The organism is Aureimonas sp. SA4125, from assembly GCF_019973775.1.
In the GTDB taxonomy this organism is placed as follows: Bacteria; Pseudomonadota; Alphaproteobacteria; order Rhizobiales; family Rhizobiaceae; genus Plantimonas.
Map to the genome: position 1 here is coordinate 1,420,305 of NZ_AP025032.1, position 55,671 is coordinate 1,475,975.

Annotated in this window: 52 protein-coding genes (2 of these 52 running past the window's edge); 29 read left to right on the plus strand and 23 right to left on the minus strand. The window is 66.1% G+C overall.

Annotation, left to right across the window (positions count from 1 at the left end; all coding sequences use genetic code 11):
• From Sa4125_RS06485 to Sa4125_RS06495, 3 genes are all read left to right on the plus strand, one after another.
• Window positions 1-55, plus strand: the end of a protein-coding gene (locus tag Sa4125_RS06485; protein ID WP_224005008.1) for a hypothetical protein. 1,454 nt of this gene lie to the left of the window's left edge; 55 of the gene's 1,509 nt are visible here — the last part of the coding sequence; the start codon falls outside the window, past its left edge; its stop codon occupies window positions 53-55.
• Between the two features lie 94 nt (window positions 56-149).
• A complete protein-coding gene (locus Sa4125_RS06490; RefSeq protein ID WP_224005011.1) occupies window positions 150-596 on the plus strand; it encodes a hypothetical protein in 447 nt (148 codons plus the stop codon).
• Between the two features lie 53 nt (window positions 597-649).
• Window positions 650-1,159, plus strand: coding sequence for a hypothetical protein (locus Sa4125_RS06495; protein WP_224005014.1), 510 nt, complete (start codon window positions 650-652; stop codon window positions 1,157-1,159).
• A gap of 97 nt (window positions 1,160-1,256) precedes the next feature.
• Here the strand turns inward: Sa4125_RS06495 and Sa4125_RS06500 are convergent, their stop codons facing one another.
• Window positions 1,257-1,595 carry a DUF2147 domain-containing protein gene (locus Sa4125_RS06500; RefSeq protein ID WP_224005017.1) on the minus strand — a complete coding sequence of 113 codons (339 nt, stop codon included), beginning with the start codon at window positions 1,593-1,595 and terminating at the stop codon, window positions 1,257-1,259.
• Between the two features lie 411 nt (window positions 1,596-2,006).
• Here Sa4125_RS06500 and Sa4125_RS06505 point away from each other — a divergent pair, with 411 nt between their 5' ends.
• Window positions 2,007-2,279, plus strand: a complete 273-nt coding sequence (locus Sa4125_RS06505) for a sel1 repeat family protein (protein ID WP_224005020.1) — start codon at window positions 2,007-2,009, stop codon at window positions 2,277-2,279.
• A gap of 56 nt (window positions 2,280-2,335) precedes the next feature.
• Here the strand turns inward: Sa4125_RS06505 and Sa4125_RS06510 are convergent, their stop codons facing one another.
• Complete coding sequence (locus Sa4125_RS06510; protein WP_224005023.1) at window positions 2,336-3,451, minus strand: pyridoxal phosphate-dependent aminotransferase; 1,116 nt, start codon at window positions 3,449-3,451, stop codon at window positions 2,336-2,338.
• Between the two features lie 356 nt (window positions 3,452-3,807).
• Window positions 3,808-4,497, minus strand: a complete 690-nt coding sequence (locus Sa4125_RS06515; RefSeq protein ID WP_224005026.1) for a HAMP domain-containing sensor histidine kinase — start codon at window positions 4,495-4,497, stop codon at window positions 3,808-3,810.
• A gap of 148 nt (window positions 4,498-4,645) precedes the next feature.
• Here Sa4125_RS06515 and Sa4125_RS06520 point away from each other — a divergent pair, with 148 nt between their 5' ends.
• Window positions 4,646-5,854, plus strand: a complete 1,209-nt coding sequence (locus tag Sa4125_RS06520; RefSeq protein WP_223998612.1) for an IS256 family transposase — start codon at window positions 4,646-4,648, stop codon at window positions 5,852-5,854.
• Between the two features lie 16 nt (window positions 5,855-5,870).
• Here Sa4125_RS06520 and Sa4125_RS06525 read toward each other — a convergent pair whose 3' ends face one another.
• From Sa4125_RS06525 to Sa4125_RS06540, 4 genes are all read right to left on the minus strand, one after another.
• Window positions 5,871-6,578 carry a hypothetical protein gene (locus Sa4125_RS06525; protein ID WP_224005029.1) on the minus strand — a complete coding sequence of 236 codons (708 nt, stop codon included), beginning with the start codon at window positions 6,576-6,578 and terminating at the stop codon, window positions 5,871-5,873.
• The gene (locus Sa4125_RS06530; RefSeq protein ID WP_224005031.1) at window positions 6,575-7,252 is read right to left on the minus strand and encodes a response regulator transcription factor; all 678 of its coding nucleotides are present in this window, start codon (window positions 7,250-7,252) and stop codon (window positions 6,575-6,577) included. Before Sa4125_RS06530 ends, Sa4125_RS06525 begins: the two co-directional genes overlap by 4 nt.
• Before the next feature lie 713 nt (window positions 7,253-7,965).
• On the minus strand, window positions 7,966-9,249 hold the full coding sequence (locus Sa4125_RS06535; protein WP_223998294.1) for an IS66 family transposase: 1,284 nt from the start codon (window positions 9,247-9,249) through the stop codon (window positions 7,966-7,968).
• Between the two features lie 104 nt (window positions 9,250-9,353).
• Window positions 9,354-10,562 (minus strand): IS256 family transposase, encoded by a 1,209-nt coding sequence (locus tag Sa4125_RS06540; RefSeq protein WP_223998301.1) that lies wholly within the window; start codon window positions 10,560-10,562, stop codon window positions 9,354-9,356.
• A gap of 79 nt (window positions 10,563-10,641) precedes the next feature.
• Between Sa4125_RS06540 and Sa4125_RS06545 the strand changes: the two genes are divergently transcribed.
• Window positions 10,642-11,349, plus strand: coding sequence for a phosphatase PAP2 family protein (locus tag Sa4125_RS06545; RefSeq protein ID WP_224005034.1), 708 nt, complete (start codon window positions 10,642-10,644; stop codon window positions 11,347-11,349).
• A 448-nt stretch (window positions 11,350-11,797) separates the two neighbouring features.
• Here Sa4125_RS06545 and Sa4125_RS06550 read toward each other — a convergent pair whose 3' ends face one another.
• Both Sa4125_RS06550 and Sa4125_RS06555 read right to left on the minus strand, forming a co-directional pair.
• Window positions 11,798-12,325, minus strand: coding sequence for a gamma carbonic anhydrase family protein (locus tag Sa4125_RS06550; protein WP_224005037.1), 528 nt, complete (start codon window positions 12,323-12,325; stop codon window positions 11,798-11,800).
• Between the two features lie 75 nt (window positions 12,326-12,400).
• A complete protein-coding gene (locus Sa4125_RS06555) occupies window positions 12,401-13,264 on the minus strand; it encodes a DMT family transporter (RefSeq protein ID WP_224005040.1) in 864 nt (287 codons plus the stop codon).
• Between the two features lie 119 nt (window positions 13,265-13,383).
• Here Sa4125_RS06555 and Sa4125_RS06560 point away from each other — a divergent pair, with 119 nt between their 5' ends.
• From Sa4125_RS06560 to Sa4125_RS06580, 5 genes are all read left to right on the plus strand, one after another.
• Window positions 13,384-14,790, plus strand: a complete 1,407-nt coding sequence (locus Sa4125_RS06560) for a PLP-dependent aminotransferase family protein (protein ID WP_224005042.1) — start codon at window positions 13,384-13,386, stop codon at window positions 14,788-14,790.
• Complete coding sequence (locus tag Sa4125_RS06565; protein WP_224005045.1) at window positions 14,787-14,957, plus strand: hypothetical protein; 171 nt, start codon at window positions 14,787-14,789, stop codon at window positions 14,955-14,957. Before Sa4125_RS06560 ends, Sa4125_RS06565 begins: the two co-directional genes overlap by 4 nt.
• Entirely contained in the window at window positions 14,954-16,279 is a 1,326-nt protein-coding gene (locus Sa4125_RS06570; RefSeq protein WP_224005048.1) for a DNA repair exonuclease, read from the plus strand. The genes Sa4125_RS06565 and Sa4125_RS06570 overlap by 4 nt, the downstream gene beginning before the upstream one ends.
• Entirely contained in the window at window positions 16,279-18,927 is a 2,649-nt protein-coding gene (locus Sa4125_RS06575) for an ATP-binding protein (RefSeq protein WP_224005051.1), read from the plus strand. Before Sa4125_RS06570 ends, Sa4125_RS06575 begins: the two co-directional genes overlap by 1 nt.
• Before the next feature lie 381 nt (window positions 18,928-19,308).
• Window positions 19,309-20,706 carry a hypothetical protein gene (locus Sa4125_RS06580; RefSeq protein WP_224005054.1) on the plus strand — a complete coding sequence of 466 codons (1,398 nt, stop codon included), beginning with the start codon at window positions 19,309-19,311 and terminating at the stop codon, window positions 20,704-20,706.
• Between the two features lie 419 nt (window positions 20,707-21,125).
• Here the strand turns inward: Sa4125_RS06580 and Sa4125_RS06585 are convergent, their stop codons facing one another.
• Window positions 21,126-23,009, minus strand: a complete 1,884-nt coding sequence (locus Sa4125_RS06585) for an ABC-F family ATP-binding cassette domain-containing protein (RefSeq protein WP_224005057.1) — start codon at window positions 23,007-23,009, stop codon at window positions 21,126-21,128.
• 101 nt (window positions 23,010-23,110) lie between these two features.
• On the opposite strand from Sa4125_RS06585, the gene Sa4125_RS06590 reads away from it, so the two are divergent.
• Window positions 23,111-23,329: a type II toxin-antitoxin system VapB family antitoxin gene (locus Sa4125_RS06590; protein ID WP_224005060.1), complete on the plus strand. Its 219-nt coding sequence runs from the start codon at window positions 23,111-23,113 to the stop codon at window positions 23,327-23,329.
• The gene (locus tag Sa4125_RS06595) at window positions 23,326-23,715 is read left to right on the plus strand and encodes a PIN domain-containing protein (RefSeq protein WP_224005064.1); all 390 of its coding nucleotides are present in this window, start codon (window positions 23,326-23,328) and stop codon (window positions 23,713-23,715) included. The genes Sa4125_RS06590 and Sa4125_RS06595 overlap by 4 nt, the downstream gene beginning before the upstream one ends.
• 88 nt (window positions 23,716-23,803) lie before the next feature.
• Here the strand turns inward: Sa4125_RS06595 and Sa4125_RS06600 are convergent, their stop codons facing one another.
• The gene (locus Sa4125_RS06600) at window positions 23,804-24,199 is read right to left on the minus strand and encodes a RidA family protein (protein ID WP_224005067.1); all 396 of its coding nucleotides are present in this window, start codon (window positions 24,197-24,199) and stop codon (window positions 23,804-23,806) included.
• A gap of 146 nt (window positions 24,200-24,345) precedes the next feature.
• On the opposite strand from Sa4125_RS06600, the gene Sa4125_RS06605 reads away from it, so the two are divergent.
• Window positions 24,346-24,966 (plus strand): TetR/AcrR family transcriptional regulator, encoded by a 621-nt coding sequence (locus tag Sa4125_RS06605; protein ID WP_228748756.1) that lies wholly within the window; start codon window positions 24,346-24,348, stop codon window positions 24,964-24,966.
• 37 nt (window positions 24,967-25,003) lie between these two features.
• On the opposite strand, the gene Sa4125_RS06610 is transcribed toward Sa4125_RS06605, so the two are convergent.
• Window positions 25,004-25,516, minus strand: a complete 513-nt coding sequence (locus Sa4125_RS06610; RefSeq protein WP_224005073.1) for a DinB family protein — start codon at window positions 25,514-25,516, stop codon at window positions 25,004-25,006.
• 99 nt (window positions 25,517-25,615) lie between these two features.
• Here Sa4125_RS06610 and Sa4125_RS06615 point away from each other — a divergent pair, with 99 nt between their 5' ends.
• The 3 genes from Sa4125_RS06615 to Sa4125_RS06625 all read left to right on the plus strand — a co-directional run bounded on the left by Sa4125_RS06615 (window position 25,616) and on the right by Sa4125_RS06625 (window position 27,901).
• On the plus strand, window positions 25,616-26,311 hold the full coding sequence (locus tag Sa4125_RS06615; protein ID WP_224005076.1) for a glutathione S-transferase family protein: 696 nt from the start codon (window positions 25,616-25,618) through the stop codon (window positions 26,309-26,311).
• 109 nt (window positions 26,312-26,420) lie between these two features.
• Window positions 26,421-26,843, plus strand: a complete 423-nt coding sequence (gene ndk, locus Sa4125_RS06620; RefSeq protein ID WP_188849967.1) for a nucleoside-diphosphate kinase — start codon at window positions 26,421-26,423, stop codon at window positions 26,841-26,843.
• Between the two features lie 305 nt (window positions 26,844-27,148).
• Window positions 27,149-27,901, plus strand: coding sequence for a chromosome partitioning protein ParA (locus tag Sa4125_RS06625; protein WP_224005080.1), 753 nt, complete (start codon window positions 27,149-27,151; stop codon window positions 27,899-27,901).
• Here the strand turns inward: Sa4125_RS06625 and Sa4125_RS06630 are convergent.
• Window positions 27,871-28,347, minus strand: coding sequence for a molybdenum cofactor biosynthesis protein MoaE (locus Sa4125_RS06630; RefSeq protein ID WP_224005083.1), 477 nt, complete (start codon window positions 28,345-28,347; stop codon window positions 27,871-27,873). The genes Sa4125_RS06625 and Sa4125_RS06630 overlap by 31 nt on opposite strands.
• Window positions 28,347-28,604, minus strand: coding sequence for a molybdopterin converting factor subunit 1 (gene moaD / locus Sa4125_RS06635; RefSeq protein WP_224005086.1), 258 nt, complete (start codon window positions 28,602-28,604; stop codon window positions 28,347-28,349). Before moaD ends, Sa4125_RS06630 begins: the two co-directional genes overlap by 1 nt.
• A gap of 374 nt (window positions 28,605-28,978) precedes the next feature.
• Here moaD and Sa4125_RS06640 point away from each other — a divergent pair, with 374 nt between their 5' ends.
• The 3 genes from Sa4125_RS06640 to Sa4125_RS06650 all read left to right on the plus strand — a co-directional run bounded on the left by Sa4125_RS06640 (window position 28,979) and on the right by Sa4125_RS06650 (window position 31,020).
• Window positions 28,979-29,530 carry a methanogen output domain 1-containing protein gene (locus Sa4125_RS06640; RefSeq protein ID WP_224005089.1) on the plus strand — a complete coding sequence of 184 codons (552 nt, stop codon included), beginning with the start codon at window positions 28,979-28,981 and terminating at the stop codon, window positions 29,528-29,530.
• The gene (locus Sa4125_RS06645; protein WP_224005092.1) at window positions 29,530-30,540 is read left to right on the plus strand and encodes a histidine kinase dimerization/phosphoacceptor domain -containing protein; all 1,011 of its coding nucleotides are present in this window, start codon (window positions 29,530-29,532) and stop codon (window positions 30,538-30,540) included. Before Sa4125_RS06640 ends, Sa4125_RS06645 begins: the two co-directional genes overlap by 1 nt.
• A gap of 117 nt (window positions 30,541-30,657) precedes the next feature.
• Window positions 30,658-31,020 carry a response regulator gene (locus Sa4125_RS06650; protein WP_224005094.1) on the plus strand — a complete coding sequence of 121 codons (363 nt, stop codon included), beginning with the start codon at window positions 30,658-30,660 and terminating at the stop codon, window positions 31,018-31,020.
• Between the two features lie 314 nt (window positions 31,021-31,334).
• On the opposite strand, the gene pgsA is transcribed toward Sa4125_RS06650, so the two are convergent.
• On the minus strand, window positions 31,335-31,916 hold the full coding sequence (pgsA, locus tag Sa4125_RS06655; protein ID WP_224005096.1) for a CDP-diacylglycerol--glycerol-3-phosphate 3-phosphatidyltransferase: 582 nt from the start codon (window positions 31,914-31,916) through the stop codon (window positions 31,335-31,337).
• A gap of 99 nt (window positions 31,917-32,015) precedes the next feature.
• The gene (gene uvrC, locus Sa4125_RS06660) at window positions 32,016-34,091 is read right to left on the minus strand and encodes an excinuclease ABC subunit UvrC (protein ID WP_224005098.1); all 2,076 of its coding nucleotides are present in this window, start codon (window positions 34,089-34,091) and stop codon (window positions 32,016-32,018) included.
• Between the two features lie 383 nt (window positions 34,092-34,474).
• Here uvrC and Sa4125_RS06665 point away from each other — a divergent pair, with 383 nt between their 5' ends.
• Window positions 34,475-35,131 carry an outer membrane protein gene (locus tag Sa4125_RS06665; protein ID WP_224005100.1) on the plus strand — a complete coding sequence of 219 codons (657 nt, stop codon included), beginning with the start codon at window positions 34,475-34,477 and terminating at the stop codon, window positions 35,129-35,131.
• A 394-nt stretch (window positions 35,132-35,525) separates the two neighbouring features.
• On the opposite strand, the gene Sa4125_RS06670 is transcribed toward Sa4125_RS06665, so the two are convergent.
• From Sa4125_RS06670 to rlmJ, 3 genes are all read right to left on the minus strand, one after another.
• On the minus strand, window positions 35,526-36,122 hold the full coding sequence (locus Sa4125_RS06670; protein ID WP_224005101.1) for a glutathione S-transferase: 597 nt from the start codon (window positions 36,120-36,122) through the stop codon (window positions 35,526-35,528).
• A gap of 96 nt (window positions 36,123-36,218) precedes the next feature.
• Window positions 36,219-36,668: a hypothetical protein gene (locus Sa4125_RS06675; protein ID WP_224005102.1), complete on the minus strand. Its 450-nt coding sequence runs from the start codon at window positions 36,666-36,668 to the stop codon at window positions 36,219-36,221.
• Between the two features lie 59 nt (window positions 36,669-36,727).
• Window positions 36,728-37,564 (minus strand): 23S rRNA (adenine(2030)-N(6))-methyltransferase RlmJ, encoded by an 837-nt coding sequence (gene rlmJ, locus Sa4125_RS06680; protein ID WP_224005104.1) that lies wholly within the window; start codon window positions 37,562-37,564, stop codon window positions 36,728-36,730.
• A 367-nt stretch (window positions 37,565-37,931) separates the two neighbouring features.
• On the opposite strand from rlmJ, the gene Sa4125_RS06685 reads away from it, so the two are divergent.
• Window positions 37,932-39,041: an alkene reductase gene (locus Sa4125_RS06685; protein WP_224005107.1), complete on the plus strand. Its 1,110-nt coding sequence runs from the start codon at window positions 37,932-37,934 to the stop codon at window positions 39,039-39,041.
• Between the two features lie 439 nt (window positions 39,042-39,480).
• Here the strand turns inward: Sa4125_RS06685 and Sa4125_RS06690 are convergent, their stop codons facing one another.
• Complete coding sequence (locus tag Sa4125_RS06690; protein WP_224005110.1) at window positions 39,481-41,805, minus strand: EAL domain-containing protein; 2,325 nt, start codon at window positions 41,803-41,805, stop codon at window positions 39,481-39,483.
• Between the two features lie 318 nt (window positions 41,806-42,123).
• On the opposite strand from Sa4125_RS06690, the gene Sa4125_RS06695 reads away from it, so the two are divergent.
• The gene (locus Sa4125_RS06695) at window positions 42,124-44,232 is read left to right on the plus strand and encodes a molybdopterin-dependent oxidoreductase (RefSeq protein WP_224005114.1); all 2,109 of its coding nucleotides are present in this window, start codon (window positions 42,124-42,126) and stop codon (window positions 44,230-44,232) included.
• 101 nt (window positions 44,233-44,333) lie between these two features.
• Here the strand turns inward: Sa4125_RS06695 and purN are convergent, their stop codons facing one another.
• Both purN and purM read right to left on the minus strand, forming a co-directional pair.
• A complete protein-coding gene (gene purN, locus Sa4125_RS06700) occupies window positions 44,334-44,951 on the minus strand; it encodes a phosphoribosylglycinamide formyltransferase (protein ID WP_224005117.1) in 618 nt (205 codons plus the stop codon).
• A gap of 31 nt (window positions 44,952-44,982) precedes the next feature.
• Window positions 44,983-46,053 carry a phosphoribosylformylglycinamidine cyclo-ligase gene (purM, locus tag Sa4125_RS06705; protein ID WP_224005120.1) on the minus strand — a complete coding sequence of 357 codons (1,071 nt, stop codon included), beginning with the start codon at window positions 46,051-46,053 and terminating at the stop codon, window positions 44,983-44,985.
• Between the two features lie 277 nt (window positions 46,054-46,330).
• Between purM and Sa4125_RS06710 the strand changes: the two genes are divergently transcribed.
• From Sa4125_RS06710 to Sa4125_RS06730, 5 genes are all read left to right on the plus strand, one after another.
• Window positions 46,331-47,467 carry an AI-2E family transporter gene (locus Sa4125_RS06710; RefSeq protein WP_345944336.1) on the plus strand — a complete coding sequence of 379 codons (1,137 nt, stop codon included), beginning with the start codon at window positions 46,331-46,333 and terminating at the stop codon, window positions 47,465-47,467.
• Window positions 47,468-47,617: 150 nt separating this feature from the next.
• The gene (locus tag Sa4125_RS06715; RefSeq protein WP_224005125.1) at window positions 47,618-48,373 is read left to right on the plus strand and encodes a hypothetical protein; all 756 of its coding nucleotides are present in this window, start codon (window positions 47,618-47,620) and stop codon (window positions 48,371-48,373) included.
• A gap of 435 nt (window positions 48,374-48,808) precedes the next feature.
• A complete protein-coding gene (locus Sa4125_RS06720; RefSeq protein WP_224007595.1) occupies window positions 48,809-51,070 on the plus strand; it encodes an RNA degradosome polyphosphate kinase in 2,262 nt (753 codons plus the stop codon).
• A gap of 4 nt (window positions 51,071-51,074) precedes the next feature.
• A complete protein-coding gene (locus Sa4125_RS06725) occupies window positions 51,075-52,577 on the plus strand; it encodes a Ppx/GppA phosphatase family protein (protein WP_224007598.1) in 1,503 nt (500 codons plus the stop codon).
• Between the two features lie 47 nt (window positions 52,578-52,624).
• Entirely contained in the window at window positions 52,625-52,861 is a 237-nt protein-coding gene (locus Sa4125_RS06730; RefSeq protein WP_224005128.1) for a hypothetical protein, read from the plus strand.
• Window positions 52,862-53,127: 266 nt separating this feature from the next.
• Here Sa4125_RS06730 and rnd read toward each other — a convergent pair whose 3' ends face one another.
• Window positions 53,128-54,282: a ribonuclease D gene (rnd, locus tag Sa4125_RS06735; RefSeq protein ID WP_224005131.1), complete on the minus strand. Its 1,155-nt coding sequence runs from the start codon at window positions 54,280-54,282 to the stop codon at window positions 53,128-53,130.
• A gap of 212 nt (window positions 54,283-54,494) precedes the next feature.
• Between rnd and aspS the strand changes: the two genes are divergently transcribed.
• Window positions 54,495-55,671, plus strand: the 5' portion of a protein-coding gene (gene aspS / locus Sa4125_RS06740; RefSeq protein WP_224005134.1) for an aspartate--tRNA ligase. 629 nt of this gene lie beyond the right edge of the window; 1,177 of the gene's 1,806 nt are visible here — the first part of the coding sequence; its start codon is at window positions 54,495-54,497; its stop codon lies beyond the right edge, outside the window.

Genomic DNA, 55,671 nt, shown 5'->3' on the forward strand with positions numbered 1-55,671 from the left:
CGGCCATGTGACAAATGTCAGTTTCCTGACGCTATCGGACAGCCGTCCGGAGTAGTATCTACGAAAGTGTCGGCGTTAATAAAAAAAATGAGCTAAAGCGGGTCAGTGTAATACCGCGGAAGTTATGGCATGGCATCGGGGAGGTAAGAGTGTCATCTACAGTTGAGGTTGAAGTTGAGCGTTCGTGGCCGATCCGGGGATCGGCCGATATCGTCCGGAGCGAAATCTCGAACAAGGAGCGGACTGCGGCAGTTCATCCAATCGAGAAGAGAGACTTTCCCGATGGCATTCCACATGAGGAGCCGCGTCGCGATTGGGCAGCAGCGCTCACTCTAGTCGAGGAGGCCTCTGAGGCCATTCGCATGAGCGCCGAGCGAGTGACCGAATTGGAGCGCGCGGCCGAAACCCAGGCGCATCAGATGCGCGAAGATCTTTTGATGATGCAGCGGCAGTTGCAACAGGCGCAAAGGGAGATCGCCGCTGCCAATATGAGGGCAGAAGCGGCGGAAGCCCAGGCAAGCGAGTCGGAAGCGTGGTTGATGCGCCTTGATCAGGCGATCACCCATGGCTTCGGCCCGGTCTCTAGGCGCGATTGATTTTGCGGATGCAGCCGCATGTTCAATCAGGGTGTGACGTCGGAGAATTGAAGATGGAAGAGGCGATACCAGTCTTTCCAGGGCGATATCGCTCGATGAAGGGTTCGGACGAACCCGGCATCTGGGATGGTCCAGATGTCTTTGCTCCAGAGGCGTCACTGATGCCTTCGCATGCGCTCGCTGCCACTCAAGGCAGGATGTCGAGCCAATCGTCGGTCGATGGCGCGAATGCCGTTCAGATGGTCGAGCGGGCCGCCGAACTGATCAAGGAGTACGAGCGGAGGTTCGTGGCGATCGAAGCGGACGCACGCTCCTTTATCGAACGGGTCGAGAAGGAGCGTGCGGCGCTGAAGTCGCGCATTCATTCGCTGCAGATAAACCTCGCCGAGAGCGAGATGCATGCCCGTTCGCTCGAGAATGCCTTGCAGAGATCCAATACCGAAGTCGTCGAGTCACAATTCGAGATCAGGTCGCTGAAGAATGGCCTGCAGAACGCGGCAAAAGAACTAGCCCAGTCATCGGCCTACTTTCAGCGCATCCAGGAAAAGCTGGGCAATGTCTGACTGGCATGTCGACGGCGTCCGGGTATCACCCACCGGATTTCTTCGTAGCCGGTAGGCTCGTCGGACGCCGTGCACCTTCGGTTGCCGGTGAGGTGGCCTACTGCCGCGACCAGGTCTGCGACTTGCAGAAGATCTTCAGCGCGCAGCCGGTGAGCTTCATCGACGCGCCGGTGACGGTGGCGCTGCCGGCATAGGTCTTGTCGACCTTGGGGTCGGTGATCTCGCCGGAGTATTTTTGACCCGACCCGCTCATCTTGCCGATCTGGCGGCCCTTCGACTGGCCGGTGAGGAGGGTGATGCAATAGGCCTTGCCGCAGCTGGCGATCTTGGCGGTCTCGCCGCTGGCGGTGGTCCAGGTGCCGACGACCGGCTCGGCGGCGCTGGCGGCGAGGGATCCGAGCAACAGAGCGGCAAAGGCGATGGAAGTGGTCTTCATGCGGTGTCCTCCCGAGACAGAGGGGAAGCCGGCGGCATGAGCTGCTCTCTCGGGTTCCCTTGACGTAAGCGTAAACCAGGATGGGCCGGGTGGCCAAGCGAAATCTGCCGGGCCTTCTGTCCGGATTTCGGCCATGCTCTCTCTCGACGTGTTTTTGCGGCGAAGCCGGGACATGGTTATGGAAGAGTTCACGCCCGACAAGGTGACAGTTTGTTAATCCGGGGCCAAAGGACTGTAATACAAGGCGTCGGCGTTTCCTGTCTTTGAAGTGTTATCAAGAGATGACCGAAGCATTTAATTCAAATTAGCCACGCCTTTTAGCGGAGTGTTCAAGCGAAGCCGGCATTCTCGGGACATCCAAACAGGGCGGATCGAGCCGCCCGGAACAACCGAGACAACAGGGAAAAGACCATGGCCCGCTTCGACTTCACCGACCACTCCACCGGCACCATCGGCGCGACCTTCACCCCCAGCGCCGACGTCCTCTTCCAGATGGGCATCCTCTGCGCCTCCGGCCGCGACGGCGCCGTCGATCTCGTCGCCGCGCACATGTACCTGAACCTTGCCGACCGCGGCGGCGCCGAGGACGCGGCCTATCATCGCCAGCAGGTCGCCGAGCAGATGACGAAGCTGGAACTCGCCAAGGCGCTGCGCGCCGCCCGCGAATGGATCGCCTTCCACTGAGCTTTCCATCGCTGATGCCGTCGGTCCGTCGCGACGATCCGGCGCGACGCCGGTGCTCAGCCCACTCTCTGCAAGGCGACGTGCAGCGCCGCCTCGAACAGGACCATGTCGGCCTCGCGCCCGACGCTGACGCGGATCATCCGGTCGAGCGGGGCAATGCCCGGCATGCGGATGAAGACGCCCTCCTTCAGAATTTCCGCCAATATCGCCCTGGCATGGGCGGCATCCCGGCCGCAGTCGATGGCGACGAAGTTCGTCGCCGAGGGAAGCGGTTGCAGCCCCGCGGCAGACGCGATGCCTGAAAGCCGCGTGCGTGCCGCAGCGATGCCTGCCACCGTAGCGCGCAAAAACTCCTGGTCGCCGAGCGCGGCCACCGCGCCGGCCTGCGCCATGCGCGACACGCCGAAATGATTGCGCACCTTGTCGAACTGGCCGATCGAGCCGGGATCGCCGAAGGCGTAGCCGACCCGCACTCCCGCCATGCCATAGGCCTTGGAAAAGGTCCGGAAACGCACGAGGTTCGGCCGGATGAGATCGACCGGGGGCAAGACGCCCTCCGGCGCCATGTCGCCATAGGCCTCGTCGAGGACGAGGATCGTCTCCTCCGGCGTCTCGCGGATCAGCCGCTCGATCTCCGATGCCGCGTGGAACGACCCCGTCGGATTGTCGGGATTGGCGAAGTAGAGGAGCTTTGGCCGTGTCTCCCGCGCCCGCTCGAGCAGGGCGTCGATGTCCTCGAAGATCGCGGGTCTTTCGTCGCGATAGGGCACGGTGTCGAGGACGGCGCCGCGGCCGGCTACGTGATAGTTGAAGGTGGGGTAGGCGCCGCGCGAGGTGAGGACACTGTCGCCGGCCTCCGTCGCGAGATGCACGAGATGGCCGAGCAGCCCGTCGATGCCCTCGCCGACGGTGATGTTCTCCGGTTTCAACCCGTGATGGGAGGCGAGCGCCGCCTTCAGCGCGAACTGCTCGGGATCGCCATAGGCCCAGCTTTCCGCCGCCGCCGCCGCCATCGCCGCGACGACTTTCGGCGAGGGCCCGAACACGCTCTCGTTCGCCCCGAGCCGTGCCTTGAAGGCGACGCCCGTCCGGCGCTCCAGCGCCTCCGGCCCGACGAAGGGGATCGTCGCCGGCAGCGAGCGGGCGAGGGCGGAGAAGAGCGGAGCGGTCATGGCGTTTTCCGGCAAAGGATGGGGCAGGCCTCTTCTGCCGCGTTTTGCCGGTTCTGGCCAGCCGGCCGCCGCGCCGCCGCGGGCCAAGTGCTTTCCGTCACGCGGTGGCGAACGCCACCAAATGGACTTCGCCAGGAGCGCTAGGAAATGGCTGGGCTGGGTGGAAGCCGTCATTCCCAGGACTGGCGTTCAACGGCGGCTATGCGCCCCCTATGGTCGTTTTGGCGCGATCCAGCGCCTTCCAGAGGCGGACATCCAATCTTGCCGGGCATGCCGCTAACCTTTCCCACAAACCGCCACTGCCCCGGTTGCGCCGAAGATTCGTCGTTATCTATCATTCGTCCAGCATCGAGCGCCTAACGAGGATCTCGGTCCAATCTGAAGGTCATTCGAAATGCTGCCCCGCTCACTGTGGGTTCCAGCCTGAAGGTTCCACTCATGCGCCGCATGGCAGTTTCACATATCGAAAGTCCTAGTCCGCTTCCGGAACGAGCATCGTCATTACCCCGGACGAATCGCGCAAAGGTCGAGTAGGGAAATTCTCGCGGCAACCCCGGACCCGTATCGGTAAATAGAAGTGTTCCGTCATTGGAGACAGAGACCTTTACACTGGTGCCAGCCGGGGTGTGTTTGCGAACATTGTCCAATAGATTACGCATGATGAGGGCGATCAGTGTCGAGTCTCCGATTATTTGGACAGGTAAATCTAGGCCGTCCGCCTCAAGCAACCATCCGGCCGACACCAGCCGCGGGGCCGCCTCATGCAGGACCTGGGCAACTGTCTCGCCGAGGTAGAGCGAATGCAGGGAGAAGACCGTACTGCCATCCAACCGAGCGATGTGCAGCAGCTGCTCGATGAGACGGGCCATTGCATCGATGTCTTGCATGGCCGCATCCCGGTCGGGATCAGATGCAAGGCTTTCCAGCCGTAGCTTGAGGTCGGCAAGCGGCGTCCTCAGTTCATGAGCGGCATGAATGGAGAAATCGCGTTGAGCGACGGCACCGGCCCTTATGCTGTCCAGGGCATGGTTGACGGCGGCAATCAACGGCTGAACCTCCGCAGGTGCCGATGAGCCGGCGGGTAGTGTCCGCGCTGGTGGTGGAAACTCGGATCTCAGATGGTGCGACGGAGGTGGCCACCGGATTGGCCGGCTAAGGTGGAGTTGCGAGACTTCAACCTGACCGGAGCACCCGATGACCGAGGACAGATTACCGCTTGCCGAGCTTCTGGCAAAAGCCGGAGACGGCGATTTCCTGAGGACGATAGCCGAGAGCGTGATGCAGCTTCTCATGGAGGCCGACGTGGAGGGCATGATCGGCGCCGGGCGCCATGAACGCACCCTGGAACGGGCGACCTATCGCAACGGCTACCGGGACCGCTCGTTCGATACCCGGCTTGGCTCCTTGCAGCTTCGCATCCCCAAGCTTCGACAAGGCAGCTACTTTCCGCCGTTCCTGGAACCGAGAAAGCTCTCGGAGAAGGCGCTTGTCGCGGTCATCCAGGAGGCCTGGATCAGCGGCGTGTCCACGCGTCGCGTCGACGATCTGGTGCAGGCCATGGGACTGTCGGGGATCGGCAAGAGCACGGTGTCGAAGCTGTGCAAAGATATCGACGACCGCGTCGGCGGCTTTCTCGATCGCCCGCTCACCGGCGACTGGCCCTATCTCTGGCTCGACGCGACCTACCTGAAGCAGCGCGAAGGCGGCCGTATCGTCTCGGTGGCGGCAATAATCGCTGTCGCCGTCAACACCGACGGCAAGCGCGAGATCGTCGGCCTTCACATCGGGCCCTCGGAAGCGGAGACCTTCTGGTCGACCTTCCTCAAGAGCCTCGTGCGCCGCGGCCTTTCCGGCGTGAAGCTCGTGATATCGGATGCCCATGAAGGGCTGAAGGCCGCCATCCGCCGGGTGTTCAGCGCCTCCTGGCAGCGCTGCCGCGTCCACTGGATGCGCAACGCCCTGTCCTATGTCCCGAAGGCGCAGCAAAGCATGGCGGCTGCGGCCCTGCGCCAGGCCTTCATCCAACCCGATCGCGCCGGCGCGGCCCAGGCGCTGCGCCACGTCGCCGACCAGCTCCGGGGAAAGTGTCCCAAGCTCGGCAGCTTCATCGACGACAGCGAGACCGACGTGCTGGCGCATCTGGACTTTCCCGGTCAGCATCGGACCCGGATCCATTCGACCAATTCCCTGGAGCGCCTGAACAAGGAGGTGAAGCGGCGCGCCGATGTCGTCGGCATCTTCCCGAACGAGGGCTCCATCATCCGCCTCATCGGCGCCGTCCTCCTCGAGGCCAACGACGAATGGCAGACGCAAAACCGCTACATGCAGACCGAACCCATGGCCGAACTCATGTCCAACAGCACCAAGCCCGAAACCGTACGTATTTCCACCGCAGCCGCCTGAAACCGAGCCGCTTCAGTTACACCCCAATTTCCACCACGTTGACGGACACGACCGAGCCGGCGAGCCGCTGATGCCCCAAGTTGTCAAAGGTGATCCGTTCGGCCTGCGCGGCCACTTGTCGAAGTCCCAGTAGACTGAAGCGAACGATGCTCACTGCGGTGAGCACCATGACAACAAGCATTGCCAGCGCCGCCCACCCCAGCTCTTCGAGAGATTGAGCAAAGAAAGTATTGGTCAAAGCGGTGACATCCGAACGCGGTCGTGCCAGTCGGAGCCACACTCCAAACTCCGGCACAAAAAGTTCGGCGATGAGGACTGGTCCGGTGCCGTCGAGCGTCGGTCCGATCAAAAGAACGGGTTCTGGGTCTGCTGGTCCGGGGCGTCCGGCTGGAGCATTGGCGTCGGACCGATCCAGCACCTTCCCTGTCGCATCCGTGACGGTGTAGCCGTAGACTGGCCGTGTGCCTGACAGAAGTCCGCTATAGGGTGGGTCGATCTCTGATGATGGCTCGGTCGGGCGGTCGAACACGACCGTGCCGCCAGGGTTGTGCCGAAGCAATCCCGCCCATTCCTCGACTTGAGTGGAGAGACCGCGTTCTTCTATCCCGAATTGGCCGCGCGTGAACTCCAGGGACAGGATCGTACCGGCACCGATAAGGGTCAACGCGGACATCGCGGTCACGATGACCGCGAGCCTCACATCGAGGCGGTAGGTCCGTCTCACGATCGGGTCTCGCACAGGATATAGCCCAGGCCTCGAAGCGCCTTGAGCTCGACCGTCGCCCCCGCGTCCGAAAGCTTCCTGCGAAGCCGATGAACCAGCGTCTCGACCGCGTTGTCCGACCAATCCTGATGAAGCGCATAGAGATGCTCGCCCAGCATCCGCTTGGGCGTCACCCGGTCGCCGGCACGGATCAACTTGTCGAGGGCGGCATGTTCCTGAGCCGTCAGCCTGACGTCTCGATCAGCCACAGTCAGGCTCGTGCTATGAGGATCGTAGAGGAGATTCCCTATGCGCAACTCGGTAGCCGTGATTTCCGGGAAGCGTCGTCGCAGCGCCCTCAGTCTTGCCAACAGCTCTTCGGTTGCAAACGGCTTGACGAGATAGTCGTCAGCCCCCGCATCCAATCCAGCCACCCGGTCCCCGATCTCGTCCCGCGCGGTGAGCATCAGCGTCGGCGTGCGCAGACCGGCGGCACGGGCAGACCTAACCAGCGCCCGCCCATCGCCATCGTCGAGCATGACGTCCACGATGCAAAGGTCGTATGCCGCTATTTTCCACGCCGCCTCGGCGTCCGCGACGGTCGCGAACACATCGACCGCATGACCGGCCTCGGTGAGCCGTCGCCCCAAGGCCTCGGAAAGCAAGCGGTCATTCTCGACGACCAGAATTCGCATCACGACTCCCCATGACCTCACGTCGGCTGGTCAACATGAAGCTCCCACTTTGCTGACGGGCTGTGTGTATTGCGACGAAGCCGCCCGGGCATTTCCGAGATTTAGTCGCCCGGGATCCCGGGATGATGTCGCCCGCCCCTTCGAGCGCCGCTGGCCGCTGATTTTCCTGTCACCCAGAGCTTGCCCGGTCAATCTCTCATTGCCGGTCCGGGGCGGGTCTGCCGCATGCTGTCGCCGCAGAGCTCGATGCGATCGGGTTCTGGATGCGGCGATCGCGTATCGCGTTGGCGTAGGTCTTGTATCGACGACCACGTGCCGGCTGGCGACGACGTCTCAGATAAGCGAAAGGAGCGGCTCTAGACAGCCCAGCAGCGCCGTCCCCTCGCGGGCGACTTCAAGTCGAGAACGGTGGGCGAGATCATCTCGGACTGGCGGGCGACAACTCTCGGAATTCGCAGAGCTGTCGAAAGCCGATTGCGCCGGAGTGATCGTGGCGAGGGGTCGCCGCACGCGAGCCAGAAAGCCCGACACGTGCGCTGCTCAGCTCCAGCGGCTTCGTCGAGAACTCGCAGGGCCCCAATCTGCAAGTTTTCTGCAAGTTAGCCAGCGCATGCGCCGCGGCTATGAGCATATCCCTATCCAATCCCGCTTCATCCGGCGCGAAATCACACCTTCCGATTATGTAATTACCCACCCCCGCATTCCGTAGAATGTCAGGCGCCTACCGTCTCGAGAATTGTGTTGAAGACGTTGCCCCCTTGGCGCAGCCGGGCGGTATCGACGACGGTTCGGATGTCAGCTTCGCCTTCGGCGGCCCACATGGATCGATAGCCGTTGGTGACCTTGCGCTGGATCACGGCCGGTCGCAGGGCGCGCTCGCAGCCGTTGTTGGTGGCCTCGACCATCCCGGTCCAGAGAGTGAAGGTCAGGAGCTGGTCGCGCGCTCGCCTGAACTTGTGCTGGACCACTCGAGCGAAAGGGCAGGAGGTCGGTGCGGCGAGGATCTCGGAAAGACTTCGCTCCAGTGCACGGCGCTTGGCGACGATGGTCGATGCGGCGAAGGTCGTGATGCCGCTGGCCAAAGCGAAAGCCTTGGACAGCCAGATCCGCAGCCGCGACGGCAGCAGATCCTCGCCCGCCTGTTCGGCGTAGGCGACGTCGCGGGCCAGATGAGCCAGACAGGTCTGATGGGCGTCGGCATGTCCCTGCTGGGCAGAGTAGCGATCGGAACACCAGACCTTTGGCCGGTGCCCGTCCATCAGGGTCCTGACCACGATGGCACCACGGGTCGGAGCGGCACGATGGACGACTGCGTCATCGCAGCGAAACACCCATTGGAAGGCGTTGCTGCCTTCGATGCGAACGCCGGTCTCGTCCGAGGCCACCACCTTGGAGCGGCGCAGGGCGGCAATGGCGAGATCGCGGTCGGCGACGAAGGTGCCCTGCGCCCGGCGCAGCATGTTCATCAGCCCGCCCTGGCTGATCTGCAAGCCGAAGAGATCGGCCAGAGCTTTCTGAAGCCGTTCATAGGACAGGGCCTGGAAGGTCTTAAGATAGGTCGCCACCGCATGCAGCCGCGGCCCGAACGGCGTCCCCCTTGCCGCATCGGGCAATCCCGCTGAGACAAGCGTGCCGCAGGAAGGACAACAAACCGAAAGCCGGCGATGACGCGTCACGAACGGCTTGATCTCCGGCAGATCGACCGTCTCGTACGTGCCGCCGATCTCCGCGGGAAGGCTATCGGCCAGGGCTGCCTGGCAGCAGGAGCATTGCTCGGGACGGTGATCGACGAGCCGATCGAAATCCTCACCCATCGCTCGGCTGTGGCCTTCGTGACCGGGCTTGGCGCCGCCAGGTCTTGCCTGCTCACGGCGCTCCTTGCGGTCACTAGACGGAGGCTTCGAGGATGTGCGTGACGTCTTCTCCGGACGCTGAATCTTCAGCACCAGATCGATCAACTCTTCCTTCGTCAGACGCTGCAAATCACCGCGATCCATCCGTCCATGGATTCAGGGAATTCGGCCCGTGACAAGGGGGTGGGTAATTACCGGTCGTGTCCGTCAACGTGGTGGAAATTGAGTGTAGCTGAAGCGGCTCCGTTTCAGGCGACTTCGGTGGAAATCTGTTCGGGTTTTGCAGTGTTGCCCATGGCCATGAGGTCGGCCATGGGTTCGGTCTGCATGTAGCGGTTCTGGATCTGCCATTCGTCGTTGGCCTCGAGAAGGACGGCGCCGATGAGCCGGATGATGGATCCCTCGTTCGGGAAGATTCCGACGACGTCGGCACGCCGCTTCACCTCCTTGTTCAGGCGCTCCAGGGAATTCGTCGAATGGATCCGGGTCCGGTGCTGACTGGGAAAATCCATGTGCGCCAGCACGTCGGTCTCGCTGTTGTCGATGAAGGCCCCGAGCTTTGGACACTTTCCCCGAAGCTGGTCGGCGACGTGGCGCAGCGCCTGGCTGGCGCTAGCACGATCGGGCTGGGCGAAGGCTTGGCGCAGCGCGGCCGCCGCCATGCTCTGCTGCGCCTTCGGGACATACGACAGGGCGTTGCGCATCCAATGCACCCGGCAGCGCTGCCAGGAGGCGCTGAACACCCGGCGAATGGCGGCTTTCAGCCCTTCGTGAGCATCCGAGATCACGAGCTTCACGCCGGACAGGCCGCGGCGCACGAGGCTCTTGAGGAAGCTCGACCAAAACGTCTCCGCTTCCGAGGGGCCGATGTGAAGGCCGACGATCTCGCGCTTGCCGTCCGTGTTCACGGCCACGGCGATTATGGCGGCGACCGAAACGATGCGTCCACCCTCGCGCTGCTTCAGGTAGGTCGCATCCAGCCAGAGGTAGGGCCAGTCGCCAGTGAGAGGACGGTCGAGGAAGCCGCCGACGCGTTCGTCGATGTCTTTGCACAGCTTCGATACGGTGCTCTTGCCGATCCCCGACAGCCCCATGGCCTGTACCAGATCGTCGACCCGCCGGGTGGAAACGCCGCTGATCCAAGCTTCCTGAATGACGGCAACCAAGGCCTTCTCCGAGAGCTTTCTCGGCTCCAGGAACGGCGGGAAGTAGCTGCCCTGCCGAAGCTTGGGTATCCGAAGCTGCAACGAGCCGAGCCGCGTGTCGAGCGAGCGGTCGCGGTAGCCATTGCGATAAGTCGCCCGTTCCTGCGTCCGTTCGTGGCGCCCGGCGCCGATCATGCCTTCAACGTCGACCTCCATAAGGAGCTGCATCACGCTCTCGGCTATCGTTCTCAGGAAATCGCCGTCCCCGGCTTTCGCAAAAAGCTCGGCAAGCGGTAGTCTGTCCTCGGTCATCGGGTTCTCCGGTCAGGTTGAAGTCTCGCAACTCCACCTTAGCCGCCCTATCCGGTGACCGCCTCAGCCACACCTTTCAATGTCGGAATTTCCACCACGAGCGCGGACACTACCTAATTACCCGATTATCGCGTTCTCTTTTGGCATTTTGGCAACCAGCCTGTTTTTCTGGAGCTTTCCAGAGGTCGATTTGGTTGTCAGCCGCTGGTTCTTCAGCCCCATCGACGGTTTTATCTTGTCCGCCGATTCAAACCTGCAGTGGATCCGTAACAGTGGTCCTTGGGTCTTGGCCGGGGTTATTGTCATTATATTGGTCCGCATTCTCCGCGATGCCATCAACGGTGCCTTGATCTGGTCTCGAGTACGGAAGCCAGTTTGGCTGCTGTCGGGACTAGCTCTTGGTCCAGGGCTCATTGTGAACGGCCTCTTGAAGGCGCACTGGGGCCGACCCCGACCAATCCAGATCGACGTCTTTGGTGGGGACGCAGTACACCAGATGGTGTGGGTCATCAGCGACTGGTGCGAGGGAAACTGTTCGTTTGTCAGCGGAGAGGCTTCCTCGTCAGCTTGGCTTGTCGCTGCGGCCCTCGTTACGCCCAAGCCCGTAAGGCTGGCTGCCATAGCAGCGGCTCTCGTTTATGCTGGATCGTTATCGCTGACCCGGATCGCCTTCGGCGGACATTTCCTTTCGGATGTTGTCCTCGCCTGGCTTATCTGCGGACTCATATTTGCAATCCTTTACCGCCTTATTCTGGATACGACTTATCCCGCTTCGCTCGGGCGGTAATCCCATCTAGCAAAACGGGTTACGGTTCGAGCCGATCTGCCAGGTCCTGCCGATCCCCTGTCGACGTATCACGAACATGCCGCTCGCGAGTGAGAAGCGTCTCGCAGGCCTAACTCGCTATCGTTGTGAGACGTCGCCGAAGGACCGTGGCCGGATGGCGGGTTTCGCGGGTCTGGGGTTCGGAGCGGACGGTCCGCTCTTCGCCCGACGCTCGCGTTCGCAGGGATCAGCCGCATTGGCAGCAGTGGGTCGAAAGCCCCAGTCCTCCAGTGGCTATCGCTAGCTGCTTCCGGTGTTTCCGGGACTGTTTGGGACGTTGCCTCTGACCCGCCACCTTCGCTTGCGTCCGCGGCCATGGGTCAACTGGTTCTCATCCACCTGCTTTGGCGGGGACACCTTCGCCGCTGCGATGCCGAGCGCCTCAGCTACGGGGTGCTCCTCCGGCCCGTCAGACGTCGATCCGCTTGAGCCCCGCGGCAAAGCGCCGGGCATTGTCGCAGTAGTGCGCGGCCGAGGCGCGCAGGGCGTCGGCCGAGGCGGCGTCGAGTTCGCGCACGGCTTTCGCCGGTGCGCCGACGATCAGCGAATGGTCGGGAAACACCTTTCCCTCGGTGACGAGCGCGTTGGCGCCGACGATCGAATGGGCGCCGATGACCGCGCCGTTGAGAATGTTCGCGCCCATGCCGATCAGCGTGTTCTCGCCGATCGTACAGCCATGCACGATGGCGCCGTGACCGACCGTGCAGCCGGCACCGATGGTCAGGGGAAAGCCGATATCGCTGTGGAGCGTCGCATTGTCCTGGATGTTCGTGCCGTCGCCGACCGCCATCCACTCGTTGTCACCGCGCAGCACCGCGCCGAACCAGATGCCGACGCCGGCCCCCAGCCTGACCCGCCCTATCACCCGCGCCCCGTCGGCGATGAACACGTCCCCGGCCAATTCGGGCGCCTGCCCGTCGAGTGCATAGACCGCCATGATGTCCTCCCGGATTGGCCCGGGAAAGTGCGGCAGCGGGGCAGGCGGGTCAAGGTGGGGGCGCGGCAGCGGCGCTCAGCGGGCGAACCTCCTGGCGCCGAACACGCAGATGAGGACCAGACCCGTAACGGCGATCATCGACCAGGCAACCGGCTCGCCCAGCAGAAGCCAGGCGAGAGCCAGGCCGAAGAAGGGTTGCAGCAGCTGGAGCTGGCCGACGCCGGCAATGCCGCCGATTGCGAGGCCCCGATACCAGAACACGAAGCCGACGAGCATCGAGAAGACCGAGACGTAGGCGAGGCCCGACCATTGTGGGACGGTGATGACATGCCAGCTGACGGGCAGCGTCGCCAGGGCGATTGCGGCCATCAGCGGCAGCGCCAGAAGCAGGGCCCAGGAGATGACCTGCCAGCCGCCGAGGCGACGCGAGAGCGTCGCGCCCTCGGCATAGCCAAGGCCGCAGAGGAGGATGGCGGCGACCATCAGGAGGTCTCCCGTCAGCGAGCTCGGACCGCTTTGCCAGAGCGCGAAGCCGGCGACGGACAGGCCGCCCATGAGCGCGAACAGCCAGAAGACCGGCCTTGGCCGCTCGCCGCCCCGCAACACGCCGAAGATCGCGGTGGCCAGCGGCAGCAGTCCGATGAAGACGATCGAATGGGCCGGGGTGATGTGCTGGAGCGCCAGCGCGGTCAGGAGCGGAAAGCCGGCCACGACACCGACCGCGACGACCGCGAGCGACAGGATATCGGTTCGTGCGGGCGGTCGCTGACGCAGGATGAGCAGCAGGGCGCAGCCGAGAAGCGCCGCGATGACGGCGCGGGCCGAGGTCAGGAAGAGCGGCGAAAAACCACCCACAGCGACGCGCGTCGCCGGCAGCGAGCCGCTGAAAATGATGACGCCGAGAAGCCCGCTTCCCCAGCCTGCCGTCGTGCGTTCCATGCCGATCCCCCCGTTTATGATGGGGGAGAAGCTAGGCGGACCCGCCTGACAGAGGTAGCGACAGTACGGTACAGTCGCGCATATCCGTATTGCCTTCGTCAGCAGCACAGTTGGGTCCCATGCTTGAGCCGTCAGAGCCGCCTGTCTCGCAGACCGGCAGGGTGGTCGATGAAATCCGGCGGCGGATGGCGCGGCGGCTGCTGACGGACGGGGATAAACTGCCATCCATCCGGGCTTTCGCAAAAACCATGGGCGTGTCGCCTTCGACTGTGGTGGAAGCCTATGACCGTCTGGCGGCGGAGGGCGTGATCCGGTCGCGACCCGGTTCCGGATTTTACGCTGCCGGAGCGACGCCGCCGCTGGTCCTTGCCGATGCCGAACAGACGCGCGACCGGGAGATCGACCCCTTGTGGGTGTCGCGCCTGTCGCTCGATGCCAGTCCGGGCATGCTCCGGCCGGGGTGCGGCTGGCTGCCCGCCGACTGGATGCCGAACGCGGCCATCCGGCGCGCCCTGCGAGAGGAGGCGAAGGCGGGCAGCCGGACCCTGGTCGAGTACGGGGCGGCGCGCGGCTCCCTGGACCTTCGGCGTCATCTGGCGCGCCAGTTCGGGGCGGAGGGCATCGCGGCGAACCCCGAGCAGATCCTCCTCGCGTCGACCGGGACGCAGGCCATCGACCTGCTCTGCCGGTTCTTTCTGCGGCCGGGCGACAAGGTGCTGCTCGACGACCCCTGCTATTTCAACTTCCGGGCGCTTCTGCGGGCGCACCACGTCGACATCGTGAGCGTGCCCTATACTCGGACCGGCCCGGATACTGCGCTGTTTGCCGCTGCGGTGGAGCGGCACCGGCCGCGCCTCTACATCACCAATTCGGCGATCCACAACCCGACCGGAGCATCCCTGTCGGCACAGACGGCGCACCGCGTTCTGACCGCGGCCGCCGCCCACGGCATGACCATCATCGAGGACGACATCTTCGGCGATTTCGAAGCCGAATTCTCGCCCCGGCTCGCCGCCCTCGACGGACTGGTAGACGTGGTGCGCGTCGGCAGCTTCTCGAAGACGCTGTCGGCGTCGATCCGGTGCGGCTACATCGCCGCCCGTCCCGAATGGATCGAAGGCCTGATCGATCTTCAGGTGGCGACCAACTTTGGCGGCCCCAGCCCGATCGCCGCCGACCTGATCCTGCACACCCTGAACAATGGCAGCTACCGCAAGCATCTGGCAGCGCTGCGCCTGCGCCTGAGCCGGTGTCGCAAAGGCGTCGGTGCATCGCTGGAATCGCTCGGCATCGTGCCCTGGACGGTGCCCCGGGGCGGCTTCTTCCTGTGGTGCCGGCTCCCCGGACACAGGGACGCGGCCCACGTCGCCAAGGCGGCGTTTCGACAGGGCGTCGTCCTCGCGCCCGGCAATGTCTTCAGCCCGTCGCAGACAGCGGCGGACTGGATGCGCTTCAATGTGGCGCAGATGGACGATCCGCGGATCGCGGTCGTCCTGCGGGAGGCGCTCGGACAAGCCGGGACATGACCGCCGCCTGCCGGTCGATAGCGGCGACGACGAACACAAACGGGCGCTGGGCATCCGGCCTGAAGAAACCGGTTGAAATCCTCGCTTCCCTGCGCGCCTGCCTTGCCTTCGCCGCCGGCTTTGCGCAGCAAGGGGGCCCGGCAGCCAAGGTTTCTGAGCGATCGTGATCCGTTTCCTCCATACCGCCGACTGGCAGATCGGCAAGCCGTTCGGCGGCTTCGACGCGGAAAAGCGCGGCGAGCTGAAGGGCAAGCGCTTCGAGACGGTGGGGCGGCTCGCGCGCCTCGCGTCCGAGCGGCAGTGCGATGCGGTTCTCGTCGCCGGCGACGCCTTCGACGACAATACCGTCAGCGACCGCGAGATCCGTCGCACGCTGGAAGCGATGGCGGCCTTTGCCGGGCCCTGGGTCATGCTGCCGGGCAATCACGATGCCGCGCTCAGCGTCTCGGTCTGGTCGCGGCTGCGCCGGCTCGGCCTGCCGGGAAACGTCATCGTCGCCGATGCGCCTGAGCCGATCCTCCTCGCCGGGGGGCGGATGGTCGTTCTGCCGGCACCGCTGGTGCGCCGGCATGAGGGCGCCGACCTGACCGCCTGGTTCGACCGGGCCGAGACGCCGGGCGCCGCCATCCGCGTCGGCCTCGCCCACGGCTCGGTCGCCAACCGCCTGCCTGAAAAGGCCGAGAGCGGCAATCCGATCGCCGACGACCGGGCCGACCGGGCGCGGCTCGATTATCTCGCCCTCGGTGACTGGCACGGATTTCTCGAGATCGCGCCGCGAACCTTCTATAGCGGCACCCCCGAGCCCGACCGCTATCCCGCCAACCGGCCGGGCCATGTCGCGATCGTCGAGATCGACGCGCCGGGCGCTCGGCCGCGCGTCGAGGCGGTGGCGGTCGCGGGCTTTGCCTGGGCGTCGCGCGCGGTCTCGCTTCTCGGCGATGCGGCGGAGCTCGACGACGTGCTCGGCGCCATCGAACGGCCGGGGCAGACGCTGGTGAATGTCAGCCTGTCCGGCAGCCTGCCGCTGCGCGGGCGGGTGGATCTCGACGATCGGCTCGCCTTTTGGGGCGCGCGCTTCTTCGATCTGCGCGTCAACGATGCCGGGCTCGTCGACGCGCCGGACGAGGAGGATCTCGACCGCATCGACGTCGCCGGCTTCGTGCGCACCGCCATCGATCGCTTGCGCCGGAAGGCTGCCGATCCGGCCGATCCGGAGCGCGCGGCGGCGGCACTGGCGCTGCGCATCGCCTATGTCGAGCATGTCCGCCTCGCGCCCGCGGCGCCGGCGCGCCCGTTGGCGGCGCCGCCCGCGACGGGCAGCGGCGGAGAGACTGGCGGGACGCGAAGCTCCGCGGCACAGGACGCGCCGGCGACCGACGCGGCCGCCTCTCGGCCCGATGGGGCCGCGCCGGACTTTTCCTCCGCTGCGCCCGAGCCGGCGCCCGAGGATCCGGGCGCCGGGATGGCAGCGCCCGCAGGAGCCGGCTGATGTATCTCACTGCGCTGTCGCTGAAGGATTTCGCCGGCCTCGGCGCCGTGTCGCTCGAAGACTTCGAGCCCGGGCTGAACGTCATCGTCGGCGACAACGAGGCGGGCAAGTCGACGCTTCTGGTCGCGCTGCGGGCCGCCTTCTTCCAGAAACACCGGGCCGGCGGCGAAGCGGTGAAGGCACTCGCCCCCTATGGCCGCACGGTGCGGCCGGAGATCAGCGTCGACTTCACCACCGGCGGGACGTCCTACAGCCTTTCCAAGGGCTTCCTGCAGCGGCCTGAAGCGTCGCTTGCCTGGCCGGGCGGGTCGCTGTCGGGGGATGCGGTCGAGGACAAGCTCGCCGAACTCCTCGGCTTCGCCCATTCCAGCGGCGCCAAGCTGAAGCGCGACGAGCACCAGGGCGCTTTCGGCTTGCTCTGGGTCGAGCAGGGCCGCTCGCACGAGCATGATCTCGACCTCGGCGTCGGCAAGAATGCCGTCACCGCCTCGCTGGAAGGCGAGATCGGCCAGATCCTCGGCGGCGAGCGCGGGCGCGCGCTGCTCGGTGCCGCCGAGGCGCGGCAGGCGGTCTTCTTCACCGCCGGCGGACGGGTGAAGGATTCGGGACCCTTGCGAGAGGCGGAGAAACGGCTGCAGGCGCTGCAGGCGGACCTCGCCGACCGGCTCGCGGCGCGCGACGCCTACGAGGAAAAGATCGAGCGGTTGCGCCGCCGCCGCGAGGTCCTGAAGACCTATCTCGACGAGGATGCGGTGACCGCGGCCGAAACGGCGGTCGAGGCGGTCGAGGCCGAGGCGCGCGCCGTCGAAGGCTTTGCCGCGCATCACGAGGGCGCAAAACGCGATCTCGAGGCGGCGGAAGCCCGCCGGGCCGCCGCCGCGGAGCGCCTTGCCGCGCGCGAGCGCCTTCAGCGGTCGCTGGCCGAGGCGACGGCACGCCGGGATGCGGCGACGACGGGGCTCCTCGACCTCCGCCGGTCGCAGCAGGCCGAACGCGCCGAACTCGCCCGGCTGGAGGAAGCGCGCACCGACGCCCGCGCCGCCTTCGCGCTGGCCGAAGCGGCGAACGAGGCGAGCCTTGCCGGGGCCGAGCGGGCACGGGTGCTGGCCGAGATCGCCCGCCTCGAAGCGCGCATTGCCGAGGCCGCCGCGCTGGAGGCCCGGCTTCGCGAGCTCGGCGCGGTTCCAGCCCAGCGCCTCGACCGCGCCGCGCTGAAAAGCCTCGAGGCTGCCGAGCAGAACCGGCGCGAGGCCGAGATCCGCATGGCCGCGACGGCGCCGACCGTCACTTTTTCGCCGGACACGGGGTGTTCGGCGCGCGGTGCCGACGGCACCGAGATTCCGGCCGGCGCGGCGCTGCCGGTGCTGGCGCGCAGCACCTATGACCTCGCCGGCTTCGGCCGCATCACCATCGAGCCGGGCGGCGACGCGGCGCAACTGCGCCGTGCCTTTGACGAGGCGGCGGCGGCGCTCGCAGCCCTCCTCGCGCGCCACCGCGTGGCAAGCCTCGACGATTGTCGCCAGAAGCTTCGGGCCGCCGAGGAGCAGGCGAGCGCGACGCTGCTCGTCAAGACGCAGCTTGAAACCCTTCTGCCGGAAGGCATGGCCGCGGCCACCGCGGCCCTGGCGGCGCAGACCGCCGCGCTGGCGCAACTGCCGGCGGCCGAAGAGGCACAGCGCGACGCGGGCGCAACCGATGGGGCCACCGCTGCCGCCGAAGCCCGCACGCGGCGGCGCGAGGCCGAGGCGCGCCGCGCCGCCGCGGACGCCGCCGTGGAAGCGGCGCGAAAACTTGCCGCCACCTTCGACCAGCGCCTCGCCAAGGCCGAGGCCGAGGCCGAGCATCTCGCGCGGAGCGTGGCCGATCTGGCGGCGCAGCTGGCGGCGGCCGAACAGGCGCGAACCGCTGCCGCCCTCAGCGAAGATCTCGCCGCCGCCGATGTCGACCGCAGCGCGAAAGCTGCCGTCGTCGCGCTGCGCCGCCACGCCCTCGACGCGGCGGACCCCGAGACCGTCCTCCGCTCGCTCTCCGCCAGGCGCCGCGCCTTGGACGAAATCCGTCGCACCGTCTCGGGCCTCAAGGAGGAGACCTCGGCGCTGGAGGGAGAGCTCCGGGCCGAAGGCCTGTCCTCGCTCGGCGAGGACATCGCGCGGCTGGAGGGAGAGACGGAGACGCTCGAGTCGCGCGTGCGTCGGCTCACGCTGGAGGCCGCCGCCGCGAAGCTCCTCCACACCGAGCTCTGCGCCGCGCAGCGTGACGCGCGCGAACACTGGCTCGGGCCGATCAAGGCGCAGGTCGCGCCGTTCCTGAAGCTGATCCACCCGGAAAGCGAGATTGCCTTCGACGACGCGACGCTCGCCATCACCGGGCTGAACCGGCGCGGCGTCGCCGAGGAGTTCAAGCGCCTTTCGGCCGGCGCGCGCGAACAGGTCGCCGTCGTCACGCGCCTGGCGCTCGCGACGGTGTTGAAGCGCGGCGGACACCCCGCGCTGGTCATCCTCGACGACGCGCTCGTCAACACCGACGAGGAGCGCCTGAAGCGCATGCATCTGGTCCTCCAGAAGGCGGCCGAGGCGATGCAGATCGTCGTCCTCACCTGCCGGGAACGCGATTTCCGCGATCTCGGCGGCAAGATGTTCCGGCTCTAGGTGGGCGCCGGCCGCCTTGTCCGAGAAAGGATGCGGCCGTTCTGATGGAGATCGGCCGCGCTTCTGGATTGACGCTGCGGGGCGCTCAAGCAAGATCTGCACTGCCGCGCCGGCCGTGTCGCCGGCCGGAGACGGAGAGACCCATGCAAGCCACCCTGGCCCTCGCCCTCGAGATCTGGCCCTTCGTGATCGTCGCGCTGGCCGGCGGCTTCCTGTTCGGTCGCTTCGGCTGACGCCCGGCTCGCTGGCCGCCGCTCTTCTGGCCGGCGGACGGCCCATGGCTGGTGCCCGACTGAAGACTCATCGGCGCGCCCGACTTCCGTCATCCCGCCCATGCCCTAGGTCTTGTCGCAGGCGTTGTCGAAACGAGCGGGACATTGCATGTTGATATTTCTTGCGCGGATCTTTCTCATCCTGGCAGCCGCTTTCGGGCTCGGTGCCCTGAGCGGGCGGGCGTCGCGGCGGCGGCGGACCGATGCCCCGTCCCCTGGCGTCGGCGGCTCGAAAATCCGTAAGCCAGCCGCCGATCCCTCTGCGGAAGTTGTTCTGGCCGGGGCGATCGCCGGCGAGACCGGCATGGAGACGGGCGGCAGCAATTTCGCCGTCGCGGCCAATGTTCACACCGATGGAGCGGACAGACCGGCGCCGGCTTCCACTGGCGCAGCTGTCGCGAAGGGCGCCGACGAAAAGCGCGCCGATACCGATCGTGCTGAGGCCGAGGCGCCAGCCTTGCCGGCCGTGTTCGGGAGCTTTGCCGGCAGCGCGGTGTCGGCGTCCGTCGCGGGGAGGGCGCCGGTGGACGGCGTCGCCTATGCCGACGCGGGCACGCCGCATGCTACAGGCAGCGAGAGCGCCACGGCTGCCGAGCCGGAAGCGGCACAAGGTCTTGGCGACCCCGATCCGCGCGGCCCGACGCCGACGGCATCCGAGCGGGAACATCGTCCTGTCGACGCGCTGGCGGAAAAGCACGGCTCGGCCGCCTTCGATGGCGACGTGAAGAGCGTCGACTTCGGTCTGAAGCCAAAGCCCGCCTGGCCGCACGCGGGCGCCGACTCGCCCGACGACGGCTGGACCGTTCCCGACGCGGCGAGCGACCACCGCATCGCCGTCCCGATGGACAGTCCGGCAGCCTTCAAGGGAGGCGGCGGCGCCGCGCCGCTGCGCGGTGCGCCGCAAGACGGGGCGGCGGGTGCTGACGGTGCTGGGGCCGGCGCCGCGGGCGGCCCGGCTGCTGCCGAAGGCGCAAGCGCCGCAGGGCATGCGACGGCCGACAGCGCGAATGCCGCTGTCGACAGAACCGATGCTGGCGGCGCGGATGGCACTGACCGTCCGGGGGCGACCGCTGGTTCTCCGGCGAGCGACGGTCCGGGTGCTGGCGGCAGTGTCCCGCCAACGTCGGCCGGCGCAGAGGGCACCGACGAGACGCCCGCGTCGGACGGAGCCGCCTGGATCATCGAGGGGTCCCCGCCGCCGGAGCCGGTGCATCCCGATGCGATCGAGGCCCGAGACGCGATCCTCCAGGCTGCTCCGATGAGCCTCGACGCGCCTCGCGACGGCGTCCCCGACGATCTCACAAAAATCTCCGGTATCGGCCCCTCGATCGAGCGCCTGCTTTTCGCCGCCGGGATCTTCCATTTCGACCAGATCGCCGCCTGGACTGCGGACGAGATCCGCTGGGCCGACGAGCTCTCCGGCTTCCGCGGCCGGGCAGGGCGTGAGAAATGGGTGGAGCAGGCGCGCCGGCTCGGCGGAGTGGGGGAGGAGAGCGGCGGGCGATAGAGCGGCCGCCGACTTTCCGCAGGATCGGCCGGCAAGAAGACTTCGGAACGCTTTTCGCCTCCGGTTTGCCGCTCGCAGCTTTTGCGGATGGGGTCAGATTCTCGAACGGAAACAATACGGGCGACGCCGACGCTGCTTCTTCTCTTCGCCGGGAAGAGGGTCGCGGCAGCGGGACAAGGCGGCGGCGGTTGCGGGTGCACTTGGCCGGTCTCGCCTTCGGCGCCTCTCATCGGCCTGCCGGCCACTTCTCCCCGCAGGGGCGAAGAAGCAGCGTCGGCGCTCCGCTTCTCCCATCCCTCACTTGAGCGCGGCGAATGCGGTCAGTCCGCGCGGCGTCCCCGTCGTACCGACCCTATTTTGAGAAGGCTCGGCATAAGGGTGGCGGGTTGGCGGGTTCCCCCCATCACGCCGCCGCCGCATCACTGGGCCATGGCGCCGTCATGTTCCTCGGAGCGGGCGAGCCAGTCCTCTTCGATCTCGCCGAGGCTCTTCACCGCATCCGAGCGCTTCTTGGCGTAGTCGCTCGCCTTGGCCGGATCGCGCGTGTAGAGCGCGACGTCGGCAAGCTTTTCGTCGAGATCGGCAATCGCGGTCTGGAGTTTTGCCATCTTCGACTCCAGCGCCTTGATCTCCCGGCGGAGCGGCGCCAGCGTCTCGCGCTTCTGCGCGGCGTCGCGGCGCTGGTCGAGTTTCGTGGTCTTGCTCTCGTCGGTGGAAGTCTTGCCGTCCCCGCCGCGATGAGCGGAGAGGATCAGCTGCTTGTACTCGTCGAGATCGCCCTCGTAGCGTTTCACCGTGCCCTCGCCGACGATCCAGAGACGGTCGACCGTCGCCTCGACCATGTGGCGGTCATGGCTGATGAGGATGACGGCGCCCGGAAAGTCGTTCAGCGCGCGCACCAAGGCTTCGCGTGAATCGATGTCGAGATGGTTCGTCGGCTCGTCGAGGATCAAGAGGTTCGGCGCGTCGAAGGTGGCGAGCCCCATCAGGAGCCGCGCCTTCTCGCCGCCGGAAAGGTCGTCGGCGGGCGTGTCCATCTTCTGCGTCGCGAGCCCCATCTTGGCGACGCGGCCGCGCACCTTGGCCTCGGGCGCCTCGGGCATCAGCCGGCGGACATGCTGCACGGCACTTTCCGCCGGGCGCAGATCGTCGATCTGGTGCTGGGCGAAGAAGGCGATCTTCAGCCCCGGCGCCCGCGTCACCTCGCCCGACTGTTCGGTCAAGCGCTCGGCGAGGAGTTTGGCGAAGGTCGACTTGCCGTTGCCGTTGGCGCCGAGCAGCGCGATGCGGTCGTCGGTGTCGATCCGCAGCGTCAGGTTCGAGAGGATGGGCTTGGCGTCGCCATAGCCGACGGAAACCTTCTCCATCTTGATGATCGGCGAGGCCGGGCGCTTTTCCGGCGGTTCGAAGGAGAAGGGCACGACGCCTTCCTCGATCACCGAGGCCAGCGGCTTCATTCTCTCCAGCGCCTTCAGCCGGCTCTGCGCCTGGCGCGCCTTCGTCGCCTTGGCGCGAAAGCGCGCGACGAAGGCCTCCATGTGCTGGCGCTCGGCGTCCTGCTTCACCTTGGCCTTGACGAGATGCTCCATCTTCTCGGCCCGCTGGCGCTCGAACTGGTCGTAGGAGCCGCGGTAGAAGACGAGCTTCTTCTGATCGAGATGGACGATGGCGTTGACGGCATTGTTGAGGACGTCGCGGTCATGGCTGATGATGATGACGGTGTAGGGATAGCGTGCGACGAAGTTTTCGAGCCAGAGCGTGCCCTCGAGATCGAGATAGTTCGTCGGTTCGTCGAGGAGGAGGAGGTCGGGCCGCGAGAAGAGAACGGCGCCCAGCGCGACGCGCATGCGCCAGCCGCCGGAAAAGCTCGACGCCGGCCGAGCCTGCGCCGCGGCGTCGAAGCCGAGACCCGACAGGATCGCCGCCGCCCGCGCCTCGGCCGAATGCGCCTCGATGTCGGTAAGGCGGATCTGGATGTCGGCGATCCGCGCCGGATCGCTCGCCGTCTCCGCCTCGGCCAGAAGGGAAAGCCGCTCCTCGTCGGCCTTCAGCACGATCTCGAGCAGCGACTCTTCCGTCCCCGGCGCCTCCTGCGCGACCTGGCCGATGCGCGTGTTCTTCGGGAACGACACGCTGCCGCTTTCCGAGGCGAGATCGCCGGTGATGACCCGGAACAGCGTCGACTTGCCCGCGCCATTGCGCCCGACGAGCCCCGCCTTGGTGCCGGCCGGCAGCGTCAGCGTCGCATGGTCGATGAGGAGGCGTCCGGCGACGCGCGCGGAAAGGTCGGTGATCTGCAGCATGGGGAGCTTTTGCCACGGCGGCGGGCGGTGGGGAAGGGCGTTGTTTTTTCGCCGGACGATGTGTATATTTGACGGATTTATACACATCGGGAGTGGCCGGCATGCGGACCAATATCGAGATCGACGATGACCTGATGCAGGCAGCCATGACAGCCGGCGGCTATTCGACAAAGCGGGAGACCGTGTCGGCAGCGCTCGAACTGCTTGTGCGAACGCGCAAGGTGGAGGCAGGCTACGATGCGGCACAACGCGAGCTGCTGGCTCTAGAAGGGCAGATCGAATGGGAGGGTGACCTCGACGCGCTGCGGCGCGGGCGATGATCCTCTGCGATACCTCGGCCTGGATCGACTATCTCCGCGGCACGGACAGCGAGATTAGATTTCAGGTGAGGCATGCTCTGCGTCATGGACGCATCATTGTCGGCGACCTGATCCTCGTCGAAGTATTACAGGGCATCCGCCTCGATGCACAGCGCCGCGATGTCGTGGAGATCATGGCGAACTGCCGCAATGAGACCCTCTGCGGGACGGAGATGGCCCATGCGGCCGCAGACAACTACCGCACTTTGCGACGACGCGGGATCACGGTTCGTGGCACGATCGACGTCATCATTGCCAGCTGGTGTATCCGCCATAAAGTGACGCTCCTGCACAATGACCGCGACTTCACGGCCATGGAAGCAGCCCTGGGGCTCAATCGGTACTGAGCCGTCGTTCCCCCGGAGCAGGCGCGCGGCCGGATACGGCAGTCCGGCCGATCGTCGCGCAGCGTGTCGTCCTCGCCGACCTCGTCGGTCAGGACGCGGGAATGCGGGCGACGACCTTGATCTCGAAGTCGAATCCGGCCAGCCAGGTGACGCCGATCGCCGTCCAGCTCGGGTAGGGCGACTGGGGAAAGACGCGGTTCTTGGCTTCCATGACGGCCGGGAGCTGGTTTTCGGGATCGGTGTGGAAGGTCATCACGTCGACGATGTCGTCAAAGCTGCAGCCGCCCGCTGCCAGGACCGCCTCCAGATTGGCGAAGGCTCGCCGAACCTGCGCCGCGAAGTCGGGTTCCGCCGATCCATCGGGCCGGCTGCCGACCTGTCCGGAGACGAAGAGAAATTCTCCCGACCGGATCGCCGGTGAATAGCCGTGCGCCTCGTAGAGGGCGTGGCGATCGGGCGGGAAAACAGCATCGCGTTTCGACATGGGATGATCCTTTGTAGGGGCGTGTCCGGCAGCGCCGCGCGAGCTTCGGACAGATGGGGCTTCGTTCGCTTCCGGAATGTGATATACGGGGCGCATGTGAAACATACAGCATACGAGACGTATGTCAAATTACATGCGCCTCGTATGTGAGATGGAGAGTGCGCTTGGCCCCGCGACGTCGCAGCGAAACGAGAGAGGAAAACCGGACGCGGCTGCTCGCGGCGGCACGCCGGGCCTTTGCCGGCAAGGGCTTTGCGGCCGCCTCGATGGACGAGCTGACGGCGGAAGCGGGTCTGACGCGCGGCGCGCTTTACCACAACTTCGGCGACAAGCTGGGCCTGCTCGCCGCCGTGGTCGCCGAGGTCGACGGCGAAATGGCCGGGCGGGCCAAGCAGGCCGGCGCCGCCGCACCGAGCGCATGGGAAGGCCTTTTGGCCGAAGGCTGCGCCTATATCGGAATGGCGCTAGACCCGGAGGTGCGTCGGATCGTGCTGCTCGACGGGCCGGCCTTTCTCGGCGACCCTTCGCGATGGCCGAGCCAGAATGCCTGTCTGGAGATGACACAGGAGGCGGTCGCCCAGCTGATCGCCGATGGGGTCGTCAGGCCCGTGGACGTCGAAGCGGCTGCGCGGCTGCTCAGCGGCGCGGCGCTGAATGCGGCCCTGTGGGTGGCCGCGAGCGACGCGCCGCGTTCGGCCTTGCCCAAAGCCGTCGAAGCGTTCCAGCTCATGGCCTCTGGTCTCCTAGCACAGCAGAAGGACGCCTGAGGCCACCACCCCGTCAGGCTTGACGCCCGCCGCGCCCTCACTCCATCCCCACCCCCGTCTCGCGCTGGAACAGCACCAGATCGAGGCTCGGGGCGTCGCGGTGGAGGCCGGTGAGAATGGCGTGGGCCTGGCCGCGGTGGTGGGTCTGGTGGTTGAAGAGATGGGCAAGGGTCGGCCCGAGCTTCTGGGTGATGATGCGCGGCGTGGTGATCGGCTGGTAGCTGAAGGTCCTTGCCAGATCCGTCTCGGTCAGACCGTCGATATAGGCGACGAGACGGGCGTCCTCCTTCACCCGCTCGGCGCGCAGGGTCGGAAGGTCCTTGTGAAGGACGATGTTCAAGGCGGTCGGGGAGGGGCCGGTGCCCGTGAAGCGGCGCAGCCAGATGCGGTCGGTGACGAGGAGGTGGTTCAGCGTGCCCATCATGCCGCCAAAGAAGGCGCCGCGGTCCTCGGCGAACTTGTGCGGCGAGAGCTCGGCCGCGGCCGTGTAGACCCGGTCGTTGGCCCAGGCGTTGTAACGGGCGAACATGCGGCAGATGTCATGGTACATGGTGAGTGGGTCCTGTGGGGAAAGGGCGGCTGGCCGCAGTATGACGGCGCGATTTCGGGCATCATCGTGACCGGAATTCAAGGAAAGGGACATGGGGTCATGAGCATCATTCTCTACGAACTGGTCGGCGCCGATCCGGCAAGGCCGTTCTCGCCGCACTGCTGGAAGACGCGGATGGCGCTGGCGCACAAGGGGCTCGCCTTCGAGACCTCGCCCGTGCCCTTCACCGAGGTGCCGAAGATCGAGGACGGGTTTGCCACGATCGTGCCGGTGATCCGCGACGGCGAGCGCCGCATCGCCGATTCCTTCGTCATCGCCGAATATCTCGACACGGCCTATCCGGATCGCCCGACATTGTTCGGCGGCGAGGGAGGGCGGGTTCTGTCGCGTTTCGTCGAAAGCTGGTCGCAGCGCACGATCCATCCCTTCGTCTCGACCTCGCGGGCGCTGCTGGCGATCCACGACAGCCTGGCTGCGCCGGACCGGGCCTATTTCCGGGAGACCCGCGAAAAGGTTTTCGGCCAGCCGCTGGAGGACGTCGTCGTCGGCGACGAGGCGCGGCTCGAGGAGTTCCGGAAGAAGCTGACCCCGCTGCGCGCGCTGCTGGAGAAGCAGATGTTTCTCGGCGGCGAAGCGCCGCTCTTTGCCGACTACATCGTGTTCGGCGCCTTCCAGTGGCTGCGCGTCGTCACGCCCTGGGAGGTCCTCGCCGCGGACGATGTCGTCGCCGCCTGGTTCGAGCGCTGCCTCGATCTGCACGGCGGCGAGGGCCGCAAGGTTTCGCGCGCCGCCTGAGCGAATGCGGCTGCCCTCCCGCGACGCGCAGGCGGCTGCGGCTTGCCGCAAGGGGCGGGCGCGGCTATAGGAGCGCCAACCCCTTCCGACAAAACACCAAGGACCACAAATGGCCGTCGAACGCACCTTCTCCATGATCAAGCCCGACGCGACGCGTCGCAACCTCACCGGCGCGATCACGAAAATCCTCGAAGAGGGCGGCCTGCGCGTCGTCGCCTCCAAGCGCGTCTGGATGAGCCAGCGCCAGGCCGAGGGCTTCTACGCCGTCCACAAGGAGCGTCCCTTCTTCGGCGAGCTGGTCGAGTCGATGTCGGCCGGCCCGACCATCGTCCAGGTGCTGGAAGGCGAGAACGCCATCGCCCGCAACCGCGAGCTGATGGGCGCGACCAACCCCAAGGACGCCGCCGAGGGCACGATCCGCAAGGCGCATGCGCTGTCGATCGGTGAGAACTCGGTGCACGGCTCGGACGCCGCCGAGACCGCCAAGGAAGAGATCGCCTACTGGTTCTCGCAGACCGAAATCGTCGGCTGAACCCCATCGCCTCACGTCAAGATGCTAAGCCCGGCAATCCAATTGCCGGGCTTTTTTCGTTACGGTGAAGGACTTTACCGCTGTTCTTCGCGCCGGCCGCAAGCCTCGTTCCATGTTCGGCTTCCATAGTCTGCCGATACCACGCTCGGATCGCATCCGGCATCGGTGGCATCCAGAAGCGGTCGTCTGGCCGAAGTGATGGGACCAACGAGCCAGCCGACATGCGCAGAGGATGACTTATGGCACGCAAGCCCCCGCCACCCCTCCTGCCGACGAATGAGTTCTTGTGCCCGGGAGAGGAAAAGATGTCAGTAATTTCGATTGGATCGGTGAAGAGCGCGGGATCGTCCACGCTCGCTCTGACGCTGGCGAGCGTCGCCGCGGCAGCCGACATGCCGGTTCTCCTCATCGATGCGGCGAAGGACTGGGACCTCGTCACCTGGGCCAAGAAGGCCGGCCGTCCCAGCGACATCGAGGTCGTGCGCTGCGAGAACGTGGCCGATCTCGAGGAGATGGTGCAGACCGGCCGCGACCGCCACGCGCTGGTCCTGATCGACGCGGGGACCAATCCCGAAATGCTGCGCAAGGGCGCGCGCCTCGCCGAGACGGTGCTCGTCCCGCTCAAGCTCTCGCCGCTCTCGTCTTATGCTGCCGCGGCGACCGACATCTTTCTGGCGGCGCAGACCGCGAAATTTCCCGGCAAGCGCCAGGCTTTCGTCGCCACCGCTGTCGCGCAGATCCCGAGCCGCATCGCCCGCGCCGTCGAGGAAAAGCTGGCGCGGCGCACGACCGAGCGCCTGCCGACGGGCCTTGCCCAACGCGCCGCCTTCGAGGCGCCGTTCCTCTTTGGCGGGACCATCTTCACGCTCACCGACGCGCAGACGCCGGGCCTAGCCCGGGCGCAGGAAGACGCCGCCGCGCTGGCGGTGGAACTGGGCATCCTCAGATACCAGACGCCCGAATTCGCCCGTACCTGGACCGATGAACTGAACGCCTTCCGGGCGATCCTCGCGGCCGAGCCGCAGGGTCAGGAAGCGGACCAGCGCGCCGCGGCCTGATCGTCCCCGGCCTTCGCCTCGACCCAGCCGCCGACCGTCCCGTCGGCCAGATGCTCGCGCTTCCAGAACGGCGCGCGCGTCTTCAGGAAATCCATGATGTAGGAGGCCGCCTCGAAGGCGGCGTCGCGATGCGCCGAGGCGCAGCCGACGAAGACGATCTCTTCGCCGGGCAGGACCAGCCCGTGGCGGTGAACCGCGCGGCAGGCGAGAAGCGGCCAGCGCTCTGCGGCAGACTGCGCCACCTTCGTCAGCTCGCGCTCGGCCATCCCCGGATAATGCTCGAGCTCCAGCGCCTTCAGCCGCCCGCCCTCGTCGCGGCAATAGCCGGAAAAGGTGACGAGCCCCCCCATCGCGCCGAAGGCAGCGCCGCCGGCTTCGATCGCGCCGATCTCGGCGGGGATGTCAATGCGCCCGGACAGGATCACGACGGAAGGGAAAATGGCCATCAGCCGCCCGTCATCGGCGGGAACAGGGCAATCTCGGTGGCGCCGCCGATCGGCTCGGAATGGTCGACGTGCTCCTGGTCGATGGCGACGCGGATCACCTCCGGCGCCTGCAGCGCCTCGGCATAGCCGCCCTCGCGTCCCTTCAGCCAATGCAGGAGGTCGCTGACGGTGACGATGCCCGAGGGCAGCTGGACCTCCTCTTCGGCAAGGCCGATGCGCTCGCGCACCCAGGCGAAATAGACGAGTTTCATCGGCATGACCTTTGGCTTCGACAGGGGGAACATGGCGAGCGGCGATCGTCGCGTCCAGTGCGTGCTTCGGGTTATGCAGCGGATCGTGGAGATTCACGACATCAGGTAGCAAAAGGCCACCAACGGGCGATAGGGAGCGACCCTTCGCTGCCGATGCGGGCGATCTCGGCGAACGCCGCGTCGGGCCGAAAGCCGACTAGCAGCTTTTAGGCAGCTAAGCAGTAAAGCCGCCATTCGGAAACGACCCATCTTTTACATTTGAAGGCCGATCTCATTTAACTGGAAGCATCCTCCCCCGGCGGATCGATTTTCGTCCATTGTCTTCACCCGCCCTTTTGGGATAGCCTGTCAGCAATCAAGGTCGATCTCTGGAACCATAAATGAAACTTGCTATCAGGCCTTTGAACGACCTCGATCGGACCTTTCAGGATATTGATATTCCGCTGGAGCGGGACGTGTTCTTGCGCTCGCTGCTACGCGAATTGGCGGGGACGCTTGAGGATGTGGTCGGCATTGACGAGGCCGCCGGCTACATCAGTATCGTTGGCGGCGCCATCGGCGACCAGATCAACCAGACCTATCGACAGTCGCTGGGGGTGAAGAACCTGACGAGGGACCAAGTCGCTGCGGTCCTCGTTGACCTGAAGCGGCGCATCCAGGGCGACTTTTACATCATCGAGGAACGCGAGGACAGCATCGTACTGGGCAATAACGCTTGTCCATTTGGCCAGTTTGTGGAGGGTCGGCCTTCGCTGTGCATGATGACATCCAACGTATTCGGCTCGATTGCTGCCGAAAATCTCGGTTATGCCCGCGTCGATATTGACAAAGCGATCGCTCGCGGTGATCCGGGCTGCCGCGTGGTCGTTCATCTGAAGCCTGCGGACACGCCCGACCCGCATGCCCGTGAGTATTTCAAAAAGGCTGAGTGATGCAGCATGAGCCCCAGCACGCCCTGCTTGACGTGTTGGATGAGCCGGCCTTCGTGGTGGATCTCACGGGAGGAATTGCATTCTCCAATCGAGCGGCGGGAAGCCTTTTTGGTTCCGCTGATCGAGGCGGCTCCCTTCTGGATCTTGTCGAGCAGCCTCACGAAGCGCTGATCCATTTCCTGTGGCGCTGCTCCGGAACCTCGCACCCGCTCCCCGGCGCTGCTACCCTTCGTGACACCAGCGGCGCACTGACCAGATTCCGTCTGCGCGGTGCTCGGATCCGGATGGAAAATACCCCTCTCGTCTTCGTACGCTGCCTCCATTCGCAGCGGGACCAGTTCCCCATCCTGGCCGCGAAGATTCGCGAGCTTAATGCAGAAATCCACCAGCGGCGCCGCATCCAGGCAGCGCTGGAGGAGTCCCTGCGCAGCAACGAGGTGCTGCTTCGCGAACTTCATCATCGCGTGAAGAACAACCTGCAGATGCTGATCGCCCTGATGGCTGGAGCGCAGCGGGAGACGAGCAGCGTGGAGGCGCGGTTAGTCCTGGAAGAGGCCATTCAGCGCATTACGGCGCTCGGGTCGCTCCAGCGCCTTATGCACGAGTCCCAGGATCTGAAGGCGATATCCTCCTCCTCTTTCGTCCATGCAATTTGCGATGCAACCGCCACGACCATAAGCGACAGGCTTCGCATGGAGGTCCATGCTGACGATAGTGAGTTGGCCCATGATGCCGCCGTGCCTTTGGCCCTCATCTTGAACGAACTTCTGACCAACGCTGCCAAACATGCGGGCTGCAGGACCGGCGGCAGCGTAAGGGTGGAGCTTTTCAATCAAAACCCGGGCTGGGAACTCGTGGTTCACGATAATGGGCCGGGCCTGCCTCCCGATCCGAAGCACCGTCGCTTCTCTGGGCTAGGCCTGGTTAGCGGCCTGTGTCGGCAGTTAGGAGCCTCGCTGGACATTAAGAATGACGATGGCGCGCGCTTCGTCATTCGTTTTGGTAGATAGGACGACATGGTGCACGCAAGTATCCTCACTTCCTGCGACCGCCCGCCCGTGCCGGTGGCCCCACAAGCCGAAAGTGATGGGCCTTCCGACTTGGCGGGGGCTGAAAAGCTCAGCGTTATGGTCGTCGAGGATGAGTGGATCGTGTCGCTCGAGATCGAGGCGGCGCTTGAAGAGGGCGGCCATGACTGTGTGGGCGTCGCTGCCACCGCAAGCGAGGCGCTTGCCCTGGCGGGTTCCGCCTGTCCTCAACTGGTCTTGATGGATATCCGTCTGAAGGGCAACGACGACGGGGTCGAGGTCGCCAAGGAACTGCGCAACCGCTTTGGGCTGCGTTGCCTGTTCATCTCGGCTCATGCCGATCTGGCCACCAGGCAAAGAGCGGCGAGTGCCGAACCACTTGGCTGGCTGCAAAAGCCGTTTTCCGCCCTCCAACTGCTTCAAACAATTGCGGCCTTAAAATCCGAGCTCGGACAGGATTGAGCAGAGGCGCGCTTGGCCCGCATTCAGAGTACGACGCGGGTGAATGTCTGTTCCAATCCGACCCGGCTCATCCGAAATCTTCTGTCACCGACTTGCAAGCCACCGTCACCGGCCCAAGCTCAACGTCTGCTTCCAGGTGGCATTCAGGGGTTGGTGATGACCCGGCACCGGCGCATAGCAGCGATTGAACGTCAGTCCTGGGTATGAGGCTCCCCACCCGGAAAATTCCAGCGTTCGTGGTGAGCTGCATCTAGGGTGAATTCACCATCTGATGCCGGCTTCTCCCCCGCCGCCCCGGCGTGCCGTCCAATGCCTCAGTCCGGAATATGCCGCAGTCCGGCGCGAAAATAGTCGTAGCCGGTATAGAGCGTGATGATCGCCGAGATCCACAGGAGCACCAGCCCGATCAGGATGGTGTAGGGCAGAACGGTCTCGCCGGCGGGGCCTGCGAGCAGGAAGCCGACGGCGACCATCTGCATCGTCGTCTTCCACTTGGCGAGCTGGGTGACGGGAACGCTGACCTTCAGCTCGGCGAGATATTCGCGCAGGCCCGAGACGAGGATCTCGCGGCACAGGATGATGATCGCCGCCCACAGCGACCAGCCGCGGATGGTGCCGTCGGCGGCGAGGAGCAGGAGGCAGGCGGCGACGAGCAGCTTGTCGGCGATGGGATCCAGCATGCGGCCGATGGTCGAGGTCTGCTGCCAGATCCGCGCGAGATAGCCATCGAAGAAGTCGGTGATGCTGGCGACGGCGAAGATCCCCAGCGCCCACCAGCGCGTCGTGTCGTCGGCACCGAACTGGCCCTCGCGGAAAAAGCACACGACGACGAGCGGCACCGCCAGAATGCGGGCATAGGTCAGGAGATTGGGAAGGCTGAGCGCCTTGGAGGCCATGGAACATCCGGTCCGATACTGGGGGCGGCTGGCCCTCTTCAACAGGGGCGGACCCGCCGCGTCAACCGGTGAATCGGCGGCGCTGCGGATGGCGGGCTGTCATCCGCGCTCGTGGAAATGGTCGTAGACGAGCTTGGCGACGCCTTCGGAGATGCCGTCGACCTTGAGGAGATCGCCGAGGGCGGCCCGCGACACCTGCTTGGCCGTGCCGAAATGGTGCAGCAGCGCGCGCTTGCGCGCCGTACCGATGCCGGCGATCTCGTCGAGCGGGTTGCGCACCAGCTCCTTCTTGCGCTTGGCGCGGTGGGTGCCGATGGCGAAACGGTGCGCTTCGTCTCGCAGCCGCTGGACGAAGTAGAGCACGGGATCGCGCGGCGGCAGCGAAAACGAGTCGCGGCCCTCGACGATGAAGCGCTCGCGCCCGGCATCGCGGTCGACGCCCTTGGCGATGCCGATGGTCGTCACCTTGTCGGCGATCCCCAGGTCTTCGAGGATGGCGCGCACCGCCGAGATCTGCCCCTTGCCACCGTCGACGAGGACGAGGTCGGGCCAGGCCGGCATGTCGGCGGCATCGGCGCCGGCATCCACCTCGCCGGCGTCCGGATCGACGGCGGCCTGCGGCCCTTCCGCGTGCTCCTTCTTCAGCCGGGAGAAGCGCCGCGTCATCACCTCGCGCATCATGCCGAAATCGTCGCCGGGGGTGATGTCGGTGCCCTTGATGTTGAACTTGCGGTACTGGTTCTTGACGAAGCCCTGCGGCCCCGCGACGACCATGGCGCCGACGGCGGCCGTGCCCATGATGTGGGAATTGTCGTAGATCTCGATCCGCCTTGGCGGATGCGGCAGGCCGAACGTCTCGGCCAGGCCCTTCAGGAGCCGCCCCTGCGAGGACGTCTCCGCCAGCTGTCGACCCAGCGCCTCGCGCGCATTGGCGGCGGCGTGGTCGACGAGATCCTTTTTCTCGCCGCGCGCCGGCACGAGGATGCGCACCCGGCGCTCCGACTTGATCGTCAGCGCTTCCCCGAGCAGCCCCTGGTCCTCGATCTCGATCGGCAAGAGGATCAGCCGCGGCGCCGGCTTGTCGTCGTAGAACTGTGACAGGAAGGCGCCGAGCACCTCCTGCGGCTCGAGACTGGAGTCGGCGCGCGGGAAATAGGCGCGGTTGCCCCAGTTCTGCCCTGTGCGGAAGAAGAACACCTGGATGCAGGTCAACCCGCCCTCCTGGTGGATGGCGAAGACGTCGGCCTCCTCGGTGTTTTGCGGGTTGATGCCCTGGTGGCTCTGGATCGCGCTGAGCGCCGCCAGCCGGTCGCGGTAGATCGCGGCGCGCTCGAAGTCGAGGTCGTCGGAGGCCTCCTGCATGGCCCGCGACATGCCCTGCTTGATCTGGCTCGACTTGCCCGAAAGAAAGCCCGACGCCTCGCCGACAAGGCCGGCATAGTCGTCGATCGAGATCTCGCCCGTGCAGGGCGCCGAGCAGCGCTTGATCTGGTGGAGGAGGCAGGGCCGCGTGCGGCTTTCGTAGACGGAATCGGTGCAGGTGCGCAGGAGGAAGGCGCGCTGCAGCGCGTTGATCGTCCGCCCGACCGCGCCGGCCGAGGCGAAGGGGCCGAAATACTGGCCCTTCCGCGACCGCGCGCCACGGTGCTTCATGATCGCCGGCGCCGCGTGGTCGCCGCTGACGACGATGTAGGGAAACGACTTGTCGTCACGCATCAAGACGTTGAAGCGCGGGCGCAGGCGCTTGATGAGGTTCGCCTCGAGCAGCAGCGCTTCGGTTTCCGTGCGCGTCGTCACGAACTCCATGTGCCGCGTCTTGGCGATCATCCGGGCGATGCGGTTGGTGTGGCCGCCGAGCCTGGTATAGCTCGTCACCCGCTTCTTCAGCGAGCGCGCCTTGCCGACATAGAGGACTTCCTCGTCTTTGCCGAACATGCGGTAGACGCCGGGGCCGTTCGGCAGACGCTTGACGAAGGCCGCGATCAGTTCGGCGCCGGTCAGTCCCACCTGCTCGGCCGAGGTGCCCGCGTCGTCCCAGCGGATCGCCGCGATCAGCGCCGCCGTCGTCTCCGGCAGAACGGGCGTCTCGCCGGCGGCACTCTCGAAGTCGTCGTCGAGCGCCGCGTCGTCGAGGATGTCGTCGTCGGTCGGGGTCGGGTCGATGCTGGAGGTCATCACGTCCTCGCCGGCCCTGTTGCCGGCTTCATGCTGGTCTGCGTCGCCGCGGTAATTCCGCGGTATCATGGAGCCGCGCGTCCCTCAGTTGGCGCGGGAGGCGAGCCGAAAGGAATCGCTCCACCCCTATATGCATCTTCGAAGGCGACATTGCAGCAGCGACCGCTTGGTCACGGCCAGTCCTTCGCCGGTGGCGGAGGGCAGGGCTCACGCAGAATTTTCTGGCGCTCCCTATGGCGACTGCCGGCAGACGCATCCATCTTGACGGGAGTTAACGAGGAACCGGAAACGGTTCCGTGCTATTGTCCTTGTGACAGCCACTCTGCGAGGCGACATAGCCTGCCGGGTGATGACGGGCCGCACTGGGCAGGAAGGGATCGAGCATGCGATCGTTTCGGCATACCCTCGCAGCGTCGGCGCTTTTCGCCGCCTCGACCCTCGGCATGGCCGGGGCTTCGATTGCCGCCGATATCGTCGCTCCCGAAGTGTCGGCCGCTGCCCCGATCCACATCTGGTCTGGCCCCTATGCCGGTGGCTTCGTCGGCTATTCCTCGTCCGATTTCGATCAGGCGAACGGCGCCGACTATGACGGCGAGGGCGTGGTCGGGGGCATCTACGGCGGCTTCAACCTGCAGAGCGGCCAGATCGTCTATGGCGTCGAGGCCGATCTCGGCTATTCCGGCCTCGATGCCGGCGGCGTCAATGCGGCGACGGGGGCCGGCATCTCGGCCGACTCCAACGCCTTCGGCTCGCTGCGCGGGCGCGTCGGCGTTGCCTACGACCCCTTCCTGTTCTTCGCGACAGGCGGCGTCGCGCTCGCCAACAAGGAGCTGACGTCGGGCGGTGTCGAGGACGACAACACCCATGTCGGCTATACACTCGGGGCCGGCGTCGAGGCGCAGGTGCTGCCGAACGTCACCTCTCGGCTCGAATACCGCTACTCCGATTTCGACGCCGAGACCTATGATTTCGGCGCGACGTCGACCTCGACGGGCTTCGACGAGCACTCCGTCAGGGCGGGGCTTGCACTAAAATTCTAGACCGCGCCGGCTCGGATCGTCTTTCCGAGCGCCGGGGTGAGGCGGTTCCGCAGGAACCGTTCGGCCCAAGGCTGCATCCTGAGCCGAAGCGGCGGCTCAAAAGCTTCGGCATGGGTTGTCGGGTCAAGCCCGACAATGACGACCGGAGGAGGTCTGCGCTTCCAAGCAGGCGCACGCCCCATCAGTTTCGTCGTCCCGGCCTTGAGCCGGGATCCATGCCTTGGCGCGTCAGGAGCAGTCCGGGTCAGGATGGTCGGCGGCTCTTTGTCAGCGAACTTGTCCGATGATTTGGAATGGATCCCGGCTCAAGGCCGGGATGACGAGAGGTCAAAGGGTGGCGCGAGATCGCGGCTGCCCGTCCCCTCAACCCTCAAACCCGCGGACCCTCAACCCCTCAAAGCCGCGGCTTCAGCTCTTCATAGGCGGGAAACGCATCGGCAAAGCCCGCGAGCCAGGCGACGAGGTGGGGGCGACCGTCTTCCCACTGGCCCTCGAACCGGAGGTTCAGCCAGCCGAGCAGGCCTGCGATGGCGAAGTGGGCGGTGGTCGGCTCCGGGCCGAGAGCCCCGACATGCGCCTCGAGGAAATCGAGGCCGCGAAACGCCCGGCGCATCTGCTTGTCGACCCAGGGCTGGTGGCGCTTGTCCTCCGGCCGGTAGCGGACCTCGTAGAGCGACAGGATCGCGGCATCGCCGACGCCGTCGGCCGCCGCCTCCAGCCGCTTGACCTGGAGCCAGCCGGCCTCGTCCTGCGGCACCAGACGGTGGCCGCTGCGGCGGTCGAGATAATCGCAGATCACCGCGCTGTCGAAGAGAATATCGCCGTCGTCGAGGAGGAGGGCCGGGATCTTGCCGAGCGGATTGGCCGCCAGCAGGTCGGCCGGCTCGGCCCCGGTATCGGCCGCGAGGGTCTCGATCGGGATGCCGACATGCCGCGCCGCCATCCGGACTTTGGCGGCGAAGGGCGAGGCGGACGAGGAAAAGAGCCGCATGCTGCTGCTTTCAGATGGGGGCGGGAAGGGCAGGCGCTGGACGCGCCCGATCGGGAATGGCCGGACCGGAAATCTCGACCCAATTGCGCCGCGCGATCAGAAGCGGCGCAGGGACTGGCAGTTCGCGCCGTAGATCAGCCATTTGTCGAGGCCGAGGACGCAGCCCTCCGCCTTCCAGCCGATCGAGGCGAAGCCGAGCGGGTGCGAAACCACGTAGTAGACCGTGCGCTTGTGACCGTCGGAGATCAGCGCCTCGCCCTGGCAGTAGCGGCGCTCGATCGGCCGGTCCTCGGTCATCGGGAAATAGGCCTTCTCCATGAGGCCGCTGAATTCGTCGATGACGACGCCGGTCTGCAGCATTTCGACCGCGCCATGCTCGAACTGGTCCTCGACATCGGCGAGCACCTTCGGATCGTTGCAGGCGGGCACGAGCGCATCGGCATGCATTTCCGGCATCGGCTCGGCGCCGTAATAATCCGCGCCGAACGCGGGGGAGAGGGAGCCGGCGGCTAGGCTGGCACCGAGGACGAGGCTGAGGAGGCGCATCGCTGAATTCCTTCGCGCAAGGCCGGGCATCACTGCCTGCCGGCTGGCATCATCCCGGTTTACGGGCGCTCGCCGGAGATCGCAACTATCTCCGCGCTGCCCTGGCCTGCTTTGGCGAGCACCTGTTTCAGAATTGCCATGACGCGGGCGGCGTCCGCGGCGAAGGTGAAGGGCGGATTGATCACCACAAGGCCCGAGCCGACCAGCCGATCCTCTGCCGCAAAGGGCTCGCGAAAGAACTCGGCGGCCAGAATCTTCGGGATGCCGCTCGCCTTCAGGCCGGCATGGAGGCGCGCCCGCTCGGCCCGCCGCTTGATCGGATACCAGATCGCATAGGTGCCGCCGGCCCAGCGCCGGTGCGCGGCCGTCACGCCCTCGACGATCCGGTCGTCCTCGTCGGCCTGCTCGAAGGGCGGGTCGATGAGGACGAGGCCGCGCTTTTCCTTCGGCGGCAGATGCGCGCCGAGCGCCAGCCAGCCGTCGAGCGCGATCGTCTTCACCTTGATGTCGCCGGCAAACAGCGCGGCGAGCGCCTTGGCGTCCTCCGGGTGCAGTTCGTAGGCGGAGAGCCGGTCCTGTTTGCGCAGGAGGCGCCGCACGATCAGCGGCGAGCCGGGATAGACGGCCTTCCCCTCCGCGGTGACGATCGAGAGATAGGTCTGCAGTTCCGGCGCCAGCGCCGCGGGCGAGCCGAGCAGCTGCAAAATGCCCTCCGCCGCCTCGCCGGTGCGTCGGGCCTCCTCGGCGCCGAGATCGTAGCGGCCGCGGCCGGCATGCGTGTCGTACACCCGGAACGCCTTGTCCTTGGCCTTGAGGTGCTCGACGATCATCACCAGCAGGACGTGCTTGACGACATCGGCGAAGTTTCCGGCGTGGAAGGCGTGGCGGTAGTTCAATCGAATCTCCTGGGCCGAACGGCCGGTCGGCCGCAATGCCGGTCGGCCGCAATGCCGGTCGGCCGCGATATGGTCGGCCGCGATAGGGGTCGGCCACGATATGGAGCGGCCGCGATATGGAGCGGCCGCGATACGGGTGGGACGCCATGCGCTTAGCCGAAAGATGGGGCCGTCGCGAGGCGTCGATGCGCCGAAAATTCCGGCACGCCCGGCCGAGTCCGCGGATCCGGCGCGCCGATACGCCCCGCGTTACGGTATCACGAACACTGCGTCCACGCCCTTGACCTTTGTGCGATGCAACCCGAGTTGTCGCTCACCGTGACAGACGGGTGGCACGCGGCCGCCCAGCACCTCAGAGGAATATCCCATGGCGACGCCCAAGCTTTTCGAGCCCTTCACGCTCGGCCCCATCACGCTATCGAACCGCATCGTCATGGCGCCGCTGACGCGCAGCCGGGCGACGTCCGAAGGCAATCTCCTCGACCGCCACGTCGAATATTATCGCCAGCGCGCCAGCGCGGGTCTCATCATCACCGAGGCGACGAACATTTCCCCGGAGGGCCGCGGCTACGCCTGGACGCCCGGCATCTTCACCGACGAACAGGTCGCCGGCTGGAAGAAGGTCACCGACGCCGTGCACGAAGAGGGCGGCAAGATCGTCATCCAGCTCTGGCATGTCGGCCGCATCTCGCATCCGGATCTCCAGCCGGGCGGCGCGCTCCCCGTCGCGCCCTCGGCCATCCTGCCGAAGGGCAAGGCCTTCACCGAAGCCGGCTTCAAGGACAACGTCACGCCGCGCGCGCTCGAAAAATCCGAGCTGCCGCGCGTCGTCGCCGACTACGTGCACGCCGCCGAATGCGCCAAGCGCGCGGGCTTTGACGGCGTCGAGATCCATTCGGCCAATGGCTACCTCCTCGACCAGTTCCTTTCCGACCACACCAACACCCGTACCGACGAGTATGGCGGCTCGGTCGAGAACCGCATGCGCTTCCCCTTGGAAGTCGTCGACGCCGTGGTCGGCGTCTGGGGCGCGGACCGCACCGGCATCCGCATCTCGCCGGTCTCGGCCGCCAACGACATCGTCGACAGCAATCCCAAGGAGACCTTCACCGCCTACACGAAGGAACTGTCGAAGCGCGGCCTGATGTATCTCCACGCCATCGAGGGCGCGACGCGCGGCGACCGCGACCCCAACGCCTTCCAGGTCTGGGCGCTGAAGGACGTCTTTTCCGGCGTCTACATGGGCAACAACAACTACACCCGCGACCTCGCCATCGAGCGCGTCGACAAGGGCCTCGTCGACCTCGTCTGCATCGGCCGCCCCTTCATCGCCAACCCCGACCTCGTGGCCCGGCTGGAGCTGAACGCGCCCTTGGCCGAGGGAGACGAGTCGACGTATTACGGCGGCGACGAGAAGGGGTTCACGGACTATCCGGCGCTGACGCCGGAGGAGAGGTTGCGCTACGCGGCGGCGTAGGAAACCTCACGAGAGATGAACTGGAGGGTCAGAGCGGAGTGCTCCGGCCCTTTTATCGTGGGTAGCCCAAGCCGGCAGGGCTGGCCAGCTTCGCCAAACGGGTGGCATTCTGCCGTGGGCATCACTTTCGCCAAATGGCTGCTCGGCGCCGATCGCGGACGTTCAGGTGAACTCCGCCGTCATCCGAAGGCGACTGAACCACCGAATGCTCGGAAGACCACATTGCCCATGCCGGACGATTGTCTCCGGCGACGACGATCCTGAAAGCTACCGTCCCTTCAGCTCGAGCCAACCCGACAGCCGCCATGCGATGCCGTATCAGCGCCAGAGCCTGTTAGGACGGGTGGTATGCCGTATACTTACAGTTAAGGCGGTTTCCCACCTTTTGGTGGCCGAGACAGGCCGCCGTCGTGGCGGGCGGGCGGCGAGAGCCTCCCGATCATTGCCTGGCGAGCAAGGCTTCGAAGTCGGTCGACGATAGCGGCTTTCCCAGGAGGTAGCCCTGAACCGAGTTGCAGCCGATCCTCGACAGCAGGCTCAACTGCTCCTCCTCCTCGACGCCCTCAGCGATGATGTCGAGATCGAGGATCTGCCCCAGGCGGACGATGGTCTCGACGATCGCCAATGTTCTGGACCCGGTCAGCATCTTTCTGACGAAGGATTGATCGATCTTGATCGCGTCGAGCGGAAAGCGGTCGAGGTAGCTCAACGATGAGAAACCGGTACCAAAGTCGTCCAGGGCAATGCGCACGCCCAGTGCCCGGATGCCGGCCAGGATGCCGTCGACGAAGTCGCCTTCCTCAATGAAGACGCCCTCGGTAATCTCGATCTGAAGATCATTCGCTGACAGGCCGGTCAAGGCCAACGTCTCCTGAAGACCCAGAAGGAAGTCCGGATCCTTCAGCTCCGGAGTGGACGTGTTGACGCTGAGCCGCAGAGGCGAGTTTGGAAATCGCTGTTGCCAGTCCCGGGCCCGAGCGCAGGCTTCAGACAGAACCCACCGGCCAATGTCGCGGATCAGGCCTGAACGCGCAGCAACGTCAATAAACTCGGAAGGAGGCACTGTTCCGCGTTGCGGGTGCTGCCACCGCACGAGTGCCTCCATACCCGTCAGGCGCAGGCTAGCTGCCGCCCAGATGGGCTGGAACTGGAGAAAGAATTCGCCCCGGCTGACGGCATTTTGAAGGTCGGTCTGCTTTTCAAGGGCTTCGACCGCCGCACTGTGCATCTCCTCGACGAAAACTGCGTAGGAGCCAGCTCCAGTCCGCTTTGCTCGGTACATTGCTATGTCGGCATCTCGAACGAACTCTTCGGGGAAGCGATGCCGGGGGGCAGCTTCAACGATTCCCATGCTGCAGGATGAAAAGATCTCTTGCGCACCGAGCCAGATGGGCTCTCGCATGACCTCATTGACGCGCTCTGCGATACCGATGGCAGCTGCCAGCGCGCCGTCTCCCTCCACCAACAGGGCAAACTCGTCTCCACCGACACGAGCGAGTGTATCCTCCATCCCGATGCACGAACGGAGGCGATCGGCAATCTCCATCAGAAGAAGATCGCCCGCCCGGTGCCCAAGGCTATCATTGACCAGTTTGAACCTGTCGATATCCATAAATATAACCGCACTACGGTACGCAGGATCGGCTGTGGTCCGCTGAATTGCCGCAGTCACCCGCTCGACGAAGTAGGCTCGATTGTGAAGCTTGGTGAGGTCATCATGCGAGGCGGTGTACAGGAGCCTGGCCTCGACGTCCTTGCGCTCCTGAATTTCTGCTTCAAGGCTGGCATTTTGCGCCTCTACGATGCGTGCTCGGGTCGTCGTCTCTTCAAGAACCTTTCGGTCACTGACGTCGCGCTGGACTGAAACCCAATGGGTAAACCATCCCTTTTCGTTGGCGACCGGCGCGATGCTTAGTTCTACCCAAAACTCAGTACCGTCCTTTCGGGTGTTGAGCAGTTCGACCTCGATTGGCTTCCAAGCCGAAAGGGCCGCCCTCAGTCGGTCAAGGGCCTGCCGATCCGTATTGATCGACTGAAGTATGCGAGGTGTCAGTCCGACAACTTCGGCCTCGGTGTAGCCGGTGGTGCGGGTGAAGGCAGCATTGCAGTAGACGATTTCAGGCCCGGGTTGGTCGATCGGCTCCGCCTTTGTAATCAAGATCGCATCGTTCGCGTTGACAACGACGGACTCCAGCAGCCTGAGGCGCTCCGTCTCACGTCTCCGGGAGAGGTCGCCGGTGACTGAGCTTTGCTGCAAAGCTTCGAGATCGAGAAGGAGCGCTATATCGGCCGCATGCGACCGCAGCACATAGGTTTTCGCGGCACTGAGTCCCGCCTGCGGAAAGCGGTCCGCCACAATCAGTATACCGCGCACGAGGCCCTTGGCGTCTGCCACCGGAACGGCAGCGAGGAAGCGTAGGGCACTTGGCGCGCCGTCCGGATCCGCGCAAAGATCTCCTAGGCGGGGCTCTTGAAGCAGGTTGTTGACAATCAGGACTTGGTTTTCGCTTGCGGCGGCATGGGCTCGTAGAGAGCCTATGACGCGTTCGGAAAATGGAACATCCCAATCAAACGAGGCCTCCTGAGTGTAGCCTTCTTTTTCAATTCGATAGAAGGCTGCGGAGGGGCATTCTGTGGCATATGCCGAGCTGCGGACGATCCGGCCAATCGGGTCATTCTTCGCTGGGTCCGCAGATGCCAGTCTCGTCTCGCCGTCCACGCGTATTGCGGGACCGAGAACCGCGGCCGGGTGGTCAATTGGCATGATGTTTCAATTCGACGGAGTGGAAGCCTCAGGAGTACCAAGCGCCCGCATTGGCAAGGGCCGAGATCGAAGTGTACGCATAGCCCCTCACTTGTGACGGGCTCAGGGTAAGGGACCACGCAAACCTCGCGGTTCCGGCCCACGGTGTCGCCGTTCCCCGCCGGCCAAGCCTAATTAAGCATGCTCTGTTAATCAAAGGAAGCATCGAACAAAGTCTGTCCTGAATAGCGGCAAGTTTCGCACATCCCCCACTTCCCCTGATCCCTCGCATCGCAAAAATGAATGCCACCCCTTTCGCATCCCCGCTATACTCCCCCCATGAACGAGCTCACCCCCCTCCGCACCGGCTTTTCCGCCTGTCCCCACGACTGTCCGTCGACCTGCGCGCTCGATATCGAGATCACCGGCAACACGGTCGGGCGGGTGCGGGGGGCGGCGGGGAACAGTTATACGGCGGGGGTGATCTGCGCGAAGGTGGCGCGCTATGGCGAGCGGATCAACCATCCGGATCGGCTGCTGAAGCCGCTGCAGAGGGTCGGGGCGAAGGGGGAGGGCGGCTGGCGGGAACTCGCCTGGGACGACGCGCTCGATCTCGTGGCGGAAAAATTTCTGGCGGCGGAAGCGCGGTTCGGGGCGGAGAGCGTCTGGCCGTATTTCTATGCGGGCACGATGGGGCAGGTGCAGCGCGACGGCATCCACCGCCTGCGGCATGCCAAACGCTATTCCGGCCAGTTCGACACGATCTGCACGAACATGGCCTGGACCGGCTGGCATGCCGGCGCGGGGCAGCTGACGGGCGTCGACCCGCGCGAAATGGCGTCGAGCGACTGCGTCGTCATCTGGGGCACGAATGCCGTGGCGACGCAGGTGAACGTGATGACGCACGCCATCCGCGCCCGCAAGGAGCGCGGCGCGCGGATCGTCGTCATCGACATCTACGACAATGCCACGATGAAGCAGGCCGACATGGCCTTGAAGCTCCTGCCCGGCAGCGACGGCGCACTGGCGGCGGCCTTGATGCACATCGGTTTTCGCGATGGCACGGCCGACCGCGCCTATATGGCGCGCTTCGCCGACGATCCCGCCGGGCTGGAGGCGCATCTCGCCACCCGCACGCCGAAATGGGCGGCTGACATCACCGGCCTCTCCGTTGCCGAGATCGAGGCGTTTGGCGCGCTGATCGGGGCGACGCCAAAAACGTTCTTCCGGCTCGGCTACGGTTTCACCCGGCAGCGCAACGGCGCGGCGTCGATGCATGCGGCGGTCTCGGTGCCGACGGTGTTCGGCCACTGGCAGCACGAAGGCGGCGGTGCCTTCCACTCCAACTCCGACATCTTCAAGCTCGACAAGAGCCTTCTCACGGGCGCGGCGATGCGCGACCCCAGCGTTCGCTTTCTCGACCAGTCGCGCATCGGCGCCGTCCTCACCGGCGATCCCGGCGCGCTGCAGAACGGCCCCAAGGTCGCGGCGATGCTGGTGCAGAACACCAATCCGGCGAATGTCGCGCCGGAGCAGCGGCTGGTTCGCCAGGGTCTTTTGCGCGACGACCTCTTCGTCTGCGTGCACGAGCAGTTCATGACCGACACGGCCCGGCTTGCCGATCTGGTGCTGCCCGCGACGATGTTCCTCGAGCATGACGACCTCTACCGCGGCGGCGGGCAGAGCCATCTCCTCCTCGGGCCGAAACTCGTCGAGCCGCCGCCGGGCGTGCGCACGAACCATTTCGTCATCGAGGAACTGGCAAAGCGCCTCGGCGTCGCCGACCGGCCGGGTTTCGGGCTCAGCGAGCGCGACCTCATCGCGGACATCCTGCAGCGCAGCGGCCACGGCACCCTGGACGATTTCGAAGCCGGCCGCTGGGCCGACCTGCAGCCTGATTTCGAGGCCGCGCATTTCCTCGGCGGTTTCGGCTGGCCGGACGGCAAATTCCGCTTCCGCCCGGACTGGACGGCGCAGGGCCCGAACACGCCGCCGGCCTCGGTCGGGCCGCAGGGGCCGGTCGCGCTTCTGCCGGAATGGCCCGATCACGCCGGGCTCGACGAGGCGGCCGAGCCCGCGCATCCGTTCAAGCTCGCGACCTCGCCGGCGCGGCAGTTCCTGAATTCGAGCTTTGCCGAGACGACCGGCTCGCGCACGCGCGAGCGCCGGCCGGAGCTCCTGATGCATCCCGACGACGCGGCGCGGCTCGGCATTTCCGAGGACGACATCGTCAGCATCGGCAACCGGCGCGGCGCGCTGCATCTGCCGGTGGCGATCTCGCCGGCGGTGCGGCCGGGCGTCCTCGTCCACGAGGGCCTCTGGCGCAATTCGGACTTTGCCGGCGGCGAGGGGATCAACCTCCTCGTCGGCGCAGACCCGGTGGCACCCTCCGGCGGCGCGGCGTTCCACGACACGCATGTCTGGGTGAGGCCGGCGGCTGCCGCCTGACGCGGGCTGTGAGCGGCGACGTCAGCATGCCGCGTTCGTCTCGGGGCCGCCGTCAGGCGCCCTGTCCCGTTTCAGTGGATCGGCGGTGCTTCCGAGTGTCGCTAAGATCTGGTGGAGAAGACGGCGCGGCTTCCGTCCATCGCCACCTCGCCGCGCAGCACCATCGCCAGCGCCTGCGGGTAGAGCCGGTGCTCGGCGGCCAGCACGCGGGCCGACAGGCTGTCCGGCGTGTCGTCCGGCTCGACCGGCACCGCCGCCTGCGCGATGATCGGGCCGCCATCCATTTCGAAGGTGACGAAATGCACCGTCGCGCCGTGGATCCGAACGCCCGCCTCGATCGCCCGGCGGTGCGTATCAAGGCCGGGAAACAGCGGCAGCAGCGAGGGGTGGATGTTGATCATCCGCCCGGCGAAGTGGTCGACGAAACCGGCCGTGAGCAGGCGCATGTAGCCGGCGAGGCAGACGAGATCGGCGCCGGACGCCTCGATCGCGGCGATCATCGCCGCCTCGTGCGCGGCCTTGTCGGAAAAATCCTTGCGCGGCACGGCGACGGCGGCGATGCGCTCGGCGCGTGCCGTCTCAAGCCCCGCCGCATCGGCGCGGTCTGACATGACGGCGACGATCTCGCCCGGAAAGCCCGGCGCCCTGGCCGCCTCGACGAGCGCCGCCATGTTCGAGCCGCGCCCCGAGATGAGGACGGCAACGCGCTTTCGGGTCATCGTCAGGACCGCCTCGCGCGGCGCGCCGTCATCACAGCGCGAGGTCGCCGTTGAAGGTGACAGCATTGCCGTCGCGGTGGAGGATGCGGCCGAGCGGCACGACGGTCTCGCCCTGGCTCTGCAGGATGGCCGAAACGGTCGCGGCCTCGGCGGCGGAGACGACGACGATCATGCCGATGCCGCAGTTGAAGGTGCGTAGCATCTCCTCCGTCGCGACGCCGCCCGCCTTGGCGAGCCAGCGGAAGACGGGCGGCGTGTCGACGGCGAAGAGATCGATGTCGGCCGAGAGGTGGTCGGGCAGGACACGCGGAATATTCTCGACGAAGCCGCCGCCGGTGATGTGGGCCAGCGCCTTGATGCCGTCGTTGGACTGGCGGATCGCGGCCAGCAGCGGTTTCACATAGATGCGCGTCGGCGTGATCAGCGCGGCGGCAAGGCTCGGCGCATCGGTCTCGAAGGGGGCGGGGGCGTCGTAGGCGGCGCCCGACAGAGCGACGATGCGGCGGACGAGCGAATAGCCGTTGGAATGAACGCCCGAGGACGAAAGACCGAGGATCATGTCGCCTTCGGCAAGGTCCGCGCTCGGCAGGAGCTTGCCGCGTTCGGCCGCGCCGACGGCAAAGCCCGCGAGATCGTAGTCCTTCTCGGCATAGAGGCCGGGCATTTCCGCCGTCTCGCCGCCGATGAGGGCGCAGCCGGCCTGGCGGCAGCCCTCGGCGATGCCGGAGACGATCGCCTCGCCCTGCGCCGGATCGAGCTTGCCCGTGGCGAAATAGTCGAGAAAGAACAGCGGTTCGGCGCCCTGCACGACGAGGTCGTTGACGCACATGGCGACGAGGTCGATGCCGATCGTGTCGTGGATTCCGGTGTCGATGGCGATCTTCAGCTTAGTGCCGACGCCGTCATTGGCCGCGACCAGCACGGGGTCGGTGAAGCCGGCGGCCTTCAGGTCGAACAGCCCGCCGAAACCGCCGATCTCGCCGTCGGCGCCCGGTCGCCGCGTCGATCGCACCAGCGGCTTGATCCGCCGCACCAGCTCGTTGCCCGCATCGATGTCGACGCCCGCGTCGCGATAGGTCAGGTTATTGGTCGTGTCGGTCATCGCTTGGGATCCTGTTGGAAGCCGGAACTGACACGCTTACCCCGTTCTGGGCAAGTCCTGGGATCATCGCGCCCATGGGATATCCCATGTGGCCGGCGCGCTGGGCCGACGGTCGTCCGACCTCGCGGCCCTGCCTGGTCCCTTGACCTTCCGAAGGGGGTTTGCCTATTTCGCAAGGGATGCCGGATCGCGGCGGGACAAAGGCCGGGGCGTCGTCATGTCGGAATTCTCGAAGGAGCGCGGGACGACCAGCCGAGGACGGCTCTTTCGCCGGCAGATGCTGTTCTGGGGGATCGGCGCGCTCGCCACGTTGGCGCTGCTCTACGTCTTTTCCAGCGTTCTCCTGCCCTTCGTCTTCGGCATGTGCCTCGCCTATTTCCTCGATCCGGTCGCCGACTGGATGGAGAAGCGGGGGCTGTCGCGGCTGATGGCGAGCATCGTCATCCTGCTATTGTTCGTTGTCGTCATCGCGGCCGTCCTTCTCATCCTCGTTCCCGTGATCGGCGGCCAGATCGGCTCCTTCGTCCAGCGGTTGCCGGAGTATCTCGGCAAGCTGCAGGCGCTGGCCGACAGCGCCCGCACCGGACCGCTGGCCTGGTTGTTCGAAGGCAGCGAGCCGCTGCAGCAGGACTATGCCAAGATGGTCAGCGACAGCTCGGGGGTCGTCACCACCGTTCTCGGTTCGCTCTGGACCTCGAGCATGGCGGTGGTGAACTTCCTGTCGCTGTTCGTGGTGACGCCGGTGGTCGCCTTCTATCTCCTGCTCGACTGGGACCGCATGATCGCCAAGATCGACTCCTGGACGCCGCGACAGCATGTCGACACCGTTCGGCGTCTGGCCCGAGAGATCGACGCGGCCGTTGCCGGCTTCATCCGTGGGCAGGGCAGCCTCTGCCTCATTCTCGGCAGCTTCTACGCCATCGGCCTGACGCTGATCGGCCTGAACTTCGGTCTCCTGATCGGCATGTTCGCCGGCCTGATCTCCTTCATTCCCTATGTCGGCTCGATCGTCGGGCTGATCCTGGCCGTCGGCGTCGCGCTGGTGCAGTTCTGGCCGGATTATATCTGGATCATCGCGACGGTCGTGATCTTCTTCGTCGGCCAGTTTCTCGAGGGCAACATCCTGCAGCCGAAGCTCGTCGGCGCCTCCGTCGGCCTGCATCCGGTCTGGCTGATGTTCGCGCTCTTCGCCTTCGGTGCGCTGTTCGGCTTCGTCGGATTGCTCATCGCCGTTCCGGCCTCGGCGGCGATCGGCGTCCTGGTGCGCTTTGCCATCACGAAATACCTGCAGAGCGAGATGTATTTCGGCCGGACCATCGGGAGCGCCGGTACCCGGATCGAGACGATCGAGGGCCATCGGATGCAGGCTCTGGTCGAAAACGAGTTCAGGCCGGGCGGACCCTCGCCAGAATAGCGGGCATATCCGAACTTCGGACTTGGCGCGGGGATCGGCAGATTCTAACCTGATCGGGCAGGGCAGGCGCACGGGTTGCGCATTCAGATGGAACGAGGTCGCCGGCAGCGGACCGTGGCGACAACAGGGGCCCGACGAGACGCCGTGATCATGCCGAGACCTGCCCAGCTGCCCCTCGACCTGCCGCATCGGCCGTCGCTGGCCCGCGACGACCTGATCGTCACCGATGCCAACCGGCTGGCGGTCTCGGCCATCGACAGCTGGCCGTCCTGGCAGCATCCGGTGCTCCTCATCGTCGGCCCGCCCGGCTCGGGCAAGTCGCACCTTGCCGCCGCCTGGGCGGAGATGTCGGGCGCGACGGCGCTTGCCGGCGACACGGCGGCGGCGCCCTTCACGCTGGTGATCGACGATATCGACCGCGCGCCGCTCGACGAGACGGTGATCTTCGGTGCCGTCAACGCGGCCCGGCTCGGCGGCGGCTTCGTCCTGGCCACAGCCCGTGCCCACCCCGCCGAGATGAAGCTGTCACTGGCCGATCTGCGCTCGCGCCTGCAGGCGGCGACCCTGGTCGAGACCGGACGGCCGGACGACGCGCTGCTGATCGGGGTGTTGTCGAAGCTTTTTGCCGATCGCCAGATCGCCATCGACCCGAAGCTGGTGCACTATCTCTCCCTGCGCATGGAGCGCTCGCTGGAGCAGGCGAGCCGTCTCGTGGCCGCCGTCGACCACGAGGCGCTGGCCTCGAAGGAGAAGGTGTCGCGGGCGCTGCTGCAGCGCGTGCTCGAACGCTCCGGTCTTCGCCCGCAGGCGGAAAGAGTGACCGCGTCGGCGCTGTGGGAGGAGTCGCAGGCGCCGCGCGCGGCAGACGACATCACGAGCGGCTCCCAGCCGCCTCAGGAGGATTGACGCTTGGACGATCAGGACGGCACCATCGGCCCGACGACCCCTTTGCGCCCCGCTCGAACCCGAGCCGGCGCCGGTCGGTCGAAGACAATCGCCGGCACGCGGCCTGCGGGCAAGGCGGCAACGCGCAAAGCGGGCGCGGACAAGACGGTTGCGGGGAAGGCGGGCGCGGGGAAGGCGGGCGCTGACAAGACCGGCACGGACAAGGCCGTCCGCGGCAAGGCTGTGCAGGCCAGACCCGGCACGACGAAACCGGCGGCGACACGGCAGGGGGCGGCCACGATGCAGAAGCCGCGCCCGGCCGCGCGGCGCATCGGTGCGGCGCACGTCCCGGCGCTTGCCCGTTCCGCGCCGCGGATCGCGCAGTCGCTGGTTTTCCCGGCCGCAGCGGCATCGGGTCTGCCGTCTTCGGGAGCCGAGGCACCGGACGCTCCGGATATGGACAAGCCGGCGGCGAACGGCGCTGTCGCCGACACCTCGGTCACGAGTATCGCGGAGCGGCTGGAAGCCAATTCCGGAAGCCCGCCGCCGCTGGTCGAGACGGTGATCACCCCGCAGGATGCCGAACTGCCCGCCGACCGTTTCATCAACCGCGAGATCTCCTGGCTGCAGTTCAACCGCCGCGTCCTCGAGGAATCGCAGAATCCGGTGCAGCCGCTGCTCGAACGCGTCCGCTTCCTGTCGATCTCGGCCGGCAATCTCGACGAGTTCTTCATGGTTCGCGTCGCTGCGATCGCCGCGCAGGTGCGCGAAAAAATCACGGCGCGCAGCGATGACGGGCTGACGCCACAGGAGCAGCTCGACACGATCCTCGAGGATGTCGGCCGGCTGCAGGAGGAGCAGCAGGCCTCGCTCGCCGACCTCGTCAAGGAACTCAGGGCCGAGAACATCCTGATCGTCGGCGCCGGTGAGTTGAAGAAGGACGACCGCGCCTGGCTCGAACAGCATTTCGACGACGCGATCTTCCCGGTGCTGACGCCGCTGTCGATCGACCCGGCGCATCCCTTCCCCTTCATCCCCAATCTCGGCTTCTCGATCGCGCTGGCGCTGGTGCGCGACAGCGACAAGCAGAAGATGAGCGCGCTCCTGCGCCTGCCGGTCGCCCTGCCGCGCTTCGTCGAGATGCCGAAGAGCGAGCTCGGGCAGCTGCGCTTCGTGCCGCTGGAAAGCGTCGTGGCGCTGTTCATCGGACGGCTCTTTCCGGGATACCGCGTGCGCGGCGCCGGCACCTTCCGCATCATCCGCGACAGTGACATCGAGGTCGAGGAGGAGGCCGAGGATCTGGTGCGCCTGTTCGAATCGGCGCTGAAGCGGCGGCGGCGCGGCCAGGTGATCCGCATCGAGTTCGATTCCGTCATGCCCGAGGATCTGCGCGGCTTCGTCGCCGGTCAGCTGGAAGTGCCGGAAAACCGGGTCTCGGTGATGGATGGCATGCTGGCGCTGGAATCGGTGTCGCAGATCGTCAAGGCGCCGCGCGACGAGCTGAAGTTCACGCCCTACATCCCGCGCTTTCCCGAGCGCATCCGCGAGCACAATGGCGATTGCTTCGCCGCCATCCGCGAGAAGGACATCATCGTCCACCATCCCTACGAGTCCTTCGACGTGGTGGCGCAGTTCGTGCGTCAGGCCTCGGTCGATCCGAACGTCATCGCCATCAAGCAGACGCTCTACCGCACGTCCAACGACTCGCCGATCGTGCGGGCCCTGATCGATGCCGCCGAGGCCGGCAAGTCGGTGACGGCGCTGATCGAGATCAAGGCCCGCTTCGACGAGGAAGCCAACATCAAGTGGGCGCGGGATCTTGAGCGCGCCGGCGTGCAGGTGGTCTTCGGCTTCATCGAGAAGAAGACGCATGCGAAGCTGTCGCTCGTCGTCCGTCGCGAGGAGGGCAAGCTCGTCAACTTCGTCCATATCGGAACCGGCAACTACCACCCGATCACCGCGAAGATCTACACCGACCTGTCCTACTTCACGACCGACCCGGACATCGCGCACGACGTCCTGCTCGTCTTCAACTACATCACCGGCTACGCCGAGCCCGCCGACCTCAGGAAGCTCGCGGTGTCGCCGCTGAACATGCGCAAGCGAATCCTCGACAACATCGCCGCCGAAGTCGCGCATGTGAAGGCCGGGCGCACCGGCCAGATCTGGATGAAGATGAACTCGCTGGTCGATGCGAAGATCATCGACGCGCTCTATCGGGCGAGCCAGGCGGGTGTCGAGATCGACCTGATCGTGCGCGGCATCTGCTGCCTCAGGCCCCGCGTGCCCGGCCTTTCCGACAACATCCGCGTCAAGTCGATCGTCGGCCGCTTTCTCGAGCACAGCCGCATCTTCTGCTTCGGCAACGGCTACGGCTTGCCATCCGATCACGCCACCGTGTACATGGGCTCGGCCGACATGATGCCGCGCAACCTGGACCGGCGGGTCGAGACCATGGTGCCGATCACCAACCCGACCGTGCACAGCCAGATCCTGTCGCAGATCATGCTGGGCAACATCCTGGACAACCAGCAGAGCTGGTCGGTTCTTTCCGACGGCACCTCGCGCCGCATCGTCGTCGCCGAGGGCGAGCAACCTTTCAACACGCAGCGCTATTTCATGACCAATCCCAGCCTGTCCGGGCGCGGCAAGGCTCTGAAATCCGATGCCCCGAGATTGATAGCAAGACAACGTGCCGAACATTCCCGCTTTGATTGACGACATGGTGCAAGGCCGGCTGCCGGGTCGAACCCCGGTGGCCGTCGTCGATATCGGCTCGAATTCGGTGCGTCTCGTCATCTACGAGGGCAACAGCCGTTCGCTGACGGTGCTCTTCAACGAGAAGATGCTCTCGGGTCTCGGCAAGGGCCTGGCGCAGACGAAGCGTCTCGACGAGCGCTCCGTCGCAAGCGCCCTCTCGGCGCTGACGCGGTTTCGCGCGCTGGCCGCCCAGGCGGGCGTCACCGAACTCTATCCGATCGCCACCGCCGCCGCGCGCGAGGCGACCAACGGGCCGGACTTCATCACCGCGGCCGAGGCGGCCATCGGCTGCCCGATCCACATCCTCTCGGGCGCCGACGAGGCGCGCTATGCCGCCGAGGGCGTCGTCGCCGGGTTCCACATGCCCGACGGCATCGCCGGCGATCTCGGCGGCGGAAGCCTCGAACTCGTCGACGTCGCCAAGGGCGAGATCGGCGAGGGCCTGACGCTGCCGCTGGGCGGTCTCCGGCTGCAGGACATGTCGGGCAACGACATCGCCAAGGCGCGCAAGATCGCCGACCGGGAAGTCGGCGGTTGCGCGCTCGCCGGCGCGGGCGAAGGCCGGCCGTTCTTCGCCGTCGGCGGCACCTGGCGCAATCTCGCCAAGCTCCACATGGAGCAGATGCGCTATCCTCTCCACGTCATGCACGGCTACGAGATCCCGGTTGCCGGCGCCGTCGACTTCCTCGACGCCGTCGCCAGGGGCGATCCCGAGTCGCTGCCCGGCATCACCGCGGTGTCGCGCAGCCGCCGCGCGCTCCTCGCCTATGGCGCGGTGACGCTGCAGAGCGTCATCAAGTTCGTCAAACCGTCGAGCATCGTCCTCTCGGCTCTCGGCGTGCGCGAAGGCTTCCTGCACTCGCTGCTGCCGGAGGAGGAGAGGGCAAAGGACCCGCTGATCGAGGCGGCGCTGGAGCTCTCGATCCTGCGCTCGCGCTCGCCCAGACACGCGCTCGAACTCGTCGACTGGAGCCGCCGCAGCTTCGAGATCCTCGGCATCGAGGAGACGCCCTACGAGGAGCGGCTGCGCGAGGCGGCCTGCCTGCTCGCCGACATCGGCTGGCGCGCCCATCCCGACTATCGCGGCAAGCAGAGCCTGTCGATCATCGCGCATGCGGCATTTCCGGCGATCGACCACCAGGGCAGGGCGTTTCTGGGTCTGGCCAACTATTACCGGCACGAGGGCAATTTCGAGCAGGTCGCGGTGCCCGACATCGAGAACCTCCTGACCCCGCGCCTTCTCCACCGCGCGCGCATCCTCGCCGCGCTTTTCCGCGCCACCTATCTGATGACGGCCTCGATGCCGGGCGTGCTGCCGAAGTTCAACTGGGCGCAGGACCCGCGCGGCGGCTTCGCCCTGGTGATCCCGCCCGACCTTGCCGGCCTGATGGGCGATCGCCCGACCGGGCGCCTCGAGCAGTTCGCCAAGGTCGTGGAGCGCACGCTCCGCTTCGAGGTGCGCTGACGCGCCCGATCTTCCGCCCGCCCCTCAGTGACATCGCAGAAGCATCCATGTTGAAATTCCTGTCCATCCTCCTTGCCGCCGTGATCGGCGGCGGGATTTTCGCCGGCGGTCGCTGGTACGTCTATGCCGAGTACAGCGCCACGCCCTATGACGAGGTCGGCATCGCGCTCAACACCGCCGTGCCCGGCCCCCTGAACGCCTGGGCCTGCGCCCGCCTGCACGAACGCTTTCCCAGCGCGCTGCCGCCTCTGGGCTGCGCTGCGGCAGATGGCAGCTGGCGATAGGGATAGGGGGGATGGCGATAGGGATAGGGAGTGGCCACTAGCCGCTGGCCCCTCAAGTTCGTCATCCCGGCCTTGAGCCGGGATCCATGCCGTGACGTCGAACGTGCCCATTTCGGCACAGGATGACCCGCGTCATCGTCCCGGCATGGATCCCCGCGCTTTGCGCGAGGATGACGACCCTCAGGAAAGTCGCATTTCTCGCAGGCCCACGGTTGCCCTGTGGCGCCGAGCGGCGATGGGACGCGGCCCGCCGCATCCGCGCAGCCTTATCCGAGCTCGACCACCGCCACCTTGCGATCGCGGAAACACAGCGCCGCCTTGCCTTCCAACAGCTCCAGCGCGCGGTCGCCGAAGATCTTGCGGCGCCAGCCGGACATCGCGGCGATCTCGGCCTCGGCGCCGCGGGCGGCGAGTTGCTCCAGATCGTCGCCCGAGGCGATCATCTTGCCGGCGACGCCTTCCTCCTCGACCACGATCTTCAGGAGGACCTTCAGGAACTCCACGGCCGCGGCGGTGCCTTCGGGAAGGTTCGGGAGTTTCGGGATCGCCGGCAGCTCGCTCTTGGGGATCGCCATCGCGCGCTCGATCGCGGCAAGAATCTCCTTGCCGTTCTGCGAGCGCTCGAAACCCTTCGGAATGGTCCTGAGGCGCGCCAGCGTCTGCTCGTCGCGCGGCTGCTGCTGCGCGATCTCGTAGATCGTGTCGTCCTTCATGATGCGGCCGCGCGGCTGGTCGCGGGCGCGCGCCTCGCGCTCGCGCCAGGCCGCGACCTCCTTCAGGATCGCGAGCTCGATCGGCTTGCGCACGCGCATCTTCAGGCGCTTCCAGACGTCGTCGGGATGGATGTCGTAGGTGTCGGGATTGGCGAGCACCGCCATCTCGTCGTCGAGCCAGTCGTCGCGTCCCTCGGCGGCGAGGCGCGCCTTCAGCACCTTGTAGACGTCGCGCAGGAAAGTGACGTCGGCCAGTGCGTAGACCAATTGCTCCTCGGAGAGCGGACGGCGCCGCCAGTCGGTGAAGCGGGAGGTCTTGTCGATCCGCCCGTCCGTCGTCTTGGCCACGAGCTGGTCGTAGGCGATCGATTCGCCGAAGCCGCAGACCATGGCGGCGATCTGCGTGTCGAACATCGGCTTGGGCAGTAGCCCGCCGAGCTTGTAGACGATCTCCAGGTCCTGGCGCGCGGCGTGGAAGACCTTGATGACGTTCTCGTCGGCCATCAGGTCGAAGAAGGGCTTCAGATCCATGCCCTGCGCCAGCGGGTCGACGATGACCGCCAGCCCGTCCGACGCCATCTGGATGAGACAGAGCTCCGGCCAGAAGGTGGTCTCCCGGATGAACTCGGTGTCGACGGTGACGAAGGGCGCCTTGGCGAAGACGCGGCAGGCCTCAGCGAGGCCGACGGTAGTGGTGATAGGCTCCATGGTGATTTCATAGCCGATGTCGGCGCACCTGCGAAGCCCGCCGAAGCGGCATTCCGCAATGCAATGCGTCGCGCCGAAATCTTGACAGCGCGGGGGTCCCGTGCGCTTTTCCCGCGATATCGAACCGGCAGCCTCAGCGCGCCGGATCAGCGCGCCGAGCGATCCCGCGCGCCACCCCGCGCGCCCTTGACGAAAAGCCAGGAAGAAACGCCATGCACCGCTACCGCAGCCATACCTGCGCCGCCCTCCGCGAGACCCATGTCGGCGAGACGGTCCGGCTTTCCGGCTGGGCGCACCGCGTCCGCGACCATGGCGGCCTGCTGTTCATCGATCTGCGCGACCATTACGGCCTGACGCAGATCGTCGTCGATCCCGATTCGCCCGCCTTCACGACCGCCGAGACGATCCGCTCGGAATGGGTGGTGAAGATCACCGGCACGGTGAAGGCGCGCAGCCCCGAGACGGTGAACCCGAAACTGCCGACCGGCGCGGTCGAGCTCTTCGCCGAGGACATCGAGATCCTGTCGGCCTCGAAGGAACTGCCGCTGCCGGTGTTCGGCGAGCTGGACTATCCCGAGGACGTCCGGCTCACCTACCGCTTTCTCGACCTTCGCCGCGACACGCTGCACAGGAACATCATGCGCCGTACCCAGATCATCGCGGCGATGCGCCGGCGGATGACGGAGAGCGCCTTCACCGAATTCTCGACGCCGATCCTGACGGCCTCGTCGCCCGAAGGCGCGCGTGACTTCCTGGTGCCGTCCCGCATCCACCAGGGCAAGTTCTATGCCCTGCCGCAGGCGCCGCAGCAGTACAAGCAGCTGATCATGATGTCGGGCTTCGACCGCTACTTCCAGATCGCGCCCTGCTTCCGCGACGAGGACCCGCGCGCCGACCGCCTGCCGGGCGAGTTCTACCAGCTCGACGTCGAGATGAGCTTCGTCGAGCAGGAGGACATCTTCCAGACCATGGAGCCGGTGATCCGCGGCGTGTTCGAGGATTTCGCCGACGGCAAGCCGGTCAGCCAGACCTTCCAGCGCATCCCGCATGCCGAAGCCCTGCGCAAATACGGCTCGGACAAGCCGGACCTGCGCAACCCGATCGAGATGCAGGCCGTCACCGACGCCTTTGCCGGCTCCGGCTTCAAGGTCTTCGCCGGCATGATCGCGGCCGATTCCGAGGTCGAGGTCTGGGCGATCCCGGCCAAGCGCAAGGACGGCCAGGATGCGATCGGCCGCGCCTTCTGCGACCGGATGAACTCCTGGGCGCAGGGGCAGGGGCAGCCGGGCCTCGGCTACATCTTCTGGCGCGAGGAGGAGGGCGCGGTCGCCGGCGCCGGCCCGCTCGCCAAGAACATCGGCCCCGAACGCACCGAGGGCTTGCGTGAAA

Bases quoted from the DNA above. Each gene is read 5' to 3' on its own strand.
- Sa4125_RS06510 (WP_224005023.1), bottom strand. From the start codon at position 3,451: ATGACCGCTCCGCTCTTCTCCGCCCTCGCCCGCTCGCTGCCGGCGACG.
- Sa4125_RS06690 (WP_224005110.1), bottom strand. From the start codon at position 41,805: ATGCCAATTGACCACCCGGCCGCGGTTCTCGGTCCCGCAATACGCGTG.
- Sa4125_RS06585 (WP_224005057.1), bottom strand. From the start codon at position 23,009: ATGCTGCAGATCACCGACCTTTCCGCGCGCGTCGCCGGACGCCTCCTC.
- pgsA (WP_224005096.1), bottom strand. From the start codon at position 31,916: ATGGCCTCCAAGGCGCTCAGCCTTCCCAATCTCCTGACCTATGCCCGC.
- Sa4125_RS06600 (WP_224005067.1), bottom strand. From the start codon at position 24,199: ATGTCGAAACGCGATGCTGTTTTCCCGCCCGATCGCCACGCCCTCTAC.
- Sa4125_RS06640 (WP_224005089.1), top strand. From the start codon at position 28,979: ATGAAACTTGCTATCAGGCCTTTGAACGACCTCGATCGGACCTTTCAG.
- Sa4125_RS06580 (WP_224005054.1), top strand. From the start codon at position 19,309: ATGTTGATATTTCTTGCGCGGATCTTTCTCATCCTGGCAGCCGCTTTC.
- Sa4125_RS06665 (WP_224005100.1), top strand. From the start codon at position 34,475: ATGCGATCGTTTCGGCATACCCTCGCAGCGTCGGCGCTTTTCGCCGCC.
- purN (WP_224005117.1), bottom strand. From the start codon at position 44,951: ATGACCCGAAAGCGCGTTGCCGTCCTCATCTCGGGGCGCGGCTCGAAC.
- Sa4125_RS06610 (WP_224005073.1), bottom strand. From the start codon at position 25,516: ATGTACCATGACATCTGCCGCATGTTCGCCCGTTACAACGCCTGGGCC.
- rnd (WP_224005131.1), bottom strand. From the start codon at position 54,282: ATGGAGCCTATCACCACTACCGTCGGCCTCGCTGAGGCCTGCCGCGTC.
- uvrC (WP_224005098.1), bottom strand. From the start codon at position 34,091: ATGACCTCCAGCATCGACCCGACCCCGACCGACGACGACATCCTCGAC.
- ndk (WP_188849967.1), top strand. From the start codon at position 26,421: ATGGCCGTCGAACGCACCTTCTCCATGATCAAGCCCGACGCGACGCGT.
- Sa4125_RS06505 (WP_224005020.1), top strand. From the start codon at position 2,007: ATGGCCCGCTTCGACTTCACCGACCACTCCACCGGCACCATCGGCGCG.
- Sa4125_RS06675 (WP_224005102.1), bottom strand. From the start codon at position 36,668: ATGCGCCTCCTCAGCCTCGTCCTCGGTGCCAGCCTAGCCGCCGGCTCC.
- Sa4125_RS06615 (WP_224005076.1), top strand. From the start codon at position 25,616: ATGAGCATCATTCTCTACGAACTGGTCGGCGCCGATCCGGCAAGGCCG.
- Sa4125_RS06550 (WP_224005037.1), bottom strand. From the start codon at position 12,325: ATGGCGGTCTATGCACTCGACGGGCAGGCGCCCGAATTGGCCGGGGAC.
- Sa4125_RS06715 (WP_224005125.1), top strand. From the start codon at position 47,618: ATGCCGAGACCTGCCCAGCTGCCCCTCGACCTGCCGCATCGGCCGTCG.
- Sa4125_RS06685 (WP_224005107.1), top strand. From the start codon at position 37,932: ATGGCGACGCCCAAGCTTTTCGAGCCCTTCACGCTCGGCCCCATCACG.
- Sa4125_RS06560 (WP_224005042.1), top strand. From the start codon at position 13,384: ATGCTTGAGCCGTCAGAGCCGCCTGTCTCGCAGACCGGCAGGGTGGTC.
- Sa4125_RS06645 (WP_224005092.1), top strand. From the start codon at position 29,530: ATGCAGCATGAGCCCCAGCACGCCCTGCTTGACGTGTTGGATGAGCCG.
- Sa4125_RS06590 (WP_224005060.1), top strand. From the start codon at position 23,111: ATGCGGACCAATATCGAGATCGACGATGACCTGATGCAGGCAGCCATG.
- Sa4125_RS06500 (WP_224005017.1), bottom strand. From the start codon at position 1,595: ATGAAGACCACTTCCATCGCCTTTGCCGCTCTGTTGCTCGGATCCCTC.
- Sa4125_RS06695 (WP_224005114.1), top strand. From the start codon at position 42,124: ATGAACGAGCTCACCCCCCTCCGCACCGGCTTTTCCGCCTGTCCCCAC.
- Sa4125_RS06575 (WP_224005051.1), top strand. From the start codon at position 16,279: ATGTATCTCACTGCGCTGTCGCTGAAGGATTTCGCCGGCCTCGGCGCC.
- Sa4125_RS06710 (WP_345944336.1), top strand. From the start codon at position 46,331: ATGCTGTTCTGGGGGATCGGCGCGCTCGCCACGTTGGCGCTGCTCTAC.
- Sa4125_RS06670 (WP_224005101.1), bottom strand. From the start codon at position 36,122: ATGCGGCTCTTTTCCTCGTCCGCCTCGCCCTTCGCCGCCAAAGTCCGG.
- Sa4125_RS06530 (WP_224005031.1), bottom strand. From the start codon at position 7,252: ATGCGAATTCTGGTCGTCGAGAATGACCGCTTGCTTTCCGAGGCCTTG.
- Sa4125_RS06565 (WP_224005045.1), top strand. From the start codon at position 14,787: ATGACCGCCGCCTGCCGGTCGATAGCGGCGACGACGAACACAAACGGG.
- Sa4125_RS06725 (WP_224007598.1), top strand. From the start codon at position 51,075: ATGGTGCAAGGCCGGCTGCCGGGTCGAACCCCGGTGGCCGTCGTCGAT.
- Sa4125_RS06625 (WP_224005080.1), top strand. From the start codon at position 27,149: ATGTCAGTAATTTCGATTGGATCGGTGAAGAGCGCGGGATCGTCCACG.
- Sa4125_RS06520 (WP_223998612.1), top strand. From the start codon at position 4,646: ATGACCGAGGACAGATTACCGCTTGCCGAGCTTCTGGCAAAAGCCGGA.
- Sa4125_RS06540 (WP_223998301.1), bottom strand. From the start codon at position 10,562: ATGACCGAGGACAGACTACCGCTTGCCGAGCTTTTTGCGAAAGCCGGG.
- Sa4125_RS06535 (WP_223998294.1), bottom strand. From the start codon at position 9,249: ATGGATCGCGGTGATTTGCAGCGTCTGACGAAGGAAGAGTTGATCGAT.
- Sa4125_RS06545 (WP_224005034.1), top strand. From the start codon at position 10,642: ATGTCGGAATTTCCACCACGAGCGCGGACACTACCTAATTACCCGATT.
- Sa4125_RS06630 (WP_224005083.1), bottom strand. From the start codon at position 28,347: ATGGCCATTTTCCCTTCCGTCGTGATCCTGTCCGGGCGCATTGACATC.
- Sa4125_RS06495 (WP_224005014.1), top strand. From the start codon at position 650: ATGGAAGAGGCGATACCAGTCTTTCCAGGGCGATATCGCTCGATGAAG.
- moaD (WP_224005086.1), bottom strand. From the start codon at position 28,604: ATGCCGATGAAACTCGTCTATTTCGCCTGGGTGCGCGAGCGCATCGGC.
- Sa4125_RS06720 (WP_224007595.1), top strand. From the start codon at position 48,809: ATGGACAAGCCGGCGGCGAACGGCGCTGTCGCCGACACCTCGGTCACG.
- Sa4125_RS06595 (WP_224005064.1), top strand. From the start codon at position 23,326: ATGATCCTCTGCGATACCTCGGCCTGGATCGACTATCTCCGCGGCACG.
- Sa4125_RS06730 (WP_224005128.1), top strand. From the start codon at position 52,625: ATGTTGAAATTCCTGTCCATCCTCCTTGCCGCCGTGATCGGCGGCGGG.
- Sa4125_RS06555 (WP_224005040.1), bottom strand. From the start codon at position 13,264: ATGGAACGCACGACGGCAGGCTGGGGAAGCGGGCTTCTCGGCGTCATC.
- purM (WP_224005120.1), bottom strand. From the start codon at position 46,053: ATGACCGACACGACCAATAACCTGACCTATCGCGACGCGGGCGTCGAC.
- Sa4125_RS06650 (WP_224005094.1), top strand. From the start codon at position 30,658: ATGGTCGTCGAGGATGAGTGGATCGTGTCGCTCGAGATCGAGGCGGCG.